Below are 55852 nucleotides of genomic sequence, written 5' to 3' on the forward strand. Positions count from 1 at the left end.
GCGCGGCGACAGCATGAAAGTCGCGGGGCCGGGGGCTCGGCGAGCGGGTTGGTCGGGCCGGCGGTCGCGACGGTGGCGACCGCCGTGCTCGAGCTGCGCAATGCGAGCATTGCGCTCTGGCTAGGTGGTCCGCGCGGGGCGGTGGCCGCGGAATGGCGCGGGTGACGCCCCGCGCGGCGACAGCAGGAAAAATGCGGGGGCGCCGGATCAGCGCTCGGAGCGGTTGCGTCGGCGGCCGCGACGGTGCCGGCCGCTGCGCGCGAGTTGCGCAGCGGGCAATTGCGCCGCGACGGATGACGCGCGGGGCAGCGGTGCGACAGCGGGGTATCAGGCCTCAGTGCTTTACGTTGCGCGGCCGAATTCCGTTACACTTCGCGGCAAGGGGGAGGGACAAGATGGAGTGATAGAGGCCATGACAGCAGATGCAGGGAAGACAGCGCGCAAGCCGCGATCGATCGAAGACGAGATCGCGAGGGCGGCGGCGAAGCTGAAAAAGCTGCAGGACCAACAGCGCGAGATGATCCGCAGGGATCGCGAGCGGAATCATAAGGCGGTGCTCGAGCTGCTGCGCGCGGAAGGGCTGGACGAGATCCCGGCGGAACAGTGGAAAGAGCGGCTTGATGCGGTAAAAGTCGCACTCGCGAAACCGTGCGAGACCCCGGTGCCGGCGAAACCCGCCCAGGGCGTGCCGGCCGCCGCTGTCGCCGACGGCGCGTCGGTGTGATCGTTGGGGCAATCCGGCGACGCACGAAGTGTGCGCGGAGCGGGATTGCCCCGATTCGTTTGCGCAGCGCGCAAACTGGCTAACGCATTGGTCGCGGGCTGGCGGGTGGTCGCGGCGTAGCGGCGAGCGCCCGCCAGCCCGCGACGCCGCGAAAATCCCGGCTCAGGCGTGCTCGTGTACGGGCGTCGTCACGGTCAACGTGAGGCCGAGCGCGCGCACAACACGCAGGATCGTCGCGAATTCCGGGTTGCCGTGCTCGTCCAGCGCTTTGTAGAGGCTTTCGCGGCCGACGCCCGCGTCGCGCGCAATCTGCGTCATGCCACGCGCACGCGCCACGGTGCCGATGGCTTCCTGAATGTCGGCGGAATCGCCGGTCTCGAACGAAATCCGCAGATATTCGGCCTGCGCCTCGGGCGTGTCGAGGTATTCGGCCGCATCGAACGGCGTTGTCTTGATACCCATGTCAATCTCCCAATTGCGCCGAAAGCGCGATAGCACGCTCAATGTCGCGCTGCTGCGTTGACTTGTCGCCACCGCATAGCAGGACGACGAGCGTTGAGCCTCGTTGGACAAAGTAGACGCGATAGCCGGGGCCGACGTGCACGCGCATTTCGCTCACTCCGGCACCCACCGGCTTCATGTCCCCATATTGGCCGCGCGCGAGCCGTTGAATCCGCTTGGCGATCTGCGCGCGCGCGATGTGATCGCGTAGGCCGCGCAACCATTTCGCGAAGTCGTCTGTCTGCTCGATTCTCATATCCTATATAGTATCCCATAGGATACACGATTTCAAGATGCATTCTGGGTGCCGGCTGAACGCCCCGGCGACGCGAAATGCGCCCGTCGAAGGGGGTACGGTTTTCACGCGACGCGCTCGACTTCTACAAGCTGCGACCCAAAAGGCGCTTCCGCACGGCTCCAAGCCTCTTCGAAGCTGCTTGCGTCGATGATCTCGACGTCGAATCCAGTCTCTGTCTTGTAGGTGATCGCCCACTGTGCCTGCATGTCATTCTCCTTCGCGAACTCCGGCTAAATCGAATGCGGGTCGCGTCGATGACGCGTTATTTCGAAAACGCGCCGTCGAACGCGGCGCGTTGCGTGTCCGACAAGTGCGCCGCGTCGATCTGCGTCGCGCGGTTCACGATCATCAGCGCGTAGGGTTCGGCAAGAATCCGCGCTTCGCGGCACAGGATTGGATCACCGTCTACGCTCGGTTGGCGTGCGCGCCAAATGTTGATCGCGCGCTCGATCTGCTCGATATGCAAAACTGTTGTGCTGTTCATCGTTTTCGCTCCGTGGAGTGCGCCGTGTACACGGCGCACGCAGGTTAGTCGATACATTCGTCGAAGTGCCAGCGCGACTCCATTTCCTTGGCGGCACCGATCGCCTCCTGAAGCGTCTCGCGTGGATGGCCGGTGTTCGGCTCGCAATCGCCGCCACGATGAGACACTTCGAGGGCGGGGACATAGCCGTGCCGGGTCAGGCTCACGCTCGGGCGCGTTTCGTTCAATCCGTCCATGTCGCTGAACCATTCTCCAAACCAGACGACCCGACCGCATTCCTCGGCTTCGAAGCCGTCATCCCAATACGGAAGAAGAGTGGGCTCGTCCGCCAGCATCAGCGACATGTCGGACCCTTCGCGGCACGCGCGCACACCGCTCTCTCGGGCGCAGATAACGGCGTCAATCAAGTGCTGCTCCGCGTTCCACTGGTTTCCGGCAATCGCGGCGATGCCGTGCAGCGCAAGCTGTATGCGCGCTTCGAGGGCAAAATCGAAACTGTCGATGGGAGGGCGATCATTTTTCACAGCTCGCTCCGATCGGCGCGCCAGCTTCTGCGCGCCGGCAAGTGGGTCAATGGAAGATGCCGAGCGCTTCACGAACGACGCGTTGAGCGCTCGCGGCGCCGTAGCGCTCGCCGCGCGCGTACGCCTTTTCGTAGATCATGATCGCGACATTGATTTGCCACGCAGTCCAGTCGATCGTGGGCAGCGTAAATGCCAGTTCGCCATCGTCGCCATGATGTACCCCGATGGAGGACGCAGCACGTTCGGAACACGCAATTGCGAAAAATCCTTCGGTGATACCTTCGATCATCAGTTCGTCAGTCTCGTAGCTCATCGTGAGTCTCCGGGTTATTGCCAAACCGGCGACCACGCGCCGGACGAAAGGCGAAACAGGGTGATGCGCTGAGCGCAACCGTCGGTCCTCGTTTCGAGCCGCACAGCGCGCGCGTCGTCATCAGGGCGGGTCCAGCGGTACAAAACGCGAATGGGGGCATCGACCGGGCAGCCGAGCCAGTGCGCGGCGGTCGCGCGCAGGCGATTTTTCGTGTGTCGAATGCCTGCCTGGCGGTGAGCCTCGGGGGGTGCGGGGGGAACGCCCGCGCGTGTGTGCGTGATTCGGTCGGGGGTGGTTGTGCTCACGATTTCGTCCTTTTGTGTCGGGTTGTGGATCTGCCATTGGGAGCCGCCTCGACGCGGGTTTAGCGCGGGCGGGCACGGGTGCAAGGGCGCGCCCGGAGGCCGCATGCGGAGCGCAGGCGTAGCCGAGCACCGAACGGGTGAGGACGTGGGCGGAGCGAAGCGCAGGCTTTACCCTTGCGCCCGTGCCCGCCCGCGCTATGCGTCGAAAAGGGGCGGCTCCCAATGGCAGATCCACGCGCTTAACCCGGCGCAAAAGGATGGAGCGCAACCACGCGGTTTCCCCGACCGGATCGCGCACACGGCGCGGGGCAGCCGGCCCCGCGCCCCCTCGGCCGGCGTAGCCGGCCGCTAGACCTGCTGTCCGCCCGCGCGTAGCGGGCGCGTACTCCACGAGCAAGCGAAGCGCGCAGCGCCGGCACGGCGCGCAGACGTCAGGGATTGAAGCCCGTCAGGGGCGAGACACGCGCAGCGGGGCTCGACGCGCAGCGCGAAAGCCCGGCCCGGAGCGAAGCGGAGGGAGACGCCCCAGCAGCGAGTCAGGAAAGTGCCGCCAGCGCATGCGCCACAGCGACGGGCGCGCATGCGCAGCATCGGAAAGGTGATCCTTTACGGGAGCGGCAGAGAATCGAAAAGTGAGAACTTTCGGGAGTAGATCATCATGCTGCGGACGGCCCGCCGAAGGACACTGACCGGCACACTGCGCCAGCGGGCGTAACGCACCCGCTGGCGTCGATCCGGTCAATCTCGCGGCGGCATGCCTTTGCCTTCCGCTACAGCGGCATCGTCGCGCACGTCGTCGGCCGACACGGCCAGAGCACGGGCGTCGGGCTCCGCTTCCTCAGCGCTCGCCTCGGCATCCGACGCCTTCGCCGGAACGTCCCACAGCTTCACCCGCACGACTTCGGCCTTCGCGAAATGCTCAGGCAACCAGCCGCGCCCCCCGATCAGCCGTTCGGCCTCTGTCGCCGCGTCCCCCTTCTTGAGCTTCGCCACGCGCATCGCATCGGAAGGCGACACGGCCGCGCTCACGACGTCCACGATCCGATCCTTCGAAACATGGTCGAAATATCCCGCCTTCGTCGGTTGCCACGCATCCGCGAGATTCAGCCCGAGCGCCGGGATCAGCGCGTTGATCGCGTGCGGCCGCTCGTCCGGGCGCACGCTGTCCACGCTCGCCGCGACGTACTGCGCGAGGATCAGCTGCAGGCGCTCGTCGGTCTGCTCGATCAGCCAGCGCAGCAGCGCGTCGCTGTCGTGGGGGATTACGCCTCCCCAAACCCGGCGTTGCTCTCGGCGCATGGTGAACGCAAGGTCGTCGTCCAGTTCCGGCGCATGCTTCGTCAGGGTGTGGGAGTGGTCGCGGAACGTCACGTCCAGCGCGCTGCCTTCGGTACTGTGGCCGTACTCGCCCGCCAGCAGCCGGTGCACGAGCGCGGCGAGCGCGACGTGCGGCTGCTGCGCGAGGGCGGCGGCAACGGCCGCCGTGCGATGCGCGTTCAGACGCAGCGCCAGCCGTTCGGAGTGCGGCCCCTTCACGGGCTTCACAGCCGACACGGCGACGCGCGCGGGCTGACCATCTGACGAGTCGTCGTCATCGTCGTCACCATTCTCGCCACTTTCGGTCGTCGCGGCTGCAACCGGCTCACGCGTAACGAGTCCGCGCTCGATCACGGGCTCGCCGTCAGCATCGAGCGAGAGAAGCGCCCCAGCCTGCGCCATGTCGTCGGGATGGTAGACGAGCAGGGACTCTTCGATTTCGTCACGACGCACGGTCAACGCTTCTTCTTCCGCCTCGACGCGCTCGGCGACTTCGTCGTCTCTCTCGTCGGCATCCCAAAATTGGGCGAGTTCGGCCAGCCGCTGATCGATCGCTGTCAGTTCTTTCTCCACCTCATCGGTGGGTTCCGTTCGACGCGGCAGCACCGGGCGGAACTGCGACCGGGTGGCATGGTCGCGTTCCGGCATGGCTTTCACCCACGCCCAGCCTTCGGCCAGCACCGACGCGCCGAGCGCTTCCAGTTGCTCGGTCGCGAGGCGCAGCATCAGCGCATGATCGCGATACCACGCATCCTCGGCTGCGGAGAACAGGTCGCGTCGCACGGCACCGCCAGCCGCTTCGAACGCCTCGACGCCTACGAATTTCGCGACGCGGTTGCTCACGAACGACTGTTCGTCGCGCACGAAGCGGCGGCGGATCGCGTGCGCGTCGCGGTTGTACGGCTCGGCGTCGAACCACGCGGCCTCTTGCTCGTCGTGACTGTCCGACAGCGCGAGCGCCTGCATTTGATCGAGCTTGATTTCACCGGTGCGGAACAGGTCGACCAGCTTCGGAGAGACGCGTGCGAGCTTGAGGCGGCGCTGCACAGTTTTCGGATGCACGCCGTACAGGTCCGCGATTTCCTCGATCGATCGACCGGATTCGACCAGAATCCGGTAAGCGTCGCATGCGTCGGCCGGGTGCATCGGCTCGCGCATTTCGTTCTCGGTTGCCGACAGCAGCACTGCGTCCTCGACCGGCACGACCCGGCAGCGCACCGGGTGGTCGGCGGGGATGTAGTCGTGTTCGAACAGGTAGATGAGCGCGAGGCGGCGGCGTTCGCCAGCGGCCGCGCCGAACGTCTGCGCCCTCCGCGCGCCGACCTTCATTGGATGGACGATCAGGTTCTGGAGCAGACCGACTTTCCAGATATTGAGGGCGAGTTCCTTGATGCCGGTGGGCGGCACGCGCCGCACGTTGTAGGGGGACGCGACGAGCCGTTTAAGCGGAATGTCGCGCAGCTCGTCTGCCGTTCGGTGAGCCTCGGGGGGTGCGGGGGGAACGCCCGCATCGTGGGCGAGGGCCGGGATCTCGGTGGTCACTGCGTTCATAAAAGCCTCCTTTACGTCGGGGTGGAAAAAGCTGCCATTCGGAGCCGCCTCGACGCATGGGGAGTGCGGACGCGCAGGCACTGCAAGGGCGCGAGCAAGGCCGCAGCGCCGCGGCCGCCAGGCCCGGCGACCGGGCGCCGCGCGCGGCAACGCGAACCCTTGCGGTGACGGCGGGCCGCACTATGCGTCGGGATGAGGCGGCCCGATGGCAGCTGATGCGCCGACGGGAGAGGCTGGAACGCGGGGACGGCTGCCGAGACCCGGACATCGCCGGCGCGGGGCCGCACGCGCGGCCCGAGCGCGAACTCCGCGCGGCTCGCCGCGTGGCTGACGGGGCGGCCAGCGCCGGGGCCGGACGCCGGTGGCGGCCGAGCCCCAGGAGCGGACAGCCCGTTTCTCTGGCGCGCGGGTGCCTGCGGCTTGCGTGCCTGGCGCAGCCGGGCGCGCAAGGTGCCGCGCGCCGGCTGGATATTGGGAACGGTGAAGATCCACCGCGGCCAGCTGGGGCGAGCAGTCCCCGCCCGCGCCGGCCGCTCGATGCGGGCGGGGTGGGCCGCCCCGGATCAGTGGAACATCTCGCGGTACGGAATCGGCTTTCCGCGTTCCAGGCGCCGGCCGGGCCCGCGGGCCCACGCCGGCGGTGGAACATGGTCGAGCGGCGAACACCGCCGGCGCCAGGCGCGCGCCGGCCGCCGCGAGTCACTTCGAAGCGTTTCGGCGCCCGTCAATAACGCCAGCGTCGTACGCCGCGGTCAATGCGGCACGGATACACCAGACGGCACAATCGTGGAAATCCAGCCGGTCGCTGTAACGCGTTTCAAGCGTGTCGATGTTCAGATGGATACGCGCGATCGCAAACAGCAACATTTCGAATTCGCCTTTGTTCATGGGTTTCTCTGGAAAGGCCGGCCCCGGGCAAAGCCGGGGCCGGCGAGTGGATTTATCGCCGCGCGCACTGGCCGGCCTGGAACGCTTCCAGCATCGCGTAACGCAACGACGTCGGCAGGACTTCGATTTCCGTATCGGAATCCCATACGTCCGAGATCTCGGGACCGAAGGCGTTTGCAGCGATCGCGGCCAAAATTGCATCAATCAAATATCGGGGCATGCTGTTCTCCAGTTGCGCCGGCCGCAGCGCGCGGCCGGCGCTCGTGTGGTCAAGAAAGCTGCACAGCGCCGCAGTTCTCGGCCAGGCAGAAGGCGAAATACCAATTTCGGTACAGTTCGGCGAACAGGTGATCGCAATCGGCGTCGATTGCCCCAAGGAACTGACTGAAATCGTCGGCCAGCTTTGCGGAAGTCCGAGTGCCGATCGTTCCCGACGTGATCGAGAAATCGATCAGTTCCTTGAACGGGCCGTCCTTTGCCGCGATGGCGCCGTTCGTATGGCAGATCCGCGCGGCGCCGATCGAGATCGCCGGGTAATCGGCGAGCTCGGCCAGGCGCTCGCGGAAGATGTCGTGCATGACGTAGGTGCCGGCGCTGAACTCGAACGAATTCCGGTAGCGGTAGATACGCGCCATGTCCAGGTCGCTGGCGCGGTGCGGGAACCGCGCCGCGGCGTCGAGGCGGACGCAAAACACGTCGACAGGGTCGCCGTTTTCGTTCGTGCGGGGATGGTCGAGCTGCTCGAGACCGGAATAGGCTGAAACGATCAGTTGCATGATGAATGTCCTCTGTTCGGGTCTTAGGCGGCGGCCAACGCGGCGCCGGCGACGGGCGCCGTCAGGCGCGCCTTGGCGGCCGCAAAGTAGGTCGCGTCCAGTTCGATGCCGATATACCGGCGCCCGAGCTCGCGGGCGGCAACGCACGTCGAGCCGGAGCCGGCGAACGGATCCAGTACGACGTCGCCGGGCTGCGTAAAAGCGGAAATGAGTGTGCGCAGCGCGGCGACCGGCTTTTCGGTCGGATGGTGGCGATTGCCGCTGTACGGAAACGGCATGACGTCGGCGATCGGCGCCGCCGGCGCCACGGGCCGCCCCTTGGCGAGCAGGTAGGCGGATTCGTGTTGGTACTTCACCAGGCCGGCCTTGGACGCGTAGGATTTCGTGAAGACGAAGTGGCCGGCCACGCGAAAGCCGGCGGCCTTCCAGGCGTCGAAAAACAGGTCGACCTTGTTCCAGCCGTAGAACGAAATGCACACGGCATCGCGTTTCAGGACGCGGAACATTTCGGCGAACGCCGGCGCCAGCCAGTCGCCGTTCACGTCGTTCGCGATCGAGCGACCGCTCCGATCGCGGAAATTCACGAGGTAAGGCGGGTCCGTCACGATACAGTCGACGGATTCGGGGGCGAGTTTGGGCATGGCGACCAGGCAGTCGCCGTTGTACAAATAGCTCACGGTCAGCTCCATAGAGTTGAGATAGGGGCAGCCGGAGCACAGCCAGAACGATCTGGCTCGCAAACCGTGCTACCCGGAGCTGGCGAGCGCCCGCAGGGGAATGGCGGGCAAGGGGACCGTGGAATACCGGAGTGCGCGAAGCGCGCGAGGATATGCCGCGAAAGCCCCTTGCAGGAGCGGGGCGCCGTGCGACATTCGTCGCGCACGGCGCAGCGGTCCGTCCGCCAGGACACGGCGGGCGAACGTGGGCTCCGGGTTGAAAGGTCGACGGCTGTGGAATGCCGACGGAAGGGGATGGACCTGCAGGACGTAGCGGACCGACGGTGCTGCGTCCCGGTCATGAGCGCCGCGGCGATCTCCGATCGCGCGGCGCGATCGCGATTCCGTCAGCGCGGCCGCGAGAGCGGCCGCCGCGCAAACTTGCCCGTACGACGGCCGAGCAGGTTAAGGTACGGCAGCGTCAGAACAGCGCCAGTTGCTGCGCCTCGAGGCGCACATCTCGACGCTGCACGTCGACGTCGCTCGCGAGCAGCTCGATCGATGCACCATCCGGGTCTTCAACGCTCGCGTCGAGCCGAATGTCCGCACGTCGCGTGGCGTCGGCCGCACAGATGCGCTCGAATTCTGCACGCGTAGCGGCCAAAAGGGCACGCGTGGCATGCTCGGGCAGCACGCAGTCGGCCGACGCGTACTGGCCGTCAAAGAATCGTGTCACGCCATACCGTTCTCCGCCGCCGTGCCTCGGCTGGTATACGACCAGAGCGATACGATCGGCGTCGCGCAGGCCGTTGGACCAGCCCGCTGGCCCGCAAGGCGCTAGACCACATTCAGCGGCGATCGCCGCGCCGCGCGCAATCAGATCGGCGTGCGCACGGTCGATGACGCGATGCAGATTGGGCATCTTCAGGAAAAGTTGATTCATTGGGTCGTCCTGGTCGTGCTCGAGGCAGCCGAACCACGGCGGCTGGCTGCCCGCAAAATGTGAGATCGCGCACCATCCATCATCACCATGTGCGCGACGATCGGCGTCAGCTCATCGGGAACTGTCGGGACGCTCCCGCCACGCCTGCACCTCGTAAACTTTCATGAGCTCGAACGGGGTCTCGCCGTCTGGCTCGATGCCAGGGTTCTCCAGAATGACGTGCAATGCATCTGCGTCGCTCAGGGCGGCCAAGGCCGTCAGGAGCTGCTCGCGGCCAGCCTTGCGCGCACGAGCCCACTCGCTCCCGTCCTCGTCGTTCCAATCCGGTACGGTGCGCAGCTGAAGGCCATACGCGCGGGCCGCTTCAATTGCTGCAGTTTCGATCGCTGTCATGTTTCGCTCCTTGGTCACTCCGGTCAGTGGACATCGCGGCGCACGAATAGACGCGCGGCCGTGGCCGAACGGGGAAAGCCATGCACGTCGGACGTCTCGGCAAGCATTGCGGCGACGTCCATCTGCACGTTAGATCCCGAGCGAACGCTGCCCGCCCGATGCACGCCGATCACCTCGAGCAGCTGCAGGTCGCCCGCGCGATATCCGTCGACCGTCATCGAGGCGCGCACGTCCGGCGCCAGCCGATCGCCGTAGCGCGACGCGAGCCGCGTGAGCACACGCTCAACCGCGCGATCGCTGAATTGTCGCGACAGCGCGATCCGATCTGCGGCGAGGCGGACCGTCCGCCGGCCGCTGGACGTCAACATGAAGTGTTCGACCCGCTCGAGCCTGCCGCCGTCGGCCAGACGGGTGGCCTGCAGCGGCATCACAAGGCGCGCGACCTGGACGTCTCGCGGGCCATCGGTCCAGTCGATGGTCAGCTGCGTGCCGCGTTCGTTCTTTGCGACGCGCACTGCGAACGACGTCGCGGGGAAACCTTCACGCAACACGGTCTGCACCAACTGCGCGGTCTCGACAAGCGTCAGCACGTCGGCCAGCACCGCGGGCGCGGTTGCGGAATCCCGGCTGCCCCGCGCGCGGACGGACTCGGAGATTTGGGTACGGCGATCTGCAATGTGATGGAACATGTTGAACCTCGAATGATGGTGTACGGGACAACGTGAGGCGAGGGCGCCGGCGGCGGCCGCCGGCGCGTTCGGGTTAGCCCTTCAACTTGCGCATCTCTTCGGCGAGCACCCACATGGCGCGATTCAGGCGGAGATCCTGATCGATACCGGTCACACCGCGTGTCGACATCCGACGGCCGGTGGCCGAGCGACCACGCACCCCGCCCTTGATCACGTTCTCCTGCACGCGCTGGAACGTGGTCCAGAGGTCGGGGCGGTTGTCTTCGGTACGACGCGCGCGAAGCAGCTGATCCTCGGTGATCGGCGCGGGCGCTTCGGTCACGTCGTACCGGAGAGCCAGCACCGACCGCGCGAACGCCTGTTGCTCGCCTTCATCAAGCTGCGCGGCTTCCATCTCGCTCTTGCATTCGCGGATCAGGTCGAACCCGTCGAGCACCTCGTGCGCGCCGTCGACGACGTGGTCGACGACGTCGCCTTTGTGCGGCACCCGGATGTCGTGCGTCGTGTCGCCGAATACGAGACCGTTCTGGCAGACGAACCGGAAGTAACCGGCCAGCATCTGGTAGCTGCTCGACCCATCGTGGCTGTTGAGGAGGATGATTTCCGGGGTTTCCGGCGACGCGACCTGCGACGCGTGCCGCAGTCGGAGCATGTGCTTCGTATGCTCGCGCTTCGCGGCGACGCGCACGCGGGTCTGACAAACCATGAAGGGCTGGAACCCTTCTGCGCGAAGCTTCGTGAGGATCTCGATGGTCGGAATGTACGTGTATCGGTCCGACCGTGAGTCGTGCTTGTCCCCGGCGAAAATCGACGGCGCGACCTCACGAATCTGGTCATCGGAGAGCGGCGTGTTCGAGCGAAGGATCGGGGCGTTACTGCCAAACTTGGTTGCGAGTTGCATGGTTTTCTCCAGTGAAGATTCAGGTTCGATGCGAGTCGTTCAGGAATTCGCTGGCGTCCGTCAACACCAGACGACGTGGTCGTAAGCGACGGTGCGCCGGTAGTAGTTCCGTCCATCCCAGGGCGTGTACGTGTATTCCATGTACGCACAGTGCAGGACTCCTATCCAATGGTGCAATCGGTTCGTTTCCATCGTGACCTCCATCTGCGGTTGGTTTGCTCTTCAGGCCGACCGGGACCCAAGATTCCGAGTCCCCACGTAGGGGTTGTGCCGGTGCTGCCTGGACTTCGGCAGAACTGCTGCCGCCAGTCCCCTGAGTTCGTCGTCCCGCGACTGAAGGAGCCTGCCGGCGGGCGTGTTCAAGGGCGGTCGCAAAGCCGCACGCGGAGCGCAGCCCGAAGGGCGAGCACCGAACGGGTGCTGCGGCCGGCGGAGCGGACCCTTGAATGCGAACGACGGTGGGCTACGGTCGCGTTTGGGACGGCGAGCTCAGGGGACTGGCGGAATGCGGATAGTTGAGACGGCACCGGCTCGCCGCGCGGCGAGCGCCCCGTCTTGCGGCCGCGGCCGCAAGACTGGTGAGGTGTGTGCCGCGTGTCGCGGTCGTTCGCGACACGCGGTTGCGCTATCCTTCGGCGTGATCGTGTGAAATCTAAGACGAGTCGATGCTCATTCGAGAACAGGGAAACCTCATCAAGGTGCTGCGCGTCGAGCCTCCCAAGCAACCGCGTGCAAGGGGACGTCGGCGCGAACATGTGCTCGGCACGTTTCGCGCCGACGAGCCGATACCGCCCGAGCTGCTCGCGGCACTAACTCCCGACGAACGCGAAGGGCTCGCACGCTGGCTCTCGGTCTACCGGGAAGGCCAGGCGCGCACGGAGGCGCGTGCGATGCTGGCCTCGGCGCCTGCGCAACTGGAATCGCTCGTCGGTGCACTCGAAGTCGCGGCCGACACCATGTCGGCCGCCGAGGCAGACCGTGTCTGGGCGCAGCTGCAGGCGATCGCGCGTACACTGAAGCGTTCCGGCCATCCGCGGCCGCGCGCTGTGCGCCGGCCGCCGGCGCCGCTTCCCGGACAGCAAGATTTCTTCGGCGAATGCGACGAGCTCGAGCAGCTGGCCGAACAATGAACACGTTCCACGCGAGAATTCGACCCATGCGTCCACACCGTATCGTCAAAGACAGCGGGCGCACGCGAATCCCGACACGCCGGGCAGAAGCTCAGATCGCGCATTTGCCGGGATGGCGACGCTGGATCGCGCGGCTTGCCCGCGCCTTCAGTAAGACGACCAAGGTCCATTGAGGATCGAGCAGACGAGGTCGTCGCCGCGCTGATCACGTGGCACGGGGACCAGTTGGGCGCGAGCCGCTGGCGGTGTTCGTCGAGGCGCTCGAGCGACTTGAGCGGATGCGGGAGGGTCGATCGTACGGCCGGCCGCCCGCGCGGCACCTTGCCACCGGATCCAGGCTCGGCTGACACCGCTGCAATTTCGACCGGATGTTGCGCTCGCCCCAGCCCCCTGATGTATATACAGTGTTTCGGCGGCACCGGCCGCCGCGCGCGAGAAGGTGGGACGGACAATCTGATTCGAGTGATCGACGTTCGAGAGATCGCAGTGCGCTCCCTGGACGGTCTGGCTGCATCGGCGACTACAAGCTGGCCACCGCGCGCGGGAACCTAGTCCGCGTCCCTCGGAGTCAAGCATGATCGCCCCGCTAGGGCACCTGCTTGTAGGCGTCGAGGGTGCGCCCCGTCATCCGCACGAAACCCAGATGCAAGGCAACTGCCAGCCGGTAGAGATGCGAGCGGCGCCCATCGATCAGCGCTCGCTCGCGAGCGGAGAACGTGAAGAATATGTTGAGCTCGAACTCAGAGAGCTCTTGCGGGAAATGCCGCATGCCGAGATACGCCAACTGTCCGTGGTCCATCGCCCGCACTCCCGCGCGAAAAACGGACTGTGCAGCGTAGCGAGAAATTATTCGGCGGGCAATCGCAAACCGAAATATGACAATCGTGCAAGATGTTCAGAGAAGCGAACCTGAGCGAAGCGCAGCTCCATCGCTTCTTGTGATGGAGGTTCCCACGATCGGAAGGTCAAGAGTATTTATTGGGGGTTAGAGCACTTTCAACATGACCGTAGCAGATCCCGGACACACGCCCTGGAACTGGCTGGATGCCAGCAAGAGATGAGGCACGTCGTTGCGCGCGACGCGCATGAAACCTTCCTTTGCGAAGTAGTCCTCGGCCGTCGTCGTGAGCAAGGCAACCGCTTCGACTGCACGGCTGCGGCATTGCGCGAGCAATCGCGAAACAATCGCCTTTCCCACACCGGCTCCTCGCGCCTGTTCCGCGACCGCGATTGAACGGATCAGCGCGAAGTTGCCGTGGAATTCGATGCCGCCGCATGCGACAAGGCCCTGGGAATTCACCACCACAACGAAGTTCGTTAGGTGTTCCGCCGCGCCGGCGGTCGGCAAGTTGGACACGCGCAGGAGTGTCTCGATTGAGACCAGATCGGATACGGCGGCTGCACGAAGTTGCATGGTGTCGGTCCTCAGGTGGTGACGGCATCGGGTGTTCGGATGCGATTGACAATGCTTCGGGCTCTAACGACGTTCATGCGGCCGGCAAGCCGCGGCGAATTCCCGCGGTCACGGCATTTTGGCATGTCAGATACTGCGTTGATTCACGCGCTTAGACAGTTCCTCGGCGCTTTCCTTGCGTTCGCTGTACCGATCGACCAGGTAGGGACCGACGTCGCGCGTGAGCAAGGTTAATTTGACCAGTTCCTCCATCACGTCGACAACCCGATCGTAATACGCCGAAGGCTTCATCCGCCCAGCCTCGTCGAATTCAGCAAACGCCTTCGCGACCGACGACTGGTTCGGGATGGTCAGCATGCGCATCCAGCGGCCCAGCACGCGCATCTGATTCACCGCGTTGAACGACTGCGAGCCGCCGCTGACCTGCATCACCGCGAGCGTTTTGCCCTGCGTCGGCCGCACGGCGCCGACCGACAGCGGAATCCAGTCGATCTGCGACTTCATGATCCCGGTCATCGCGCCGTGCCGTTCCGGCGAGCACCAGACCATCCCTTCCGCCCACATCACCAGCTCGCGCAGCTCGACCACCTTCGGGTGGCTCTCGGGCGCATCATCGGGCAGCGGCAGGCCGCTCGGATTGAACACGTGGACCTCGGCACCCATCGCGGTGAGCAAGCGCTCGGCTTCCTCGACCAGCAGGCGGCTGAACGAACGCTCGCGAAACGAGCCGTATAAAAGCAAGAGCCGGGGCGGATGAGTCGACGGCGTCGCCGGCCGAAGTTGAGCGGCGTCCGGCACGCGAAACAGTGTAGCGTCGAGCTGCGGCAGGTCATTCAGATGCTCAGACACGCTTGCCCTCCGCATCGATCACGACCTCTCCGTCTTCCTTGGTGAACGGTCCCTTCTGCGGGTTCGGCAGAATGTCTAGGACGGCTTCCGACGGCCGGCAAAGCTTCGTGCCAATCGGCGTGACCACGATGGCCCGGTTCATCAAAATCGGATTCTGCCCGATGAAATCGAGCAACTCCTCATCGGTCCACTTCGGATCGCCAAGGCCGAGTTCCGCATAAGGCGTGCCCTTCTCGCGCAGCACCTCGCGCACGGTCAGGCCCGCGTCGGCCAGCAGCTTGATCAACGTTTCCCGCGACGGCGGCGTCTTGAGGTACTCGATCACGACGGGCTCCTCGCCGCTGTTGCGGATCAGGGCCAGCGTGTTACGCGACGTGCCGCAGTCGGGGTTGTGGTAAATCGTGATGTCGCTCATGTAGAGGTTCCTTTGTTTGATAGGTCGATGGCTTGCTGCCGGATTTGCGCGATCGCGAAGCGGAACAGAATCGCGCCCGCCGAGCCAATACCGGCCAAGGCCAATAGCGTGCCGGGATAGCCGTTCCCGGCGGCATACAGAAGTGACGCGACGAACGGGCCTGCTGCGATAGCGATCTGTACCGGGGTCGCCATTGCCCCGCTGATCGCCCCGTACGCAGCTCGCCCGTACAGTTCCGCCGGCAGCGCTCCGCGGACGATGGTCATGATGCCGTTGCTGATGCCATACAGTGCGGCGAATACGACGTACAACGGTAGCCAGTCACCCGATGCAAAGAGCAGGATCAACGACAACGGCAACAGGGAGATCGCTGCCATGCCGACGTGGCGCGTGCTGGCGCGTTTGCCGATCGTCGTCTCGAGCACGCGACCAAGAACCTGCATCGGCCCAACCAACGCACCCACCCATGCCGCGTTCGCGGCGGAAATGCCGTGTGCCTGCAAGACCGGGATCATGTGCAGCGACATCGCGGCGAACACCAGCGCATTGAGCGTGACCGCTGCCGTCACCAGATAGAAAGCCGGCTCGCGCAGGACAGCGATGAGGTTGGTAGCCGGATCTTCCGTGCGCGCCGCTGCAACCCCGTGCGTTGCCTTGCCGCGCTTCGGTAAGGTGGCGTGAATGGGTAGGCAGACCAGCAGGTTCGCCACGGCATAGAGAAGCCATGTCTCTCGCCACCCGGCATGCTGCAACAGGGTTTGCGTCAGCGGCCAGAAAACCGCGCTGGCGAAGCCGCCGAACAAGGTCAGATGCGTGATGGCCCGGCGATAGTTGGTGCCGAACGCCTGCGTAATGACCGCGAACGCGGGCTGATACAGCGTCGCGCTCATTGCGACGCCAATGCCGGCCCATGCGAGATACAGCCCTACAACGCCATGCACGCGTGACAGGCAAGCAAGCATGAGCGCCGCAAGTAGCGATCCGGTTGCCATCAGCAAGCGCCCACCCATGCGATCGATGATGGCGCCAGCCGACGTGGAGCACAGCCCGGAGATCAGTAGCGCCACCGAGTAAGCACCAACGACAATCGGTTTCGACAGCCCCAGCTCGTCCTGCATAGGCTGCATCAGGACGCCGTACGCGTAGAACATCGAACCCCACCCGATGATCTGCGTCAGCCCGAGCGAGGGCGTCAGCCAAGCGCGCGGACGGGGCGTCCTGTTGGACATGTCAGGTCCGGCACTCGTACCAGCCCTTCGACTGGTTCACGATGCGCACCACCAGAAGCATGACCGGTACTTCGATCAGCACACCGACGACGGTGGCCAGCGCCGCACCGGAATGGAAACCGAACAGGCTGATCGCGGCCGCGACCGCCAGCTCGAAGAAGTTCGACGCGCCGATCAGCGCCGACGGGCATGCAATGTTGTGCTTTTCGCCGATCGCACGATTGAGCCAGTACGCGAGCGCCGAATTGAAGAACACCTGAATCAGGATCGGCACAGCGAGCAGCGCGATCACCAGCGGTTGCTTCAGGATCGCTTCGCCCTGGAACGCGAACAGCAGCACCAGCGTGGCCAGCAGTGCGGAGATCGACCACGGGCCGATCTTCGCCATCGCGGCATCGAACGCCGCCTGTCCTTTCGCGAGCAACACCTTGCGCCAGACCTGCGCGAGGATCACCGGAATGACGATGTAGAGCACGACCGACGTAAGCAGCGTCGCCCACGGCACCGTGATCGCGGACATGCCGAGCAGCAGCCCTACCAGCGGCGCGAACGCGATCACCATGATGCTGTCGTTCAAAGCAACTTGGGACAGCGTGAACAGCGGATCACCGCCGGTCAGCCGGCTCCATACGAACACCATCGCCGTGCACGGCGCCGCAGCGAGCAGGATCAGGCCGGCGATGTAGCTGTCGAGCTGATCCGCCGGCAGCATCGGCGCGAACAGGTGGCGGATGAACAGCCAGCCGAGGAATGCCATCGAGAACGGCTTGACCAGCCAGTTTACGATGAGCGTGACGCCGATGCCTTTGACGTGCTGACGCACTTCGTGCAATGCGCCGAAGTCGACCTTGACCAGCATCGGGATGATCATCACCCAGATCAGCAGTCCGACCGGGAGGTTCACCTGCGCGTACTCCATCCGGCCGATCTGCTGGAACAGGCCGGGAAGCACCTGGCCGAGCGCGATGCCGGCGACGATACACAGCGCGACCCAGACGGTCAGGTACCGTTCGAAGAAGTTGATGGAGGGCTTTGCGACGGCCTTGCCGGGCGGGGCGATGTTGGACGTGTTCATTGGACAGGGTTCAGTCTCGAAGTCGTTGGCGGCCGCTAGTTTCGGCAGACCGCCGCGCGAATGATCAGGTTTGCGAGATCTCAGTCAACGCCGTCTGGAGTTCGGCATTGCTCATGCGGTCAAGCGGTAGCGCCAGCAACTGCAGCATGCGGTAGCCGATCGCCTGACGTGTGAGTTCGAACGCGAGGCGCTTGCCTTCGTCACCGCCCGTCGCATTCGACGGATCGGCGTAGCCCCAATGGACTTTGACCGGGCTGCCGGGCCAGTATGGGCAGGTTTCCGCCGCCGCGCTGTCGCACACGGTGATGACGACGCGCATTTCCGGTACGCCGTCGCCGACGAATTCGTCCCAGCTTTTGCTGCGATAGCCGTCGACGTCGACGCCGGCGTTCGTCAGCGCTTCCAGCGCGAACGGATTGAGGCGACCGCTCGGCGCGCTACCTGCGCTGTACGCGCGTACATCCTTGCCGAGCTTCGCGGCCCAATGATTGAGCATCCCTTCCGACAGCACGCTGCGCGCCGAGTTGTGGGTGCAGAGGATCAGTACGTTCGTAGTCATGTCAAAACATCCGGATTTACTGTTGGCCGATATCGCGCACCGATTTCTCCAGTGCGACGTTATCGAGTTTGGTGAGCGGCAATGACAGCAGCAGGTCGATCCGACGCTTCAGCGTCAGCGCGGCGTCGTGCATGGCCTGCTGCTTCTGTTCATCGGAGCCCTCGACATCGGCCGGGTCGGGCACGCCCCAATGTGCGGTAACCGGTTGACCGGGCCAGATCGGGCAGACTTCGCCGGCGGCCTTGTCGCACACAGTGAAAACGAAGTCGAGCGCGGGCGCGTCTGGCGCGGCGAATTCGTCCCAGCTCTTGCTTCGATACCCTTCGGTCGACAAGTGCCACCGTGCCAGCTCGCGCAGTGCGAACGGGTTCACCTCGCCTTTCGGATGACTGCCGGCGGAGTAGGCAACGAAACGCCCGTCGCCGAGCTGGTTCAGTAGCCCCTCCGACAGGATCGATCGTGCGGAATTGCCGGTGCAGATGAACAGCACGTTGTAGCGCTTGTCGCTCATGGTTGGACCTCAGCAGCAGGCAGATTTCACGGCCGCGCCGGTCGGATTGCCGCGCGCAGGAGTACAGCAAGCGGCAGTGTCGGCATTCGATTCGGCCGGCTGCGCATTACGGGATTCGCCATAGGTCGGGACGTTCCCGAGCGTCTGGTACGTCTCCCATGCAATGCCTTGCGGGTCCACCGTCCAGTACTTGTCGGAGCGCGCGTAGCAACACGTCGTACCCGTTTGTTCGTCGAGGGGCAGTGCGGCGTCGCTGAGACGCTCGTGCATTTCGGCCAGCTCGGCATCGTTTTCGACCTGTACGCCGAGGTGATCGAGGCCGGCCGCAGCGCCGCGCTGCGAGATCGCAAAGTTGACACGGGGATCGTCGAGCATCCACTTCGCATAGTCGGTCTTGACGACGGTCGGTTCGGCGGCGAACAGCGCCGAATAGAAATGGATGCTGTCAGCGAGATTCGGCACGCTGAGGTGCACGTGAAAGCGCTTCATGATTGTTGCTCCTTGGATGGAGAACATGCACCAACTGGCGAGCAGGGATTGCCGCCGCAACAGTTCTCCGTGAGATAGGCCAGCAGGCTGTTCATCGTGGCGAAGTTCGCGCAATAGAAAACGAAGCGACCTTCCTGCCGGCTGGTGACAAGCTGTGCATGCGCCAGCTCCTTCAGATGAAAGGAGAGCGACGACGGCGGCACGTCCAGCAGTGTTGCAATCTGCCCGGCCGGCATGCCTTCCGGCCCGGCCTGTACGAGGGCGCGGAAGACGGCGAGCCGGGACTCGTGGGCAAGCGCCGCAAGGGCGGCAATAGTTTGGTTCGTTTCCATGATTCCATATTAGTCGAAATATCGAATTAGAGGCAAGAATTTCGTCCGCTTGCTGATCTCCAGAGCCAGCGGCGCACCCAGAGTCGTGGACGGAGCCCTCTGGAGAATAGATGAAGCGACGATCAGGAAGCCCTTGAATTCGCTGAACATTATTTAAGGGCCTGGCCGCAGACCCTTACCAGGCCTACCGCGCGCAACACCGGTAAAGCGCACGAAAATCAAGGGGAGGCCTTCATCGGGAGCTCGTGGTCGAAGCCGACTCTAACGTAGCCGGCGTGGACATCGATAGGGCGGATTAGGGGGCGCTGGTGAGCGTCCGTCAGTAGTTGTGCGACGAACGGTACTGCAACTCTAGAGGCCAAGTCGCCTGCGTCTTAAGTCGGGGTAGCACGGTACGAATCGCCGTCACGGCGGATCTCGTACCACCTCGTTCCTCCGAATTCGGCCGCCGCGCTGTCCGGGCGTGCATAGAGGAGGCCCAGCATGCGGACGGACTCCCCCTGCCCGGGGAGACGATCGAGGTCACCTCGGAGGATCATGTTCCGACCATTGACAGCAACTGCGAGCGTGCGCCTCCTTGTCATTTGGAGCCCGTCTGGTTGCTCGCGCGTTGCCGGCGATTTCGAACTTCCCCCGGACGCGATTTCCCAAACAGCAAGGTCCGTGAGCGACGGCGTGTGGCGCAGCATCGCTCCCTCGAAAAACCATCCGGCTAGTAACGACATCGTCAGTGCTCCCTATTCAACGGCCGTCGGAAGCAAAAAGCGGTTGCTTGCTGCGTCCGGCGGGTAATACAGCATATTGGACGTTGCGCGATTCTCAACGTATCACTGTATGAAGTGCAGGATCAGTATCGCGCAGCCGCCGACCATACCGACAATCCCCGCAGTTACCCCCGCAGTCTTATTCAACCTTCCGAAAAGATAGATAAGTGCTGCGACAACGGCGATCCAAGCAATCCCGCATCCCAAGATCTCTAGCAGACCTGTTCCGGGCGCGAGAATGCTCCGAGGTTCCAATTCCATTGGCGCTCACCTTATTTGATAGCAATCCGAATGATTTTACATAACAGATACTAACGTCGACATTTTGCACATTTTAAGGTAACGCTCAAGCGCGTCGAGAACTTCGGCTTCAGTCCCGGAAACGTCCCATACTGTCGGCCACCCGCCATACTTATTCACCAGATCGCGCGCCAGATACCAACGACCGCCTGAAGGCGGCCGTTGCCTGGTGCGGGCTTTCGGCATGAAGTCGACGCTCCTGTACCTCGACGTCGGAATGCGTTCCGGCCACCTGCTCGATCATCTGCAGCGACATCAGCGTCAGGCGCGCCTCACCGCATTTCTCTATCGTCGCCTGCAGCTGCGACTTCAGCACCGGCGAACCGTCGCGCAGCGCAGCCGCGACCAAGTCGTCGCGCATCGTACGCAGCGCTGCGCGACGTCGGCCCGCTCATCCGCATCGCGATCGAAGGACAGCCGCTCGATCATCTCGATCGCCAGGCCTTGAACGCGCGCGCGCAAAGCTGTGAATTCGGTACGGCTGTAGCTGCGCAACGGCATCTGTGCCAGCTGCTGCAGGGAACGGTCGGCCATCGTTCAGGCAGTCGCCGGCTGCGTTGCCGCGCCAAAGGCCTCGGCTCGGGATTCGTCCGTGACGGCATCGCGCGTCACGATCGCCGTTGCGCACCGCTTCGAGAGTGGGCGCTTCGCTATTCTCTGAGCGCGCGATCGACGGCTCGTACTAATCTATCCGATGGTTTTCTACGTGCTCGCCCCAAAACTTAATCGGATCGCGACGAACGATTAGTTGCGATCACACTAATCACCAAGCCGCATCGCTACACCTTGGGGCCGCCCGAAAAGCGCGGATTTTACCGCCATCGACTATCAATCAGGCGAATCGATTCCACCAGTGATAGCATCCGCGGCCGCAGAGGCACGGCATCTCATCTGTACGATTGGAATATGCTGGTTTGTCCATCGCGACTCACCAACATGACGTTGTACGGCAAGTGGCGTCCGTTATATGCCGGCCCGTCCATACCAGGAGCCCCAATCGGCATGGAAGGTACAGCCAATCCGATTGCTTTCGGTCGCTCGCGCAGAAGGCGCTTGATTTCACGAGCCGGAACATGTCCTTCGATAGCATATCCCTGCACGATACCCGTATGGCACGAAGCGTAGCGATCAGGCATGCCTGCTTTACGTCTTGCCTCGACTGTATCGTCGACATTTTGCACGGCCACCTTGAAGCCGTTGTTCTTGAGATGTGATACCCAGTCTTCGCAGCAACCGCAGGTTGGTGTCTTCCATACTTGCACGACAGGCTTGCCAGCAGTCTCCTGCGAAAACGCTATGACGGGCAAAAGTGCCAACCCGGCCACGACTGATCGCCTTGCGTGTGAAATCGATCCGACCTTCAAAGGCTTTTTCATACAAACTCCTCCTTAATTGAATGGGTATATCGGCGGAAACTATCCAGTACCGGACATGATCAACTTGCCAAGTATTGAGCGTACTGTACTGTTGCATGGCATTAGCGGATATTACCAGTGTCCCCAAGGGAGTAGCGCCCAGGTTGGGTGTTGATCGCCTTGACGGTGTGGGCGACAATTGCTTCAACGCCGAGCTGCCCGAACTCCGAGCTTGCGTGACGCGGGTCGCCGCCATAGACTCCATCCGCAACCCCGGGTTTAGCCGCGTTGCGCAGTTCTTCGACACGCACCATTTGCGGAACAACCGCCAGTTGCAATGATGTGTCCGCGAGTCCGGCGTGCGTACCGATCTCGTCGCTTCGCACGCGACGCTCGCGCAAAATCTGCGCGTAGCCGTCAAAACTCGACGCATAATATTCTGATGGGACGAACGCACGCGCGCGTGACCCCGTCCAGGGCATGTCGTTATACACAACGTCCTCGTTGTTCGGCGACGGCGACGAAGCCCGTTTACTTTCAATGACATAGAGCGGCGCTTGTAAACTGTCGGCGGATCGCGTCTACTCTCCGCTTTTGAGCGGATGCCTTGGTCACCGAATCGACGCCCTGGACACAAACGGAATTCGAGCAACTGGACCTTGGCGACGCGCGCCTGAACAAGCGAGCGAGGCTTTTGATGGAAAGGATGGCGGCGGACCCGACGGCCAGCGTGCCGCAGGCATGTCACGGTTGGGGCGAAACGATAGCGGCGTACCGCTTCTTCGATAACGAGAAGGTCCAGTGGCATGCGATTCTGGAGCCGCATTGGCAGCAGACGCAAAAGCGGATGCAAACGCATCAGGTTGTGCTCTGTCTTCAAGACACCACCGAGCTTGATTTCAATGGTCAGGATGCGCTCGGATTGGGGCCGCTGACGTATGAGGCGCAGCGCGGGATGTTTGTTCATCCGACCTATGCGGTGACGCCGCAGCGCGAGCCGTTGGGCATCCTTGACGTATGGATGTGGGCCCGCGAGAAGAAGGACGACTCGGGCCGACGTGGTGGCCCGAAGGAAAGTTTGCGTTGGATCGAAGGCTACGAGCGCATCGCCGAGATGGCGCCGGATATGTCCTCGACCCGTCTGCTGTATGTGGCCGACCGCGAAGCGGATTTGATGGCGTTGATGGAGCGCGCCGACGCGTTGGGCAACCCGGCCGACTGGCTGGTACGTGCCGCGCATAACCGCAGCCTGCCCGAAGGCGATAAGTTGTGGGAGTACGCCACGCACGACGAAGCGGTGGGCGAAATCGCCTTCCCGATGGCCGCGCGCCAAGGTGTGAAAGCGCGCACGGTGCGCCAGCGCCTGTGGCTGCGGCGCGTGCAGTTGCCTGCGAGCAAGGGCAAAAGCGTCGCTGCAACGTGCCTGGTCGCGCGCGAGTTTGACGCACCAGCCGGTGTGAAGCCGATCGAATGGCGCTTGCTGACTAACCGTACGGCGACCACGCTGGATGAAGCGACGGAATTGATCGAGTGGTATCGGGCCAGATGGGAAATCGAAATCCTGTTCAACGTTCTGAAGAACGGCTGTCAGGTCGAAGAACTGCAGTTGGGCACGATTGAGCGACTTGAGCGTAAGCGCTCTTTGATTGACGCCATTGCACGGCGAGGCTGATTCACCGAGGCTACGTGTCCATGTTCAATGAGCGTGGACAGGTGTGCATGAACGAGCAACGCGGAGGTTTGCAGAGCCGATTGGTGGTCGATCGCAAGCGAGACGGACGGCGTAAGTACGACGAGGATGCAAAGCGCGAATTGATACAGGCGTGTCTGAAGCCCGGGGTGTCGATCGCGCGGACGGCCATGGAGCACGACGTCAATCCAAACCTCGTTCGGACGTGGATTTCCAAGTATCAGCGCGAACAAGCCGCGGGCGAGATAGTCAGCTCCGTGACGGAGCCGTCACGAGAGGCTCGCGTCGAGCTGCCGGCGGCTTCCGTGCATGAGGAATCAGCCTTTATGCAGGTCGTCACCTCCGCGGTTGCTCCCACTCCGACTAAATTGGCTGCGGCATTCTCACTGAATGTGCACCTGCCAAACGGCGTTTCCTTAGAATTGGGCCCGGCGAACTTCGATGAACTGACGGCCGTTGTGCAAATGCTCGGGAGGCTGCCATGTTCCGGTTCGACGAAGGGCTGAAGGTTTATCTGCATCGCGATCCAGTCGACTTCCGCATGGGCATCAACGGACTGTCGATCCTGGTCGAACAGGCGATGCGCCTGAACCCGATGACCTCGGCGCTGTTCGTCTTCGGCAACCGCCGGCGCGATCGAATCAAGATTCTCGGCTGGGGCGGCAACGGCTTCTGGTTGCTGCTCAAGCGACTCGAAGCCGATCGCTTCATCTGGCCGAACGGAGGCGACACAATCACGCTCAGCGCCGAGCAATTGCACTGGCTGCTCGACGGCATCGACCTGGCCGTGATCCAGAAGCATCCCCAGCGATATTACGCGCGGATGAGCTGAACACCGCGCGGGTGACATGGTCTAATCGGCCATGCCGAACAGCCCCGTCATGCCGAGTGTTGAGGAATACCAGGCACTGCTCGCCGAACGCGATGTGCGTATTCCGGCGAACGTGATCACGCATTTCGGCGGATCGTGATCATGGATTCCGAATGATCGTGATCACCCGTTTCGGTTGATCGTGATCGCTGATCACAGGTTTCCGAAACGCGTGATCACGATGCCGGAATGAGCGATCACGGGACCGAAACGGGTGATCACGTAACCGGAACGTAATCCGGGTTTGAGTCTGGCGGTGGCGTTGCGCATGTATTCACCGACGGCGTTAGCCTGCTCCCTTTTTTGCGGGAGAAGTGCCGATGCCGACACCTCGGATGAGCATGCGCAAATTGAAGGAAGTCCTGCGACTAAAGTGGGCGTGTGGCCTGACGCATCGGCAGATCAGCCGGGCTATCGGCATCAGCGTCGGTGCCGTCTCGAAGTTCGCGGCCCAAGCCAGCCAGGCGGGACTCGATTGGGCGGCAGCCGAAGCAATGTCCGACGACGAACTGGACGCGCGCCTGAGGCCTGCGGCAACCAATGCCGCGGCGACGACGACGCGACGCATCGAGCCCGACTACACGGCATTGCATCGCGAGCTGCGCCGCAAGGGCGTGACGCTGCAACTGCTGTGGGAAGAATACGCTGAAGCGAACCCCGGCCAGCGGACGTACCGCTACACGCAGTTCTGCCAGAAGTACAAGGACTGGGCGAAGTCGATCAAGCGCTCGATGCGTCAGCAGCACCGCGCCGGCGAGAAGCTGTTCGCGGACTTCGCGGGTCCCACCGTGCCGGTCCTGGCGAGCGATGGCGGCGTCGAGTTCGAGGCGCACGTGTTCGTTGCCGTGCTCGGCGCATCCAACTACACGTTCGCGTGCGCGACGCGCACCGAGACGATGGCGGACTGGATCGGCAGCCTGTGCGATGCGCTAGAGTTCATTGGCGGCGTGCCCGAGCTGCTCGTGCCCGACAACCCGAAGGCGCTGATCGCGCGACCCGACCGTTACGAACCCGGACTCGGCACGACCACGCAGGACTTCGTGAACCACTACGGCACCGCGATGCTGCCGGCGCGTCCGCGCAAACCGCAGGACAAGGCCAAGGTCGAAGTCGGCGTGCAGATCGTCGAGCGCTGGGTGCTGGCCCGACTGCGCCACTATCGCTTCTACAGTCTGGCTGAACTCAACAAGGCGATTGCAGAACTGATCGCCGACCTAAACCAGCGCCCGTTCAAGCGGCTCGAAGGCAACCGGCGTGAATGGTTCGAACGGCTGGACCAACCCGTCCTGCGCCCGTTGCCCGTGCGTCGCTACGAGATCGCCACCTTCCAGAAGTGCCGTGTGAACATCGATTACCACGTCGATGTCGGCGGCCACTATTACAGCGTCCCGCATAGCCTCGCACGGCAGGAGGTCTGGGCGCGTATCACACGCCACGGCGTAGAGATCCTGCATGGCGGCAAGCGTGTCGCTGCGCACGCTCGCTCGCGCCTCAAAGGCAAACACACGACCATCGCCGAACACATGCCGGCTGCGCATCGCGCGCACATGGAATGGACGCCTGGGCGCCTGCTCAACTGGGGCGCATCCGTCGGCCCCGGCGCCGAGGCTGTCGTGCGGCATCTGCTGACCAACAAACCTCACCCCGAGATGGGCTATCGCGCCTGTCTCGGTCTTCTCTCGCTCGCGCGCAAGTACGGCAAACACCGCCTCGAGGCCGCATGCCAGCGTGCATTGAAGATCGGCTCGCCCACGCGTCGCTCCGTGCTGTCAATCCTGGAAGCGGGACTTGACCTGCAGCCCTCGCTCCCGACCACGCCCGCCGAATGGCGCTCGCCCGAGCACGAGAACGTGCGCGGCCCCGACTACTACCACTGACCCGAAGGAGGTCACGATGTTGATGCAGCACACCCTTACCCAGCTAAAGGCGCTCAAACTGGACGGCATGGCTCGCGCGTTCGAGGAGCAGTCAACGCTCACGGCAAGCACCAGCCTGTCATTCGAGGAACGCGTGGGCATGCTCGTAGATCGCGAGCTGGCCTGGCGTGATACGCGACGACTCGAACGTTTGCTGCGCGCCGCGAAGCTCAAGAACCCACAGGCCTGCGTCGAAGACATTGAATACCGGCAAACCCGTGGGCTGGACCAGCGCATCGTCGCCACGCTCGCCGGCTGCGACTGGGTGCGCAATGCTCAGAACCTGATCCTGACCGGCCCCACCGGCGCGGGCAAGACGTGGCTCGCTTGCGCGTTCGGCCAGCAGGCGTGCCGGCAGGGCTTCTCCGTGTTCTATGTGCGCGTCGCGCGGCTGTTCGAAGAGCTGAAAATCGCGCACGGCGACGGCAGCTTCACACGTCGGCTTGCGCAACTCGCGAAGATTGATGTGCTGATCCTCGACGATTGGGGCTTGCAGGATCTCGACCAGGCGGCGCGCAATGATCTGCTTGAGGTACTTGATGATCGTGTCGGTACGCGCTCGACTGTGATCACCAGCCAGTTGCCGCTCGAACACTGGCACGCGTGGCTGCAGGACCCCACGCTCGCCGATGCGATTCTCGATCGGCTCGTGCATCAGGCCCACAAGCTTCCGGTCAAGGGCGATTCGATGAGAAAGAAAACGAAATCCGAGTCCGCTGACGCCTGATCGTGATCACCGTCGCTATAATCCATTGACCGCGCAACACCACCTTCCAGACTGATCACGTTCGCCGAAACGATTGATCACCATCGCCGAAATCCGCACGCGATGCGCTGCGCGGTGAGCTTCGACTCGTGACGGCCCAGCGCGATCTGGCCGAAGAGAAGCTGCGGGCCTACAAGCACGAACTGTTCGGTGCATCGAGCGAGGCGCGCCATGCCGACCAGCTCGGCCTGTTCAACGAAGCAGAGGCATTGGCGGCGACTGCCGACGCGCCCGCGCGTGAAGACGTGCCCGGCACCTCGGTCGCCGCCCACACGCGCGGCAAGCGCGGGCGCAAACCACTCAATCCGAGCCTGCCGCGCGAGGTCGTGCGGCACGAGTTGCCAGAAGCTGAACGATTCTGCGCGCACGACGGCCACGCCCTCGTCGAGATTGGCGTAGAAACGAGCGAACAGCTCGACGTGATTCCCGAGCAAGTGCGCGTCGTTCAGCACCAGCGGGTCAAGTACGCCTGCCCTTGCTGTGATCTCGGCATTAAGGTCACGCCAGCGCCGACGCGCATCATCCCTCGCGGGCTGCTCACGGAATCCGCGCTGGCGTGGATCATCACTGGCAAGTACCAATACGGCATGCCACTGTATCGCCAGGCCACGCTGCTGCGTCGCTTCGGCGGCGACATCTTGTCGAACACGCTGGCCGCTAGCGTGGTGCGAGTGGGGCTTGCTACGCAGCCGGTGATCAACCTGATGCGTGACGCGCTGCTCGAATCCGACCTGATCTACGGCGACGAGACAACGTTCCAGGTGCTGAAGGAACCGGGACGAAGGCCGCTGTCACGGGGCGGCGCTATGGAGCCAATGCGGGGTCGGCATAAGGGCGCCACTTGAGGGGCGGCACATAGGCGCCAGTCCAAGGGCGGCGTAATGGCGCCACGTTAGGGGCGGCGCATAGGCGCCAGCAGCATCAGGGCGAGAACGCGGTTCGAACTTTCCGAGTCGGTACGCTCCGTTCTTTTTGAACGGAGCGTCCATGGCCAACAGGAGGTTCGAATTGTTTGAATACCGCCAAGTCCTTGTCCGCATGCGGCAAGGCGATTCTGACCGCGACATCGCGCGCGGCGGTTTGATGGGGCGCAAGAAGCTGACGACCGTGCGCCGCGAGGCTGAAGCGCGTAGTTGGCTGGATCCGGTGCAGCCGCTGCCGGACGACGCTACGATCGCGGGTGTCTTCGGGCGCACGCCGCACCTGCCGCACACCTGTGTGTCGACGGTTGAGCCATATCGCGAACAGGTCCGCGAATGGCTTGCCGCCGGCGTTCAGGGCACCACGATCCATGCCGCCCTTCAACGCAATCATGGCTACGCCGGCAGCTATTGTGCCGTGAAGCGCATGCTGCGCCATCTGGCTGCCGAGCGCAGCGTGGCCACCACAACGATCCTCGACTTCGCACCGGCCGACGCCGCGCAGGTCGACTTCGGCGCGGGACCCGTGCTGACGGTCGAGGGCATTGCGGTCCGGACGTGGATCTTCGTGATGACGTTGTGCTGGTCGCGCCACCAGTATGCCGAGATCGTGCTGGACCAGACCGTCGAGACGTGGCTCGCCAGCCACCGGCGCGCCTTCGAATGGTTCGGCGGCTGTCCCGACCGGGTCATCATCGATAACGCGAAGTGCGCGATCATCCGGGCGTGTCGATACGAGCCGGCGGTGCAACGCTCGTACGCCGCGCTTGCCGAGGGATATGGATTCCGGATCGACGCCTGTCCGCCGCACGATCCCCAGAAGAAGGGCGTCGTCGAATCGGGCGTCAAATACGTCAAGAAGTCCTTCGTGCCGCTGCGCGAGTTCCGGGATCTGGCCGACGCCAACCGGCAACTGCGCGAATGGGTGATGCAGCAGGCCGGCACTCGTATCCACGGCACCGTCCACGAACGGCCGCTGACGCGCTTCGGCGTCGAGCGCCCGTTGCTCGCTGCATTGCCGGACGTGCCGCCGGTACTGTCGGTCTGGAAGGAGGTGGCGGTCCATCGCGACGGCCACGTCGTCTACAAGCACGCGCTGTACTCTGCACCGTTCACGCTCGTCGGCAAGTCGCTCTGGCTGAAGGCGACCGATACGGTCATCCAGCTGTTCCATCGGCATGAACTCGTCGCAACCCATCCGCGGCAGCGGGCCGGCGGTCGCCACACGGTGCGAGATCACCAGCCGCCCGAAGCGCAGGCCTGGCTCGAGCACGATCCGCAGTGGTGTCTGGCGCGCGCGAAGGAGATCGGGCCGTCGTGCCACGGCGTGATCCTCGCGCTGTTCAACGACAAGGTGCTCGTCAACCTGCGCGGCGCGCAGGGGATCATCCGGCTGCGACAGAAAGTCGGCGATCAGAGGCTGGAAGCAGCCTGCGAGCGTGCGCTCGCGTTCAGCAGCGCGAAGTACAGCACCATCAAGGGCATCCTCGACAAAGGCCTGGACAGCGAACCGGTGCCGCGTCCCGCGTCGGCCCCGACTGGCGCTTACCAGAACGGCGGCCGCTTCGGCCGTGATCTCCAATCCCTGCTGATCCACTGACACCATGAACCCGAGTCCCGAATTGAATTCCATCCTCAAACAGCTGCGCCTGTCCGGCATCCTCGACTCGCTTGAGCAGCGCAACCGTCAGGCGATCGACGGGCAGCTCGCCTATACCGAGTTCCTTGCCATGCTGCTGCACGACGAGGTTGCCCGTCGCGAACACAAGAAGCTCGGCACCCGTCTGCTGCGCGCCGGCTTCGCGATGGGCAAGACGCTCGAGACGTTCGACTTCGACCGGCTGCCTACGTTGAACCGCTCACACGTTCATGATCTCGCGACAGGCCGGTATCTCGACGAGAAGGTCGCGATCCTGATCGCCGGTCCAACCGGCACCGGCAAAAGCCACTTGGCCCAGGCGCTGGGCCACTGCGCCGCCCGCCAAGGCCGCGATGTGCTGTTCATCTCGCAGACCGAGCTGCTCAAGCGATTGAACGCCGCGCGCGCCACCGGCGCCTATGACCGCAAGTTCCAGCAGTACGCCCGGGTGCCGCTGCTGATCGTCGATGACTTCGCGCTCAAACCGCTACGTACCCCGCAGGACGAGGACTTCCACGATCTCGTCGCGGCCCGCTACGAGCACGCGGCGACCATCCTGACGTCGAATCTCGACTTCGGTGAATGGGGCGCCGCGTTCCCCGACAACCGCATCCTCGGCACCGCCACACTCGACCGACTACGCCACGGCGCCTACCGGCTCGTCCTCGAGGGCGACAGTTACCGCACCCCGAAACCGATGCCAGATCCCCCTCAAAATGCAGTTGCCAAAAACGGCAAAAAACCGCAACCTTGAAACCGTTCGAATCCGCGTTTTACCCCCGGTTCTGCTGGCGCCATTACGCCGCCCATCCCCGGCTCCTTTACGCCGCCCCGCGACAGCCGCAGGCAAAGAGCTACCTGTGGGCGCAGGTCAACGGCTCAGGGCCGCCCGTGCGGATGTTCTCGTACTCGCCGGGACGTGGTGCCCAACATGCGCAGAAGCTCTATGCCGGCGTGCAGCCCGACACTGTGCTGATGACGGACGGGTACGAACTCTATAACGGCATCGCCCACGATCACCAGCTCGTGCATCTCGGATGCTGGGCGCATGTACGCCGCGGCTTCATCAAGGCCGAGGAGTCGGTGCCGAAAGCGGCACGCTCATCGGATCTGCTGGCCACGCGCTTCGTTAAGCTGATCGGCAAGCTGTTCACGGCCGAGGCGCGAAGCGCGAAGTGGACGCCTGAACGCCGGCAGCGATTGCGTACCCGATACAGCGCCCGAGTGCTCTCCCTCGTCGAACGCATGATGGTCGAGCATCTGCCCGCCGTCGTGCCGTCGAGTCTGCTCGGCAAGGCGCTGCAATACATGAGCGGGCAATGGCCCAAGCTGGTCCGCTACATCGAGAACGGCAACTGGCCACTCTCGAACAACCTGTGTGAAAACGCGATCAGACCGTTCGTCGTCGGCCGCAAAGGCTGGCTGTTCTCCGACACTGTCGCCGGCGCGCAGGCCAGCGCCAATCTGTACTCCCTCGTCGAGACGTACAAGGCGAACGGCATCGAACCGTATCGCTACCTCGTCTGGCTGTTCACGAAGCTGCCTCTCGCTGCAACCGCCGACGACTACGCGGCCCTCATGCCATGGAGCATGCCTGCCACTCCCAACCTCTGATGGGTGTCGTTAAAAGACCGCATACACTTGAGCGCGCGTTGGCGCTGTTCCTTGTGGTGGCTTGGCGCGTGACCTATCTGATGCGGCTGGGGCGCACCTGCCCTGATTTGGACGCGCGTCTGTTCTTCGATCCCGATGAAATTCGGGCTGCGTACCTGCTTACGAAAACGCCTCGATCTGCGCAACCCAAGCTCAACGAAGTGCTGCGCTTGGTCGCGCGTCTCGGTGGATTCCTCGCTCGCAAGAGCGACGGCGAACCCGGCGCTGAGACGATCTGGAAGGGACTCACGAAAGTTCATATCGCCGCGGAAACCATGCGCTTATTACGCGATGACGGTGACGCCGGCACTTCTGTATAACGACATGCGTCCAGGGCCTATTAAGTCGCGCTACCACGCATTTGATGTCGTCCTGATAGCCGCCATGGTCCCCGAGAAAAACGATATTCACGAAGCCGTGAATTTTGAAACTGTGAGCGGCGGACTCTAGGGTCCTTTCAAATACGTCGTCAGGCACCGTAATCGTACCGGGAAAGCGCATGTGGGACGTGGGTGGCGCATAGCCGCCCTCTGGAACGTAGGCAATCACGGGGGCGACGAGCGCGTTGCCGAGACCCTCCGCGATGCGCCGAGATAGCACCCCGACGCGCGCGTTGTGCTTGCCAAGCGCGACTACGGCCCGCTTTGCTCAGTTCCGCCGATGGGAACGACGATAGTGGTCTTGCCGGCGTGGATCTGATCACGCAGTTCGGTCCAGGTCAAGTCCTCTAGTTGAATCGTCTGAGACGTCTGCGCCAAGACAGAATGTGTCGCTGCCAAAGCGACAGTGGCGGCACAAGCGACTTGAAGGATGAATTGCATACCGGACTCACCAGGCAAATTGGAGAACTCGGCTCACGAGTCTACTCGCACTTTCTACCAAACGAACAGGCTTCGGCACGTCGCGAAGTACAAGTTGGCGTCCGCTCCACTAGCCCGCAATGATTCGCAAAAAAAAGTGCCCCGGACAATACTGCCCGGGGCATAAAAGGTGAGCCACACGGTTAGCGCCTTTCTCGCTTAGACGCTAGGGTGAGGACGACGTGGGATGGCTCACCTGCGTGGACGGTGAAGATCACGGATTGCGGTATAGCGAGCGGTCGTTGATCATGAACGATTCGGAAGCCGAGCGCACACCGCTTTGCGCGGCGCTCGTGGCGTCGTTGCCATAGCCGTCCTGCCCATATTCCTTCCGCACCGTGGCACCAGCTGCTTGTGCGTTGGCGCTCGCGGCTACGCTCGGCAATTGCGGATACTTGTGGTCCGCATCGGCGAATGCCGGTGCAGCGATCAAACTCGAAACGAGCGCGATGGTCAGGGCTACAAAAGCTGCTATCTCTTTCATTTCAATCTCCCAGGCAATTAACTTGAACGATCCGAGGGCCTTCCGTTCTGCATCAAAACCCGCGTGATCGCAATGGTCACAAGCATGCAGGAATTCACCCAATTGCAGCGTGGCAGCAGCATTACATCTTTGTCACATACAGCGCAACGCAAACACGATGGAACGCAGATGAGGCCGCAAAAAAGACCGCATAGAATCCAACCTCGCAAATTTACCACATTCCTTGATATGTTTGGAGTAGACGAGCACACCCGATTCAAGACTGGAAAGGTTGGAGGGGCACGGAGAGAAGCAAGATCACGGCGCGGGATGGTCGGTCATATTATTTTTTCCTATAAACACCGACAGCATGTTTTGAAAATGTCGATTGAGTCCTATCCTGATGTGACCGCAGATAAGGATCTCGCGTCGATTCGGTCCTTACATGCTTTTGAAGTTCATTGTACTTGCTTTCCGGCATGCCATTCGCAAATGCGGCAGCCGAGATAGAAAGCACACCAAGCATAACTAGCAATCTTGAAGTCTTCATTTCTTCCACCATACCGATTCAAAAAATCTGTTCAGCGGCATCCCGGGACGTCACGTATCTGCCGAACATCATCAGCCCTATCCGGAGTTACCGAGGCGGGCAATTTCCGGTCTTGACGTGAAGATTTTGACAAGGGTACGATTTCGGCACCTGAATTTTCGAGCTCTCCTCGGCTTGGCTGACCTTTCCAGATTCGGCGGTCACACTCCTTGCTGCACAAGCGGAAAGCAGCAACGTGATGCAGCTCGCCAACAGCATGTACTTGTGGCGAAAAGTCTTCATATCTCCTCCAGGCCTTCAATTGCATCGCAAATCTCGTTTTGGGAGCCACCTGAGCGGAATAAAAGCAAATTCACTTCGATCGGCGTACTTGCAAGAGATGCCTTTTCGTATCACCACAATTCCCAAATAGCCATATGCAAGTACCACCGATCCACGGATTTACAGCATCATTTAGTTTGACGAAAAACGTCCCAACCGATAAAGCTCGCGATTTCTCTGGATAGTTGCTTCGCTCGGCGGATAATCCGATTTGCTACTCGGGATTAGACCGTCCTTTTGGGCCTGAATCAGCTCCGCGTATACTTCCGCCCTCGTTTTTCCGCGCACCGGGTTTCCCGATTGGCTATTCGCGGCACTCGAGTATCCGACACCGCTGTCTTGTGACATACCGGAATCAGCGAACGCAGGGTAAATCGTCGCAAAGCTGGCGACTGCGATCAAGATAGTTGCGATTTTCATACAATCCTCCATGTCAGGGAACTACAAATGAATACTACGCAACGCACCCGACGAATGCATGGCTGATAGATTAAGATTCTGAAATCTGAGCGCCATTGAGGATTGTTTCCATGGCCCCAATTCTTGAATGCGATTAACGGCGCTCATATATATGGACGCCGTTGTGTTTTAATTCGATTAAGGGGGCAAAATTTGAGCGAGCTCGCGAGCCTTCGCCCAATAGGAGGAAAACCTTATTGCGGACTTTGGAGGCCGAGTACAGAGACTAACAGGAGGATCGCCGTCGCCGCACCCGACTCGATCAACAAGCTCTTGCGCAAAGCAGCTATTGCACCAACATGATCTCCGATTCGCATTTTCTCTTCGAGACGTGGCGTCAAGTGAAAGCGATTCGCCCCAGCAAGCGCGAGCATCAAAGCGAAAAACCCCAGCTTAGTCAACAAGAGCTGGCCGTACAACGTCGATGTCAAACCACTAAGTGTGAGTCCGGAGATCATGCCGTAGTTGATCAGCCCGGTTGCGGTGAGCGTCAGAACGATCATTGTCCCAATCGCGGCAAAGCCGGCCAATGTCCTTTGCAAAAGCTCGAATTGTTGATTCGGTGATGCATGGTTTACGCGAAGCAGCAATACAAAGGCCGTCAAGGCGCCCACCCATCCGCCCGCGGCAGCAAGATGAAGAATGTCGGCCGACAGATGAAGCACACCTTTGCCACCGCTGTCCATTGCCCCATGACCACCCCAAGCCAAGGTGGCCAACGCGATCAATCCGGCACTGGCGGTGATCGCGAATCCGTACGTCGGGCGACGCACCAAAAGCGGCGTGACTACGAGGGCGACACTGAGTGCGACGAGTCGAAGGACCCATGCTGCGCCCAACGCCGTGCCAGACACAATCATCTCAAAAGCGTGCCGACTCACGCTGAAATAATCTTCCGCGCCCGTCATCATCTTTGCCAGTACGAGCATGCTGAGTAAGGACATCACAATCCCGACTACGGCCGCTCCGCCGAGGATGGCGGAAAATTGTCTCGTGATGTGCAGGGATCGACGCTCGTGATGCTGCAAGGCATACAGACCAAAAAGCGGGAGGCCAAAGAGCAGCATCAGGTCCATGTAAAGAATGAACCGAATTGCGATGTTTACCCAGCTGTCCATAATATTCACTTCACAATAAACGTGATCTTCCCGGTGATCGGGTGCGTGTCGGACGACACGGCGCGCCAGTCGACTCGATACGTACCGGCCGTGAGCGGTTGAGCAGGAGTAATCACCATCGTCTTGGGATCATCGCTTCCGGAAACCTTGGCTGCGATCTTCATGGCGGAATGGTCCGTCATCCCCGGCATGCTCGTCATCACAAGGCCCGCACCGGAGAACTGAGTCATCAGATTCTCCGAAAAGTGAAGTTCGATCTTCTGAGGTGCGGAGCCTTCAGTGTTGTCCTGCGGCGTCGACGAGAGCAGTTTCGGGTGAGCAAATGCAGCCGTTGCGACTACGAGGCCAGCAGCAGCGACGAAAGTTCTCGAAACAAAACGTTGGAGCGACATAGTAAATCTCCCTTTCAAGTAAATAGTGATAGTTATCTTGTTGCCCTACTTTCAATCACCGTACGGCAAGCAAGCTTCTGCGTTTCAGAACCACACACGTACGCCGGCCACGAACGACACCTCGTTCCGGCGCCCGCCCTCGTGCTCAACAAAGCGCGCGGTGTTGCCGTATGAACGATCCCAGGTAATGCCAATGTATGGCGCAAACTGACGATCGACCTCATATCGCAAACGCAAACCCAAGGAACTGTTCGCCAAACCAGCCCCCTGCTCTCTTGCTGCATCGCTTTTTCCATATATGTTGAGTTCCAGCGACGGCTGAAGAATCAGGCGATTTGTGATCAGGAAATCGTAGGTCCCTTCGAGGCGCATCGACGTTTGTCCACTCTGTCCGACGAACGCAGTGGCTTGCGTTTCGAAGTTGTAGAGCGCGAGTCCCTGAATACCAACAGCCGCCCACGTTTGCGACCTTCCCGGCTTGAAGTTATGGCGAACTCCTCCAACCACATCCCACCAAGGGCCGATCGAGTGCCCCCAAAGCGCTTGAACTTCGGCGTCTTCAAGTCCCTTCGTTGTCCGTTTCCCTTCCGACCGCAACCAGAGACGATCGACGTCACCTCCGACCCACCCGGTTCCATTCCAGTTCAGAACACCGCCATCGCTGCCGTTCTGCCACTCGAGGTTATCGAGCAGGAACAGATAGTTGATCTCCTTATCGCCCATATCATGCAAGTGGCCGCCGGTGAAGACCGCTTTACGGTCTTCATCCGTCAATGGCGGTACCGGCGATGGCACGCTTTTCGGCGAGGACTCCATCGGTTGCATGGTCGGCTCCCCCACTCCTGCCGATTGATTCGATCCTGAGGACTCGGCCATTGCCGATACGGGCGCCATGGTGACAAACATTACGGTCGCGGCCGTGGCGGCAAATTTCCCATATTGCTTTTTTTCGAACATGAGAGCCCTCACTCCTCTACAGCCACTTCGCGGAACATGCCAGTCTCCATGTGGAAAAGAAGGTGGCAATGGTAGGCCCAACGACCAAGCGCGTCGGCTGTGACGCGATAGCTACGCTTGGAGCCAGGCGCGATATCGATGGTGTGCTTGCGGACCATGAAACGACCTTGGTCGTCTTCGAGATCGCTCCACATACCGTGCAGATGTATCGGATGAGTCATCATCGTGTCGTTAACCAACACCAACCGGACCCGCTCACCATACTTGAGACGAATGGGCTGAGAATCTCCGAACTTGACGCCATTGAACGACCAGACAAATTTCTCCATATGGCCGGTCAAATGCAATTCGATCGTTCGAGCAGGTTCGCGGCCGTCTGGATCCGCAAACGTACTTCGCAGATCGGAGTATGTCAGCACCCGCCGACCATTGTTTCGCAAACCGATGCCAGGATCGTCAAGCCGCGGGGTTGGGCTCATTGCTTGCGCATCGACGAGCGGATTACCATTTTCCGTCGCAGGATGGGACTGCATTGCGCCCATGCCCTGCATTGAACCGTGATTCATGCCGGACATGGATGCGTGGCTCATTCCCTGCATATCGTCCATGCCCTTCGTTGCACCGCCATCCATTCCGGACATGCCGCTCATGCCTTGCATGGAGCCGTGGTCCATCCCGGACATGCTTTGCATCGAACCATGATCCATGCCGGACATATCACCCATGCCCTTCATTGCACCGCCATCCATTCCGGACATGCCGCTCATGCCTTGCATAGAACCGTGGTCCATCCCCGACATGCTACTCATACCCTGCATCGAGTCATCACTCATGCCTGACATTCCGGACATACCTTGCATCGACCCATGGTCCATTCCAGTCATGCCCCCCATGGAGCCATGGTCCATTCCTGCCATACCCCCCATCCCCATATCGTCCATCGTAACCAACGGACGAGGATCAAGCATCGGAACCGGCGCCGAGAGGCCCTGGCGCACAGCCAACGTCGCTCTCGCGTAGCCCGTCCGGTCCATCGATTGCGCGAAGATGGTGTACGCCGGTTCGGAGGTCGGCTCCACAATGACGTCATAGGTCTCGGCCACTGCGATACGAAACTCGTCGACGCTGACGGGTTTGACCGGTTGGCCGTCAGCGGCAACCACTGTCATTCGCAGCCCGGGGATACGGACATCGAAATAGGTCATCGCGGAAGCATTGATGAAACGAAGGCGCACTCGCTCGCCAGGACGGAAGATTCCCGTCCAGTTTCCATTCGGCGCAAGCCCATTGGCGAGATAGGTGTAGGTGTACGCGCTGACGTCGCCGAGGTCGGTAGGACTCATGCGCATTTCAGCCCACATCTTCCGGTCAGCGATGGTCGCGCTCAGACCGTCCTTCTTGACGTCTCGGATGAAATCCCCGAACGTTCGTTGATGGAAGTTGTAGTAATTCGATTGCTTCTTGAGCTTGGCTTTTACGCGCTTAGGGTTCTCGTCGGTCCAATCCGAGAGCATGACCACGTAGTCGCGATCGTACTTAAATGGCTCAGGATCCTTCGGATCGATCACGAGCGGACCATACACACCGGTTTGCTCTTGCAACGACGAGTGGCTGTGATACCAGTAAGTTCCGTGCTGCTTTACTTTGAAGCGATAGGTATAGGTCTCGCCGGGGTCGATTCCGTTGAAACTCAGTCCTGGCACGCCGTCCATGTTGGCAGGCACGATAATCCCGTGCCAGTGAATCGAAGTTTGATCGGACATACGATTCGCAACGCGTAAGGTAACGACGTCACCTTCCTTCCACCGCAGAACAGGACCGGGCAACGTCCCATTGATCATCGTGGCAGTTCGCGCCCGGCCGGTAATATTGATCGGCGCTTCGGAGATGGACAGATCGAAGTCGTTACCCGCCTGCACGCGAGGCTGGTCCGGGCTTGTCATCGCCCAGACCTGCGGGCGCCAGATCCCCAAACCGCCGACCAAGCCGGCTGCGCCTAGGCCTTTCACGAAGGTTCGTCTGCTGATATTCGATCGCATCTATCAGTATCCAGTTGATATTGGTTTGAGTTTCACCACTTGGCAGCCACGGATTCTAAATCAACAAGCGGCGAGCCCCACGTTCAGCGCTAGAGTCATAGCTGGCGTTTCGACCTGCGACCTCGCTCAACCATCTCAACGACGCCCATCGGATTGTGGCCCCTCGTCGGCACGCGCAGGACGGGCCTTGGGTTACGACGACACGCGACCTCGCGCACCGACCTTGAGAGTAGACAATTGCGCCGCCACTGCGCTCTGACGCTACCAAACCGTTGATGAGGAGACTACCCCCCTCATGTAGTCACACACATTGCCACCAGATGACCATTTTGTCATGAACGTAAGGTCTGGAAATTCCGCACGTTTGGCGATATCTTCTTTCGTCAAAGCGCGCCGGCCGACAGACATTTTTTCGACCGCCGCATTACGAGACGAGACAGCTCACCATCATGCGTATCCTTATTGTCGAAGACGAAGAGAAGATGCTTTCCTACCTCCGCAAAGGTCTCACGGAGGCAAGCTATGGCGTCTCGACCGCAACAAACGGGGAGGACGGCCTCTTCCTAGCATTGAATGAGCATTTTGACCTGCTCATCCTTGACGTCATGCTGCCATGTATGGGTGGCTTCGAAGTGTTACGCCGGCTCCGGGAGACAAAGAAGACCCCTGTTCTGCTCCTGACCGCACGCGATAGTGTCGAGGACAAGGTTGCGGGCCTCGAACTTGGCGCCGACGATCACTTAGCGAAGCCGTTCGCTTACGCGGAATTGCTTGCGCGGATACGATCGTTGCTTCGTCGGACGCAGCAAGACGGGCGGGAGGTTTTGCAAATCGCCGACCTAGAGATTGATCTCATCAAACGGCGCGTCCGCAGAACTGGCACACGCATCGATCTCACGGCTCAGGAATTCGCTCTCCTCCAGCTGCTCGCTGAGCGCGAAGGCGAAATTCTGACCCGTGCGTTTATTACCTCTCAAGTGTGGGATATGAATTTTGATAGCGACACGAACGTCGTTGACGTGGCCATGCGGCGTCTAAGAGCAAAAGTTGACTGCTTCGAACCGAAGTTGCTCCACACCGTCCGGGGAATGGGCTACGTTCTGGAAAATAGATCGGAATGAGCCGCACCGCGCAATATTCTTTACTCAAGCGCCTGACTGCGGCGTTCGCAATCGTCGCAGCACTAATATTCTCAATGCTGGGCGCATATCTTTATCAGGCACTATCTTCCAAACTCAACCAACGTGACGATATTGAAATCGCTGGAAAACTAGATCAATTTACAAAATTTGCACGAGAATCCGGCTCACTGGACGGTGTACGGGAAAATTCACTCTTTTTTCACGAGACCCTTTTATCTCACCCCGGCTTGTTTGTCGGCGTATTCGGTCCCGATGGTGCCCCACTGATCCAACATTCCGACATCAAATCGGTGAGTCTGAGTTCGAAGCTGATCAACGGCCAGCAACCGAATAGGCCATTCGAATGCTTCCCACCTGGAATTGGCTTTTCGGAATGCATTTACGGAACCGCATCACTCAGCGACATCAAGGTGATTATTATCATCGCAAGGAGCGCAGATGATCGGCATTCCTTATTGCAAGACTACCGAATGGATGCGTTCATTGCATCAACAATTGGCGCCTTGGCTGTCGCCGTTTTGGGATATATCGTCACGAGGCGCGGACTTCGCCCGATCAAGAATATTGGACATCAAGCATCGAATATCGAAGCCCACCGATTGAGTGATCGATTAAACATCGATCGAGGTCCGATCGAGCTTGTTGAGATTTCATCGTCTATTAATAAAATGCTCGACCGACTGGAGCGAGCATTCACGCGCCTCTCGCAATTTTCGTCAGACTTATCGCACGATATGCGTACTCCGCTGGCCAATATCATCAGCTCCTCTCAAATCACGCTTTCACGCCCCCGCCGAAGCGAAGAATACGAGACACTGATTGAGTCGAATATTGAAGAATGCGAGCGACTACAGCGCATGATTGAAAATATGCTCTTTCTCGCCCGGACAGACAACGCTACTCAACACATCAATCTCGTTAAAATTAAAACAAACGAGGAACTCCCGAAAATCATATCTTACTTTCAGAACACGGCAGATGAGAAAGATGTGACACTGCAGAACAATGGGGCCGCGACGATTTCAGCCGATGCCATTCTCTTTCGTCGGGCAGTTGGGAATCTTCTGTCGAATGCGGTCGAACACGCATCGCCGAATTCCGTTATTTCAATTCGATCATACGAAACTTCGTCAACAGCTTCGATTTGCGTTGAAAACGTCGGGAAAGCGATCCCCCCAGAGCATATCGATTTCGTGTTTGAACGATTCTATCGTGCCGACCATGCAAGGCATGGCTCGGCAAAAAATGCTGGCCTCGGCCTTGCAATCGTAAAATCTATAATGAACCTCCACGACGGCGATGTTACTGTGGTCAGCAAAAATGGGAAAACGTCATTCACGCTAACCTTTAAGGCGCGGGGTACGAACGAATACTCCCCAACCTCTCGAACGTAACCAGAGTTTTGTACTCTGATTCAATAACGCACGACGATGGTGTCAGCGTCGGATAGATACTCCCCCCCTCCAAAGCACAGCCGTGCATTGCGCGGTTAAATCTTGGAATGACGCAGACGCAGCGCATTCATGATGACTGAAGCTGAACTCAAACTCATGGCAAGCGCGGCGATCATCGGTGATAGTAGCAACCCCGTAAAAGGATAAAGCACGCCGGCCGCCAAAGGCACGCCCAACGCGTTATATACGAACGCGAACGCCAGGTTTTGCTTCATGTTCGCGATGGCTGCATCGGACAATTCTCTGGCTCGCGCGATGCCACGCAGGTCCCCCTTTACTAGCGTGACCTGTGCGCTATTCATTGCCACATCCGTCCCCGTCCCCATGGCCACCCCAACATCCGCTTTTGCCAATGCTGGGGCGTCATTGATCCCATCCCCGGCCATCCCCACTACGTGCCCGTCTCGCTGAAGACGCGCCACCAGCGCGAGCTTATCGGCTGGCTTTACCTCGCCATGGAACTCCTCAATTCCAAGCTTTTCAGCGACGGTCTGGGCTGTTCTCAAGCCGTCCCCCGTCGCCATGACAACTCGGATACCGTCGGCCCTGAGGGTTGCAAGCGCTTCACGCGTCGTACTCTTAATCGGGTCTACCACCGACAAGAGCCCCGCCAAGCGACCGTCGATTGCCAGATACATGACGCTCGCACCCTGCGTGCGCAGTCGCTCTGCCTCAGCGGCAATAGGTAGAACAGAAATCGATTCGCTCTGCATTAACACGGTATTGCCCAGTGCAAGTCGATGCGCTCCAATCCTCCCTCTGACTCCCATACCCGTCGACGATTCGAAGTCTGCGGCGCGATCCAGGGCTAGACCTCTCGCACGAGCGGCGGCGACGATCGCGGACGCGAGTGGATGTTCGCTTCCCTGATCGATACTCGCAGCGAATCTCAAGACGTTTTCGTCTGTATACCCGTTCACGCCCAATGCGCACTCGAATGCAGGCCGCCCTTCGGTCAAGGTGCCAGTCTTGTCGACAATCAGCACGTCAACTTTACGCATGTTTTCGATCGCCGCGGCATCACGAAAGAGCACGCCATTCGAGGCGCCCTTGCCACTAGCCACCATGATTGACATCGGCGTCGCAAGACCCAAAGCGCATGGGCATGCGATGATGAGTACTGCGACCGCGTTGATCAGACCGAATACCCAGCTTGGCGCAGGACCGAACATGCCCCATGCGAGGAAGGTCAGCAGGGCGATACCGACGACCGCGACGACAAATGCGCCCGCGACTTTGTCCGCCATGCGCTGCATGGGGGCTCGAGACCGCTGCGCTTCTGCCACCATCTGGACAATTTGCGAAAGGACGGTTTGCGAGCCAACCCTCTCGGATCGGATGACAAGGCTGCCGGAAGTGTTCATGGTCGCGCCAATGACATGGTCACCCACGTGCTTCGTGACTGGAATGGGTTCCCCTGTAATCATCGACTCGTCAAGCGAGCTGGACCCATCGGTCACGACACCGTCTACCGGAACTTTTTCGCCAGGGCGAACCCGGAGTAGGTCTCCCACGTGCACATCAGACAGTGGCACGTCGTCTTCCATGCCGTCGGCACGAAGACGCCGCGCGGTCTTCGGGGCCAGTCCCAATATCGCCTTGATCGCAGCGGACGTTTGCGCACGCGCGCTAAGTTCGAGTATTTGGCCGAACAGAGTCAGCGAAATAATGACAGCTGCAGCCTCGAAATAGACGCCGATCCTGCCGTGGGCAGTGAACGTTGCTGGAAAGGCGCTCGGAAGAGCGGTTGCGATCACGCTGTAGATAAAGGCTGCGCCCGTCCCCAGGCCGATCAGCGTCCACATGTTCGGACTACGGTGGACAAGGGACTGGATACACCTCTCGAAAAACGGAAATCCCGCCCACAGCACGACGGGTGCCGACAGTGCAAGTTCGATCCACGATTGGATGGTCGCTGGCATCCAATCCAGACGATGGCCAAACATCGCCAACACGAACACAATGAGCGTCAGCGGAAGCGTCCACCAAAATCGGCGCCGGAAATCGCTCCTCTCAGGGTTTTCGCCTTCCTCAAGATTCGGGAGAACCGGTTCAAGCGTCATGCCGCATTTCGGGCATTGGCCTGGATGATCCTGCCGTATTTCCGGATGCATTGGGCAAGTGTAAAGTGTTCCACTTGGTGCCGCCGCCGTCGTGGGAGCAGACGGGACAACATATTTGGCCGGTGCCGCTTGAAATTTCGCCAGACAGAGCTCGCCACAAAAGCGGTAGAGGTGCCCCTTATAGCTGTCGCGAAACTGAGCGTCTTCAGTGACCGTCATCCCGCACACTGGGTCTCGAGACTCCACATGCTCATCCGCGCGAGCAGCATGTTCGTGCCCGTGGTGGTGCGTACGGGGATCATGTGTTTGGTCTGCGGCCTCGTGACTCGGAACGCTATTGATATCAGTCTGATGCGAATCCGATGTCGGTTTGTGAGGCGACCCAATTCCGCTGTGTTGATCTGTCACCGTGCGCTCCTCATTCCACTTGTATCGTTCCTTAGACGACCGACCGAATTGCCACCGGTTTCGCGTGGCGAAGCCAGACGAACATTAGTTCCGTCATGTGGTCGACGATTCTGGCCCGGCTCGCACAAAATGACAATCTTGTAATTTGCACGCCATCCAGCTGTCGCCACTAGGTCATCATGCTTACGTATTCATGTCTCGCTGGTGATTATGAATCAGATAGCCGCAATGCGAATGTTCACTCGAGTTGCCGAGACGCTCAACTTTGGCGTCGCGGCGCGGCAATTGGGTGTTTCAAGTGCGATGGTCACAAGAGGGGTCGCTGCCCTGGAGGCGCACTTAGAGGTGCGCCTATTGAACCGAACCACGCGACATGTTTCGCTGACTGATGCGGGACATGCATATTGGCAGGGCTGCAAGGACCTACTATATAGGTTAGATTGCCTCGAATCGACTGTCACGTCCGACGCCCGGGAAACAACCGGGACATTGAAAATCCTAGCGCCGGAAGCATTTGCCGCGAGCGCTCTTGCCGACCTCATTGCTGCCTTCAATCTCATAGAGCCTCGCATAAGCTTTGATGTCGAACTGGTCGAGCGCATTCCGGAGCTGATTACGAACGACTTTGACATCTGGTTCACATTCGATACTCAACTTAAAGATTCTTCTCTCATCTACCGCGCCCTCTCACCAGTTTATGACGTGGTTGTCGCATCCCCAATCTACCTGGCACAACACGGCACGCCGCGACATCCGAGCGATCTCGAGTCCCACCGAACACTCCTTGCAGCAGACAGCACCGAGCGCGTTTGGGAGTTTCAATTTGATGGTATCCCATATCGCTCGTCGCTCCGTCCTGCGTTGAGCGCGCCGAGCACTGTAATGGTTCGCCACGCGGCGATCGCAGGACTCGGCATCGCTTGCCTTCCACATGCGCTTGTCCACCGCGACCTTGAATCAGAGACCCTAAAGGCTGTCCTACCCCAATTCCGAGTCGTCACCGGTCAACGGAAACTGCAAATGCTGTACGCAAGCAACAAATACATGACCCGCAGCGTCCGCCGGTTCATCGACTTCGTGACGGACTTCATTCGCGATGGCACCAGCAAAGCGCAACATCGCCCCGACGACAACGGTAATGTAGGATAGCTACAACACGAATCTGTCACTACAGTATTTCAAAAACCGTAAATTTTTGCACTCTTATCCTTCGGATCTGGACGAAGGCGAAGCGTGCCTCATCCGCGGCTATCCGCCATACACATCCATTTGAAACACTTCAAGAAAAAGGGGGATGCATGAATAAAGTAATCCAGTCGAGCCTTGCCATTGGCATACTGGCTATTCCGTACATTTCGCACGCGCAGTCCAGCGTCACGCTGTACGGTTTGATCGACGAGGGGATCAACTACACGAACAATGTAGGCGGTCACAGCAACTTCGAGATGCAGAGCGGGTTCGCTCAAGGCAGCCGTTGGGGCCTCAAAGGAGTCGAAGATCTCGGCGGCGGCACAAAAGCGGTCTTCCAACTGGAAAATGGTTTCGACGTCAACTCTGGCGCTGCAGGCCAAGGGAAACGGATGTTCGGCAGACAGGCGTACGTCGGCTTGCAGAGTGATCGCTTGGGGACATTGACGTTTGGCCGTCAATACGATTCGGTAGTGGACTACTTGGCGCCGCTGACGGCAAACGGGAACTGGGGTGGCTATCTCCTTTCCCATCCATTCGATAACGACAACACCGACAATTCATTCCGGCTGAACAATTCGGTAAAATTTGCAAGCAACACGTATGGCGGCTTCTCGTTTGGGGGGCTGTACGGGTTCAGTAACCAAGCCTCTGGTTTTGCCAACAATCGCGCATACAGCGTCGGTGCCCAGTATGTAGGCGGCCCGCTTTCAATCGCCGCAGCATACATGCAGATCAACAACCCCGGCGGCACGTCGATTGGATCACTCGCAACGGACGACACCTCGTTCGTCGCCGGTCGCCAACGTGTCTGGGGTGCCGGCATCAATTATCAAATTACGAACGACGCGATGATCGGCTTCGTCTATTCACATACGGACCTCAAAAACACGTCGAGTTCGGTTTATGTCGGAAACTTCGATAACTTGGCAAATTCGCTGAAATTTGATAATTTTGAGATCAATGCGAAATATCAATTCACGAAAAATGCATATATCGGAGGAATGTACAACTATACTCGCGGACGTTTTAACAGCACCGCTGGAAATGTATCCCCGAAATGGCAGCAGGTCGGCCTGATGGTGGACTACCAGCTTTCCAAGCGAACTGACTTGTATGTCCAGGGCATGTATCAACATCTGTCCGGTGGCACCGATAGCATCGCTCCGCTGAATACTGCCTATATCACGGGGGCAGCGTCTTCTTCCTCGACGGCAAATCAAGTCCTTACTCGCGTTGCGATGCGGCACGTGTTTTGATTGGTCTGGGCCGGACATTTCAATATTGAGTCGAGCACAGCCCGCCTAAAAGCGCGACCGGATTCCCAGTGCATGATGCATCTGAGAATCCGCCGCGCACTGTCGACTAAGTGGTCGGCCCTGAACAAATCGTATTGTCGCGCAGATAGGCTCACGCCGGCGACAGCGTAGCAGTGTTGAAATTGAGCAAAGCGGGGAGAATCGGGGCGTAAAATAGCCGCAGCTTGCGCAGTATCATCCGCAGATTGTGGCAGACACGGCACAGCACTGCGTGAATCGCGTCGCCAAGCGCGCCTTTGAGCTAGTTTCGATCGAGCTTGCCGTCGGCCTTCATGGGCCCGATGGCTGGCTCAATCGCGCTTCGGCGCCGGATCATCGCCCGCAGGCCGCGCGTGATGCCTCGTCGCAAACCCGGGTGATAGATCTTCACGCCGTCAATGGCGACTCCCTTGTAGCCTCGGACGGCGACGGCGATCTCCGGTTGGACGTCGCTCAGGATTGCCGCCTGTTCCAGTGCTTCGGCCAGCGTATGTCCGTCGCACGGGTTACCTGGCATCGAGCGCGCCCACCACCAAACCTTCCTTGTGCGTGGTCGTGATCGACACCTTCACGCCGAACTCATACGGTTTGCGTGCCTTGCCCTTCGCCAAGCACTCAACTTCCGGGGGTATGCGCGATCGCCTTCTCCATCACTGTCGTGTCGACGATCACGCACTTCGGACTCGAGCTCTTGACGACTTGGGCCCGTTTGGCTACTCCGATCGTCTCGGCCAGCAGTTCTTCGACGCCGGCTTCGCCCAGCCGCTTGCGCCAGCGCTTCAAGCCCGACGGATCGATCGGCGGCTTCGTCTGCAAGTACATTGCGGATTTCGGTGACGATGATCAGCCGTTTCGGCGAACGTGATCAGTTTGGAAGGTGGTGTTTCGCGGTCAATGGATGGCGGATACCTACGGTGCCCGGCGCCGATATCACGCCGATGTTCGATCGGTCCTGATTACCTGTTCTTAGGGCTTCCGTGCGATGCCTTCGTAAAGGTAAGTAAAGCATCGAGGTCCTGGCGCATATCCGGTACCGATCCGCTCGATACCGAAACCTGCACGCTCGATTAGGGGCAATCGTCCTTTTCGTGCAAAATCTGGCGGTTTATCTAAAAATTCACCTAAAAATCATAAGCTTATGAAACCATCGATTTCGCGGAATTGCGCCCTTCAGGTGCAAAATCTGGCGCTTTAACGCGGCTCTCTGTGGCTCGCCGCTCATTTCCGCGGAGCAAAAGCCTGATCGAACTGCCGAGCCCGCTGCACTTCATCGCTGTGCAGATAGGTCGACGTTGTCGAGATCGACGCGTGGCGTAGATTGTCGCGCACCATGATCAGCTCGGCGCCCCGCGCCAGCGCGTGTGACGCGTGCGTGTGGCGCATCCAATGCGGGCTCGCGCGGCGCAACTTCTCCGCGGTCGCGGGCCGCTCGTCCTGGATCGCATCGGCGACCAGCACGAAGAACCGTCTCAACACCCGCCAAAGCCGCGTGCTTTCGATGCGTGCGCCGTCCTCGTCGAGACTCGCGACGAGCGGCGTCGCCGGGCTCCAGCGCGCGGGCGTGACCGGCAGGCTCCGCTGCACGAGATACTGGTCGAGCGCCGTCCGGGCCAGCGCCGGCAACGTCACCTTCCCACGTCTTCCGCCCTTACCGAGCACGTGCAGCCAGTGATCGCCGTGTTCGTCCCGGCGAATGTCGGCGAGCGTCGCGCCGACCAGTTCGCTCGCGCGCAAGCCGGTTGCGTAGCCGAAGTCCAGCAGGAACCGCAAGCGCTGAGCGGCCGGCACACTCCAGCCATACGACCATTCCAGGCCGTCGGCCAGCGTGCGGATCAGCAACCACTCGCCCTCGGAGAAGCCGCGCGACACGTCCAATCCGGCGCGCGGCGCATGGTTCTTGACCTTCACTCCCGCAAACGGATTCGCGAGCACGTAGCGCTGCTCGATCAGCCATCGAAACAGCGCCGACAGCACGTTCAGGGCGTATGCCGCTGATCGGGGCGCGAGCGCGCCGGTGAACGGTCGCCATTCGACACTGTGCCGCGGCCGCGACGGCCCGACCCACCGTTCGCGCGGTGTCGGGCGGCGCAGGAATGCCCGGTACGCAATCGCGTCGTCGGTGGTGAGCGACGACAGCGCGCGGCCGCGCTCGACAATCGCCCACAAGATCAGCCGCTCCGCTTCCTTGCGGTAAGCGCGCTGGGTGGCGGCCGATTCGTGTAGCGACAGCCAGGACTGGACTGCCTCGTAGTCGTTGGATGCATTGAGCAGGCAGGCGGCCCGCGGTGCGCGGAACTGTCCGTGCGAGCCGTCGACTTCGTGCGGCACACGCAACTGCTCCCACGGCACGATGTCCCCGGCCGGTGCCGCGACGATCAGCGCCCGCGCCCGTTCGGTCAGCGCCGGATGGGCAGCAAAGAACGCCTCCACTCGGCGCGCACTGGCGACGCCGAGACCTGCAATCGCGATCCACCAGCGGCGCCGGCGCGGAATCCGCACGGTCAGCTCGGCCAGCGTCCGGATGCCATGCGCCCGCAGCGCGGCCACCGCGCGCGGCGGCAACCATTGGTCAATCTCGTCGGCGATGTGCGGCACGGGTGCTGGCAGGCTGCGCAACGTCTCGATCGCGCGCGCAACGGTGTCGGCCGACGCGGCGGACCGCTCGCCGAAGGCTTCCGCCAGATCGACCCGGTGACGGCTCGTCGCGAACGCGACCAGCGCGCGCCGGATGCGGCCGAGTACGCCTCGCGCGGAGGCCCCTGGCGCCTTGCGGTCGCCCAGATAGCGGGCGACTGCCGCTCGAGCGCCGAGCCCGGCGTACCAGGCACGCAGCGCGGCCAGTTCGGCATCGTCAGGAAAGGCGATGGGTTCGGTCTCACGCGTTTTCATGCACGCCAGTTTAAGTCAAAAATGTCGCTGGACAGATAATGTTAATTATCGGCCCAAATCTGATATTGGATAGTTCATCAATTGAAATTCATCTACCTGCTGTGCCGCGCGCCGGGGCAGTCTGACACTCGGCATGAAAGGCGGCCGCGACGGCAGTGCGAAGTTCCACGACGTGCTGAATCCGTTCACGCAGCTCATCAACATCGACGATAGAAGTCGCTCGCGATGCTTCCAACCTCGATCGCGCACCGCGGGCTGTCGCCGGCCGAACTCGCGGACGCCGGCGTGAAAGAAGAAGCTGTGCGGCTATCGAACGGCATCGAGCATATCGACGACCTGCTCGGATCTCGACCAATTCCTCGCGCGGGTTTGACCAGAGCGGTCGCGCCGGCTTGCCGGTGCGACCGCATCAAACCGCTTGACCCTGAAGCGGCTTCAAGCTATTCAATCCCCGGTTCGTGCCGAGGCGACACCCGGCGCGTACGATTGTGCAACGCAGCTCCCGCTGCGGCACACCAACCGCTGAGAGGCCTCATGACATCGACCGCGAAGCTTGCGTTGCTCACGTTACCGCCCATCCTGGCGGCCTTTTTCGGCGCCCTCGCGGCCGCGTGGCGCGCGCCTGGGCCAAAAACGTCAAGCGTGATTCAGCATTTCACCGGCGGCATCGTGTTCGCGGCCGCAGCGCTCGAACTGCTGCCACAGGACCGCGAGCATGCGCTGTTTCCGGTCGTCGTCGGCTTCGTGCTCGGCCTTGCGCTGATGCTGGCGATCCACGCGCTGTCGGGCGCGATCGAGACGCGCTTCGAGGCAGCGCGGTTGCCGGTCAGCCTGATCATCGTCACCGCGATCGACCTCGTCGTCGACGGCCTGGTGCTCGGCATCGCTTTTTCCGCAAGCGACGAAAGCGGCATCATCCTGACCGTCGCGCTGACGCTCGAGGTGCTGTTCCTCGCGCTGTCGGTCAGCGCGGCGCTGGCCGCGGCCGACATCGGGCGCTTGCTGTCGATCGTCGTGCCGGTCGCGCTCGCGGCGCTGTTGAGCGTCGCGGCCGTTGCCGGCAATGTGGCGTTCGCCGGGCTGCCGGCGAATATCTATGCGGCGCTGCTGGGACTGGGCACGGTCGCGCTGTTGTACCTCGTCACCGAGGAACTGCTGGTCGAAGCCCACGAAGTGCCCGAAACACCGTTCGCGACGGCTTCGTTCTTCATCGGCTTCATCGTGTTCCTCCTGATCGAAGGATCGGTGAAAGCCGGATGAGCCGCACGCGACGGCGCGACGGCTACCAGGTCGTCGCGCCGGTCGGATAGGTATCGACGATCCGCGTGCCGTTGACCGGCGTGACACCCTCGTTGCGCAGCGCAGTCCACAGATCGATCGCATGCTCGCGCGACTTGCGACTGCCGTCGTCGGTCAGCACGTTCAGCGCGATCACTTCGTCGCGCGTGGTCAGCTGCAGCTGTTCCTTCAGCTTGCGTGACTGATGCGACGCGGTGCGAACGTCGCCGAGCACGATCCATTTCGCCGCGGCGGTCGACTCGTCGCCGACATCGGCAGGAACGAACGTCAGCCGACCGTTGTCGACTTCGCATTGCCCGCGCATGAACGTCGCGGTCCACGCACCGACCGGCACGGCCGCGAATTCGCAACGCATCCGCTCGTTAGCTCGCTGGTCGACGTCGTGTGCCGACGCATGCGACAGCGCACGCTCCGGCCAGCCGGCCGCCATCGCGGCCGTCGACATCAGACATGCCACAAGCACGATTCCTTTCGCGATATTGCGCATGACGCGCTCCTCTTCTTATGGGGTGCGGTGGCCGGCACCGCGGCGGTCGGCCGCGAACGAACGATCAGCGAACCGGAAAGCGGTTGTCGTGCGCATCGACCATCGGCGCCGCCTCGCCGCGATGCAGCGTTGCACGATGGATTTCCTGGTTGCGCGCGACGGTGGCCGGGCTCGCCGGGTAATCTTGTTTCGGGCTTGGGATCACGCCATCGTGGCGCGCGCGCACCGGTTCCTGGCGGACTTCTTGCCGGGTCTTCTGCTGCTCGGCCGCTGCTCGCGAAAAGGCCGCAATCGATAACGCGGCAGCGGCGATGACTATCATCGGTCGCGGCATGTTCAAGGCGTTCGCTCCTTGCTGGAAATCCGTGACTCGAGCCTTCACTTTGATCCGGTGGCGGTGCGGAAACGTGATCGCCGCATGACGGTTTCGTCACCGTTCCGGCATCTCCTGCATTGCACTGCGAATGAAATTCGTCGCATGTTTCGACGCTCATGAGGCGGCGATGACATTTTTCTCATTTGTCCCTCACCTCCACGATTCGAACGCTTTCCAGAATCGCCAGCGCGATCGCGATATTCCGGCCCGCCGCCGCAAAGCTCGGCACCGGGGTCGAACGATGCACGGAACGACCATCTTGAACTTCAGGGACACACCATGAAAACACCAGTTCGGCTTGTGACGATGTCGGCGGCGCTGCTGACGACAGCCCAAGTGGCCCATGCGACGGAAGTCACGCTCTACGGCCTGTTCGATACGTCGCTCACCTATGTATGGAACGCCAGTGCGGACGGCAAGAATCTCGTCGGTCTCGGCAACGGCAATCTGCTCGGCAACCGCTTCGGCGTGAAAGGCGCGGAGGATCTCGGCGGCGGGCTGAAGGCGATCTTCACGCTGGAAAACGGCTTCAACCCGAACACCGGCGCGCTCGGGCAAGGCAGCCGGATGTTCGGCCGGCAGGCGTTCGTCGGACTGGAAAGCTCGCGCTGGGGCACCCTGACGCTCGGCCGCCAGTACGACGCGCTTGCCGATGTCGCGTGGCCCGTGACCGGCGACTTCTATTTCGGCAGCGTGTATGCAACACCCGGCGACGTCGATAACTACGACACGTCGTCGCGAACCGACAACGCGGTGAAGTACACGTCGCCGACGATCGGCGGATTCCAATTCGTCGGCATGTATGCGCTCGGCGGCGTGGCTGGCAAGAGCGGTGCCGGGCAAACTTGGTCGGCCGGCCTTTCATACAGCAACGGCCCGGTCGATGTCGCGGGCGGCTACTACTACGCGGCCAACCGTTCGTCGCTCGCCAACGGCATCCGCACCGGCTGGAACGGCACTTCCGACGGCACGTTCGATGGGTCGCTGGTCAACGGCGGCTACATCTCGGCGAAATCGATCGGCATCGCGCGCGGCGCGCTGCGCTACAACTTCGCGCCCTTCGCGGTCGGTGTCGACTACAGCAATGCGCTGTACAAGGCTGATGCGATGTCGGTATTCCGAAGCACGCAGAAATACGACACCGCACGCGGGTTCTTCAACTACCAGGCAACGGCCAACCTGCTCGTCGGCGTCGGCTACAGCTACACGAAGGCCCGTGGAGATACGAGCGCGACCTACCATCAGGTATCGGCCGGCGCCGACTACGTGCTATCGAAGCGCACCGATCTCTACGCGGTCGGTGCCTGGCAACGTGCGAACGGGGAACAGCGCACGGTCGACGGCGGCACCCAAACGGCGCAGGCGTCGATCGGCTCGTACGGCTATGGCGGCACGCGCACGCAGGGCATCGTCAATCTCGGGTTGCGTCACCGGTTCTGAATCGCGGCGGCCAACCATGCGCGCCTCGTAACGGAAATTTCATGTTCGGATCAGGTCCACGATGCGTCGCGCCGCTACGATCGGAACGGTGACGGGCCACGCTCGTTCACACCCACGCAGCGGGTCGATGTCGTATGGCACGATCCCGCGTTAGGCCCGGACTCGTCGAGTGCCGGGCCATTTTCTCTTTACGCGTGTCCGACGATCACCGCACGGAATTGCGCTGCGGGAATAGGCATGGATGCGTTTTCACATACAGGTTCGGATTGCCGCAGCGATGCCCGGCATAGTCGACCTGCTCGCCAGCCGTCAGGTCGACCGGCGCGGGCTTGCGCGCGGCGGCAGGGGCGGTGGCCGTGGTGCCGGAACGTGTCGACGCGCAGCCCGCGAACAGCGAGACGATCAGGACTGCGATCAAGGCGAGGCGAATGGCGGGACGATGCAATTTTCGACCTGTAATGAAATCGAGGCAGGACCGCCCGCTTTCGATCCTGCTGCTTGCGAACGGCGCGAATGCCGTCCACGCCATCGGCAGGCGGCTGACTCGATGTTCCGCCTTCCGCGCATCGCATTCATGATGCGAACATGACAATTTCGTCATGCCGCACGCATATGCCGCAATTGCCGTGACGCCCCCGAATCTGACGCATTTTTCATCTTTCGATCACGGTAGCGCACGGCCGTCTTTGCATACTGGGCTCATGGTTCGCCACCCGGCGGCCTCGTTCAAATCAAGGAGTATTCACAATGAAGACCGCAAAATTGGCTACTCTGTTCCTCACCGCCACGATGTCGCTCGGCATGGCCGTGCAAGCTGCTCACGCACAGACGCAGGCGCAAGGCAAGACCCGCGCACAGGTCATAGAGGAGCTGAAGCAGGCGCAACATGAAGGCGTCGTACCGGTGGGCAAGACGCAATACCCGCCGACAAAGGACATGGTCTCGCGCAACAAGGAACTGCACGGAATCTCAGTGCATGCGGGTGAGAAAGCCCCGCAGGCCGACCAGCACGATAATCTGGCCCAGCGGTAATATCTCGCTAAGGACTGATCGAGGGTAACGTGGCAGGCGCTAGCGCTCTGGGACCCACGCGCGGCCCCACGTACTGGCGCCGCTATGCGCTAGCGGCCGGCGTCCGCTTCGACTTGGCCGGCCGTCGCGGAAAGCGCAGCCAGAAGGTCGTGCGGCGGCCCGGCTCGCTGTCGACGCCACATTCGCCGCCGTGGTTGTCCATGATCGACCGGACGATCGCGAGGCCGAGCCCCGTGCCCGATGCCGAATTGTGCCGCGACGGATCGACGCGATAGAAGCGCTCGAAAATCCGCCCGACATGCTCGGCGGCAATGCCGGGCCCCGTATCGGACACGGCGATCGTCGTCGCACCACCCTGCTCGACGCAATCGATCGTCACGACGCTGCCGCGCGGCGCATAGGTCAGCGCATTCGACAGCAGATTGCTCAACGCGCGCTGGTACAGCGTCAGATCCGCGTCGACCCACGCGTGGCCGTCGACCTTCACGGTCACGCCTTCATCTTCCGCCAGCGGCTCGTAGTATCCGGCCACCCGCTCCGCTTCCTCGGCCGCATTCAGCCGCCGCACGCTGATCGACGTGCCGGCCTGTTCCGAACGCGCGAGAAACAGCATGTCCTCGATCATCCGCGACAACCGCTGGTATTCGTCGATGCTCGACTCGATCACGCTCCGGTATTCGTCCGCGCTGCGCGGTTGCGACAGCACGACCTGCGCGGCCGCCTGCAGGTTCGTGAGCGGCGTGCGCATGTCGTGCGCGAGATTCGACGAGAACTGGCTCAGCCGCGTGAACGATTCGTTCAGCCGTTCGAGCATCCCGTTGAACGCATGCTCGAGCTCCTTCAGCTCGCCCGACGTATCGAGTTCCGGCAGCGGATGCGCGAGCTGGCTCGTCGACATCTGCTCGGCACGCGCGGCGAACCGCCGCAGCGGGCTCAGCCCGAGCGCGGCGATGCCGTACGCGATCGCGGCCGCGAGCACCACGCCGAACACCTCGATCACGACGATCGTATAAGCATGCGTGCGCAACAGCAGCACGTCGGCGCTGCGATCGTACTGCACGGCGACGCGCATCACGGGCGCACCCGCGCCGGCGAGCGGCACGGCCGTCAGCAGGTACTGGTGCCGTGCGCCCGGCGGCGCGACGCCGACGGGGACGCGCCCTGTGTTCATCGACAGCAGCGGCGCATACGGACGGAAGCCGGGTGTGCCGACGATGCGCGTCCCGGCGGCATCGAAGATCGCGAGGTCCATGTTCGGGTGACCGTGCAACTGGTCGATCCAGATATCGCTGTTGCGCGCGACGTCGGCCGTCGTGCGCGCTTCGGCCAGATGCGTGCCCAATGCGGCGGAAATGCCGGCCATCTGCTCGGCCGACGTCGTTTCGACGCGGTTGCTCAGCGCTTCGTAAAGCGCGACGCCGCTCGACGCGAGGATCACCGACGTCGACAGGACGATCAGCGCGGTCAGGCGTCCGCGCAGCGTGCGCGGCAGCAGGCGCGCGATCATGCGGCCGCGCCGCCGCGCGCTTCGAGCACGTAGCCCATCCCGCGCACGGTGTGGATCAGCTTCGGTTCGTATGCGTCGTCGATCTTCGAGCGCAGCCGCCGGATCGCCGAATCGACGACGTTCGTGTCGCTGTTGAAGTTCATGTCCCACACCTGCGATGCGATCGTCGCGCGCGGCAGGATCTCGCCCTCGCGGCGCATCAGCAGCCACAGCAGCGCGAATTCCTTCGCGGTCAGCAGGATCGTGTCGCCCTGCCGCGTGGCCTTGCGGCGCGTCAGGTCGAGTTCGAGATCGGCCACGCGCAGCGTGTTCGAATCGCGCGGCTGGCCGCGCCGCAGGATCGACTTGATGCGCGCGGTGAGTTCGACGAAGTCGAACGGCTTCGCGAGATAGTCGTCGGCGCCGAGTTCGAGGCCCTTCACGCGATCGCCGACGTCGTCGCGCGCAGTCAGGAATAGCACGGGCGTCGACTTGCTGCGCCGCAGGTTCTGCAGCAGCGTCCAGCCGTCCTGCCCCGGCAGCATCACGTCGAGTACGAGCAGGTCGTACTCCTCCGTTTCGGCCTGATGCTGGCCCGTGATGCCGTCCTCGACCCAGTCGACGACGTAGCCGGCCTCGGTCAACCCCTTGCGCAGATACGCGCCCGTCTTCGGTTCATCCTCGACAATCAGAATTCGCATCACGCATTACCCTTGAAGAAACGCAGCCGGCGCATCATGCCCGCGCCGAACCCGCCGCGCAACGCCGCGCGCCACGACACCGCGTGGCTGACACGGTACAGCACCGGCAGCACCAGCAGCGTCAGCGCGGTGGACGACAGGATACCGCCGATCACGACCGTCGCGAGCGGGCGCTGCACCTCGGCGCCGGTGCCGGTCGCGAACGCCATCGGCAGGAAGCCGAGCGACGCGACCAGCGCGGTCATCAGCACGGGCCGCAGCCGCGTGAGCGCGCCGTCGCGCACCGCGGC

56 protein-coding genes and 9 pseudogenes (2 of these 65 cut by a window edge) are annotated in these 55852 nt (G+C 61.6%); 21 read left to right on the top strand and 44 right to left on the bottom strand.

Annotation, left to right across the window (positions count from 1 at the left end):
• Nucleotides 1–165, top strand: partial view of a hypothetical protein gene (locus CFB47_RS40955; protein ID WP_143277545.1) — the end only. The gene continues 339 nt to the left of window position 1, outside the view; 165 of the gene's 504 nt are visible here — the last part of the coding sequence; the start codon falls outside the window, past its left edge; it ends in the stop codon at nt 163–165.
• Between the two features lie 247 nt (nt 166–412).
• Nucleotides 413–724, top strand: a complete 312-nt coding sequence (locus CFB47_RS37765; protein WP_027811057.1) for a hypothetical protein — start codon at nt 413–415, stop codon at nt 722–724.
• Between the two features lie 162 nt (nt 725–886).
• Here the strand turns inward: CFB47_RS37765 and CFB47_RS37770 are convergent, their stop codons facing one another.
• From CFB47_RS37770 to CFB47_RS37835, 15 genes are all read right to left on the bottom strand, one after another.
• Nucleotides 887–1186 carry an addiction module antidote protein gene (locus tag CFB47_RS37770; protein WP_027811056.1) on the bottom strand — a complete coding sequence of 100 codons (300 nt, stop codon included), beginning with the start codon at nt 1184–1186 and terminating at the stop codon, nt 887–889.
• Between the two features lies 1 nt (nt 1187).
• The gene (locus tag CFB47_RS37775) at nt 1188–1481 is read right to left on the bottom strand and encodes a type II toxin-antitoxin system RelE/ParE family toxin (RefSeq protein WP_027811055.1); all 294 of its coding nucleotides are present in this window, start codon (nt 1479–1481) and stop codon (nt 1188–1190) included.
• 104 nt (nt 1482–1585) lie between these two features.
• A complete protein-coding gene (locus CFB47_RS41425) occupies nt 1586–1729 on the bottom strand; it encodes a hypothetical protein (protein WP_154233621.1) in 144 nt (47 codons plus the stop codon).
• Nucleotides 1730–1785: 56 nt separating this feature from the next.
• Nucleotides 1786–2064 carry a DUF3717 domain-containing protein gene (locus tag CFB47_RS37780; RefSeq protein WP_370540367.1) on the bottom strand — a complete coding sequence of 93 codons (279 nt, stop codon included), beginning with the start codon at nt 2062–2064 and terminating at the stop codon, nt 1786–1788.
• Entirely contained in the window at nt 2052–2603 is a 552-nt protein-coding gene (locus tag CFB47_RS37785; protein ID WP_077186813.1) for a hypothetical protein, read from the bottom strand. The genes CFB47_RS37780 and CFB47_RS37785 overlap by 13 nt, the downstream gene beginning before the upstream one ends.
• Entirely contained in the window at nt 2578–2844 is a 267-nt protein-coding gene (locus CFB47_RS37790) for a hypothetical protein (RefSeq protein WP_027811052.1), read from the bottom strand. Before CFB47_RS37790 ends, CFB47_RS37785 begins: the two co-directional genes overlap by 26 nt.
• 1043 nt (nt 2845–3887) lie before the next feature.
• Complete coding sequence (locus tag CFB47_RS37800) at nt 3888–6017, bottom strand: ParB/RepB/Spo0J family partition protein (RefSeq protein WP_039350079.1); 2130 nt, start codon at nt 6015–6017, stop codon at nt 3888–3890.
• 699 nt (nt 6018–6716) lie between these two features.
• Entirely contained in the window at nt 6717–6905 is a 189-nt protein-coding gene (locus tag CFB47_RS37805) for a hypothetical protein (protein WP_027810081.1), read from the bottom strand.
• Nucleotides 6906–6957: 52 nt separating this feature from the next.
• Nucleotides 6958–7125, bottom strand: a complete 168-nt coding sequence (locus CFB47_RS41430; protein ID WP_165581456.1) for a hypothetical protein — start codon at nt 7123–7125, stop codon at nt 6958–6960.
• A 49-nt stretch (nt 7126–7174) separates the two neighbouring features.
• Nucleotides 7175–7681, bottom strand: coding sequence for a hypothetical protein (locus CFB47_RS37810; protein ID WP_027810082.1), 507 nt, complete (start codon nt 7679–7681; stop codon nt 7175–7177).
• 23 nt (nt 7682–7704) lie between these two features.
• The gene (locus CFB47_RS37815) at nt 7705–8358 is read right to left on the bottom strand and encodes a DNA methyltransferase (RefSeq protein WP_027810083.1); all 654 of its coding nucleotides are present in this window, start codon (nt 8356–8358) and stop codon (nt 7705–7707) included.
• A gap of 460 nt (nt 8359–8818) precedes the next feature.
• Nucleotides 8819–9280 carry a hypothetical protein gene (locus tag CFB47_RS37820; RefSeq protein ID WP_027810084.1) on the bottom strand — a complete coding sequence of 154 codons (462 nt, stop codon included), beginning with the start codon at nt 9278–9280 and terminating at the stop codon, nt 8819–8821.
• A gap of 111 nt (nt 9281–9391) precedes the next feature.
• On the bottom strand, nt 9392–9673 hold the full coding sequence (locus CFB47_RS37825; protein WP_034175683.1) for a hypothetical protein: 282 nt from the start codon (nt 9671–9673) through the stop codon (nt 9392–9394).
• 23 nt (nt 9674–9696) lie between these two features.
• On the bottom strand, nt 9697–10362 hold the full coding sequence (locus CFB47_RS37830) for an LPD29 domain-containing protein (protein ID WP_027810086.1): 666 nt from the start codon (nt 10360–10362) through the stop codon (nt 9697–9699).
• A gap of 73 nt (nt 10363–10435) precedes the next feature.
• Complete coding sequence (locus CFB47_RS37835) at nt 10436–11263, bottom strand: DUF932 domain-containing protein (protein WP_027810087.1); 828 nt, start codon at nt 11261–11263, stop codon at nt 10436–10438.
• 665 nt (nt 11264–11928) lie between these two features.
• Here CFB47_RS37835 and CFB47_RS37840 point away from each other — a divergent pair.
• A complete protein-coding gene (locus CFB47_RS37840; protein WP_027810088.1) occupies nt 11929–12393 on the top strand; it encodes a hypothetical protein in 465 nt (154 codons plus the stop codon).
• Between the two features lie 589 nt (nt 12394–12982).
• Here CFB47_RS37840 and CFB47_RS37845 read toward each other — a convergent pair.
• The 13 genes and pseudogenes from CFB47_RS37845 to CFB47_RS37915 form a co-directional block, all read right to left on the bottom strand.
• A pseudogene (locus CFB47_RS37845) lies at nt 12983–13192 on the bottom strand (DUF4158 domain-containing protein); the annotation flags it as partial.
• A gap of 186 nt (nt 13193–13378) precedes the next feature.
• Nucleotides 13379–13807, bottom strand: coding sequence for an arsenic resistance N-acetyltransferase ArsN2 (gene arsN2 / locus CFB47_RS37850; protein ID WP_027810089.1), 429 nt, complete (start codon nt 13805–13807; stop codon nt 13379–13381).
• A gap of 126 nt (nt 13808–13933) precedes the next feature.
• On the bottom strand, nt 13934–14671 hold the full coding sequence (arsH, locus tag CFB47_RS37855; RefSeq protein WP_077186795.1) for an arsenical resistance protein ArsH: 738 nt from the start codon (nt 14669–14671) through the stop codon (nt 13934–13936).
• Nucleotides 14649–15071, bottom strand: coding sequence for an arsenate reductase (glutaredoxin) (gene arsC, locus CFB47_RS37860; protein WP_027810091.1), 423 nt, complete (start codon nt 15069–15071; stop codon nt 14649–14651). The genes arsH and arsC overlap by 23 nt, the downstream gene beginning before the upstream one ends.
• On the bottom strand, nt 15068–16300 hold the full coding sequence (locus CFB47_RS37865; protein WP_027810092.1) for an MFS transporter: 1233 nt from the start codon (nt 16298–16300) through the stop codon (nt 15068–15070). Before CFB47_RS37865 ends, arsC begins: the two co-directional genes overlap by 4 nt.
• 1 nt (nt 16301) lies before the next feature.
• Nucleotides 16302–17375, bottom strand: coding sequence for an ACR3 family arsenite efflux transporter (gene arsB / locus CFB47_RS37870; protein WP_027810093.1), 1074 nt, complete (start codon nt 17373–17375; stop codon nt 16302–16304).
• 64 nt (nt 17376–17439) lie between these two features.
• A complete protein-coding gene (locus CFB47_RS37875; protein WP_027810094.1) occupies nt 17440–17934 on the bottom strand; it encodes an arsenate reductase ArsC in 495 nt (164 codons plus the stop codon).
• A 16-nt stretch (nt 17935–17950) separates the two neighbouring features.
• Entirely contained in the window at nt 17951–18445 is a 495-nt protein-coding gene (locus CFB47_RS37880; RefSeq protein WP_027810095.1) for an arsenate reductase ArsC, read from the bottom strand.
• 9 nt (nt 18446–18454) lie between these two features.
• On the bottom strand, nt 18455–18934 hold the full coding sequence (locus CFB47_RS37885) for an ArsI/CadI family heavy metal resistance metalloenzyme (RefSeq protein WP_027810096.1): 480 nt from the start codon (nt 18932–18934) through the stop codon (nt 18455–18457).
• A complete protein-coding gene (locus CFB47_RS37890) occupies nt 18931–19266 on the bottom strand; it encodes a helix-turn-helix transcriptional regulator (protein WP_027810097.1) in 336 nt (111 codons plus the stop codon). The genes CFB47_RS37885 and CFB47_RS37890 overlap by 4 nt, the downstream gene beginning before the upstream one ends.
• Before the next feature lie 1287 nt (nt 19267–20553).
• A pseudogene (locus tag CFB47_RS37905) lies at nt 20554–20864 on the bottom strand (integrase); the annotation flags it as partial.
• Between the two features lie 353 nt (nt 20865–21217).
• A complete protein-coding gene (locus CFB47_RS37910) occupies nt 21218–21706 on the bottom strand; it encodes a DUF411 domain-containing protein (RefSeq protein WP_077186796.1) in 489 nt (162 codons plus the stop codon).
• 101 nt (nt 21707–21807) lie between these two features.
• Complete coding sequence (locus CFB47_RS37915; RefSeq protein WP_306172480.1) at nt 21808–22179, bottom strand: creatininase family protein; 372 nt, start codon at nt 22177–22179, stop codon at nt 21808–21810.
• Between the two features lie 113 nt (nt 22180–22292).
• On the opposite strand from CFB47_RS37915, the pseudogene CFB47_RS37920 reads away from it, so the two are divergent.
• From CFB47_RS37920 to CFB47_RS37965, 10 genes and pseudogenes are all read left to right on the top strand, one after another.
• Nucleotides 22293–23351: pseudogene (locus CFB47_RS37920) on the top strand (IS4 family transposase); the annotation flags it as partial.
• 53 nt (nt 23352–23404) lie between these two features.
• Complete coding sequence (locus tag CFB47_RS37925) at nt 23405–23881, top strand: transposase (protein ID WP_027810101.1); 477 nt, start codon at nt 23405–23407, stop codon at nt 23879–23881.
• A complete protein-coding gene (tnpB, locus tag CFB47_RS37930) occupies nt 23857–24207 on the top strand; it encodes an IS66 family insertion sequence element accessory protein TnpB (RefSeq protein WP_027810102.1) in 351 nt (116 codons plus the stop codon). The genes CFB47_RS37925 and tnpB overlap by 25 nt, the downstream gene beginning before the upstream one ends.
• A gap of 359 nt (nt 24208–24566) precedes the next feature.
• A complete protein-coding gene (istA, locus tag CFB47_RS37935) occupies nt 24567–26123 on the top strand; it encodes an IS21-like element IS408 family transposase (RefSeq protein WP_011875599.1) in 1557 nt (518 codons plus the stop codon).
• A gap of 16 nt (nt 26124–26139) precedes the next feature.
• Nucleotides 26140–26889 carry an IS21-like element IS408 family helper ATPase IstB gene (gene istB / locus CFB47_RS37940; RefSeq protein WP_006397350.1) on the top strand — a complete coding sequence of 250 codons (750 nt, stop codon included), beginning with the start codon at nt 26140–26142 and terminating at the stop codon, nt 26887–26889.
• A 107-nt stretch (nt 26890–26996) separates the two neighbouring features.
• A pseudogene (locus tag CFB47_RS37945) lies at nt 26997–27725 on the top strand (transposase); the annotation flags it as partial.
• Nucleotides 27726–27936: 211 nt separating this feature from the next.
• Nucleotides 27937–29448, top strand: a complete 1512-nt coding sequence (gene istA, locus CFB47_RS37950) for an IS21 family transposase (protein ID WP_027809980.1) — start codon at nt 27937–27939, stop codon at nt 29446–29448.
• 4 nt (nt 29449–29452) lie between these two features.
• Complete coding sequence (gene istB / locus CFB47_RS37955) at nt 29453–30241, top strand: IS21-like element ISBmu1 family helper ATPase IstB (RefSeq protein WP_012213993.1); 789 nt, start codon at nt 29453–29455, stop codon at nt 30239–30241.
• 80 nt (nt 30242–30321) lie between these two features.
• Nucleotides 30322–31101: pseudogene (locus CFB47_RS37960) on the top strand (IS66 family transposase); the annotation flags it as partial.
• A 26-nt stretch (nt 31102–31127) separates the two neighbouring features.
• Nucleotides 31128–31460: pseudogene (locus CFB47_RS37965) on the top strand (IS4 family transposase); the annotation flags it as partial.
• A 10-nt stretch (nt 31461–31470) separates the two neighbouring features.
• Here CFB47_RS37965 and CFB47_RS37970 read toward each other — a convergent pair.
• From CFB47_RS37970 to CFB47_RS38000, 7 genes and pseudogenes are all read right to left on the bottom strand, one after another.
• Nucleotides 31471–31961: pseudogene (locus tag CFB47_RS37970) on the bottom strand (creatininase family protein); the annotation flags it as partial.
• Between the two features lie 253 nt (nt 31962–32214).
• Complete coding sequence (locus CFB47_RS40960; RefSeq protein WP_143282329.1) at nt 32215–32586, bottom strand: hypothetical protein; 372 nt, start codon at nt 32584–32586, stop codon at nt 32215–32217.
• Nucleotides 32587–33466: 880 nt separating this feature from the next.
• Nucleotides 33467–33754: a DUF4148 domain-containing protein gene (locus CFB47_RS37980; protein ID WP_075687087.1), complete on the bottom strand. Its 288-nt coding sequence runs from the start codon at nt 33752–33754 to the stop codon at nt 33467–33469.
• 233 nt (nt 33755–33987) lie between these two features.
• Nucleotides 33988–34911 carry a copper homeostasis membrane protein CopD gene (gene copD / locus CFB47_RS37985; RefSeq protein WP_034175672.1) on the bottom strand — a complete coding sequence of 308 codons (924 nt, stop codon included), beginning with the start codon at nt 34909–34911 and terminating at the stop codon, nt 33988–33990.
• Nucleotides 34912–34916: 5 nt separating this feature from the next.
• Entirely contained in the window at nt 34917–35303 is a 387-nt protein-coding gene (gene copC, locus CFB47_RS37990) for a copper homeostasis periplasmic binding protein CopC (RefSeq protein WP_027810007.1), read from the bottom strand.
• A gap of 84 nt (nt 35304–35387) precedes the next feature.
• Complete coding sequence (locus tag CFB47_RS37995; RefSeq protein WP_089444650.1) at nt 35388–36260, bottom strand: copper resistance protein B; 873 nt, start codon at nt 36258–36260, stop codon at nt 35388–35390.
• Nucleotides 36261–36268: 8 nt separating this feature from the next.
• A complete protein-coding gene (locus CFB47_RS38000) occupies nt 36269–38299 on the bottom strand; it encodes a copper resistance system multicopper oxidase (protein ID WP_027810005.1) in 2031 nt (676 codons plus the stop codon).
• 449 nt (nt 38300–38748) lie between these two features.
• On the opposite strand from CFB47_RS38000, the gene CFB47_RS38005 reads away from it, so the two are divergent.
• Complete coding sequence (locus tag CFB47_RS38005; protein ID WP_027810004.1) at nt 38749–39420, top strand: heavy metal response regulator transcription factor; 672 nt, start codon at nt 38749–38751, stop codon at nt 39418–39420.
• On the top strand, nt 39417–40835 hold the full coding sequence (locus tag CFB47_RS38010; RefSeq protein WP_080289663.1) for a heavy metal sensor histidine kinase: 1419 nt from the start codon (nt 39417–39419) through the stop codon (nt 40833–40835). The genes CFB47_RS38005 and CFB47_RS38010 overlap by 4 nt, the downstream gene beginning before the upstream one ends.
• Before the next feature lie 95 nt (nt 40836–40930).
• On the opposite strand, the gene CFB47_RS38015 is transcribed toward CFB47_RS38010, so the two are convergent.
• Nucleotides 40931–43300, bottom strand: a complete 2370-nt coding sequence (locus CFB47_RS38015; protein WP_371295958.1) for a heavy metal translocating P-type ATPase — start codon at nt 43298–43300, stop codon at nt 40931–40933.
• Nucleotides 43301–43594: 294 nt separating this feature from the next.
• On the opposite strand from CFB47_RS38015, the gene CFB47_RS38020 reads away from it, so the two are divergent.
• Both CFB47_RS38020 and CFB47_RS38025 read left to right on the top strand, forming a co-directional pair.
• Complete coding sequence (locus tag CFB47_RS38020) at nt 43595–44515, top strand: LysR family transcriptional regulator (RefSeq protein WP_159068963.1); 921 nt, start codon at nt 43595–43597, stop codon at nt 44513–44515.
• Nucleotides 44516–44664: 149 nt separating this feature from the next.
• The gene (locus CFB47_RS38025; RefSeq protein ID WP_027810002.1) at nt 44665–45813 is read left to right on the top strand and encodes a porin; all 1149 of its coding nucleotides are present in this window, start codon (nt 44665–44667) and stop codon (nt 45811–45813) included.
• Nucleotides 45814–45964: 151 nt separating this feature from the next.
• On the opposite strand, the pseudogene CFB47_RS38030 reads toward CFB47_RS38025, so the two are convergent.
• Both CFB47_RS38030 and CFB47_RS38035 read right to left on the bottom strand, forming a co-directional pair.
• Nucleotides 45965–46671, bottom strand: a pseudogene (locus CFB47_RS38030) (IS5/IS1182 family transposase); the annotation flags it as partial.
• 399 nt (nt 46672–47070) lie between these two features.
• The gene (locus tag CFB47_RS38035) at nt 47071–48741 is read right to left on the bottom strand and encodes a phage integrase family protein (protein WP_027810000.1); all 1671 of its coding nucleotides are present in this window, start codon (nt 48739–48741) and stop codon (nt 47071–47073) included.
• Between the two features lie 75 nt (nt 48742–48816).
• Here CFB47_RS38035 and CFB47_RS38040 point away from each other — a divergent pair.
• Both CFB47_RS38040 and CFB47_RS38045 read left to right on the top strand, forming a co-directional pair.
• Nucleotides 48817–49114, top strand: a pseudogene (locus CFB47_RS38040) (PLP-dependent transferase); the annotation flags it as partial.
• Nucleotides 49115–49275: 161 nt separating this feature from the next.
• Nucleotides 49276–50001: a ZIP family metal transporter gene (locus CFB47_RS38045; RefSeq protein WP_027809999.1), complete on the top strand. Its 726-nt coding sequence runs from the start codon at nt 49276–49278 to the stop codon at nt 49999–50001.
• Nucleotides 50002–50023: 22 nt separating this feature from the next.
• Here the strand turns inward: CFB47_RS38045 and CFB47_RS38050 are convergent, their stop codons facing one another.
• Entirely contained in the window at nt 50024–50527 is a 504-nt protein-coding gene (locus tag CFB47_RS38050; protein WP_027809998.1) for a hypothetical protein, read from the bottom strand.
• Nucleotides 50528–50591: 64 nt separating this feature from the next.
• Nucleotides 50592–50867: a DUF4148 domain-containing protein gene (locus CFB47_RS38055; protein ID WP_027809997.1), complete on the bottom strand. Its 276-nt coding sequence runs from the start codon at nt 50865–50867 to the stop codon at nt 50592–50594.
• Between the two features lie 315 nt (nt 50868–51182).
• Here CFB47_RS38055 and CFB47_RS38060 point away from each other — a divergent pair, with 315 nt between their 5' ends.
• Entirely contained in the window at nt 51183–52343 is a 1161-nt protein-coding gene (locus tag CFB47_RS38060) for a porin (protein ID WP_027809996.1), read from the top strand.
• 205 nt (nt 52344–52548) lie between these two features.
• Here the strand turns inward: CFB47_RS38060 and CFB47_RS41960 are convergent, their stop codons facing one another.
• Nucleotides 52549–52944, bottom strand: a complete 396-nt coding sequence (locus CFB47_RS41960) for a hypothetical protein (protein WP_223274451.1) — start codon at nt 52942–52944, stop codon at nt 52549–52551.
• A gap of 146 nt (nt 52945–53090) precedes the next feature.
• Here CFB47_RS41960 and CFB47_RS38070 point away from each other — a divergent pair, with 146 nt between their 5' ends.
• Nucleotides 53091–53375, top strand: coding sequence for a DUF4148 domain-containing protein (locus CFB47_RS38070; RefSeq protein WP_027809994.1), 285 nt, complete (start codon nt 53091–53093; stop codon nt 53373–53375).
• 82 nt (nt 53376–53457) lie between these two features.
• Here CFB47_RS38070 and CFB47_RS38075 read toward each other — a convergent pair whose 3' ends face one another.
• The 3 genes in view from CFB47_RS38075 to CFB47_RS38085 are tightly spaced (each overlapping or abutting the next) and all read right to left on the bottom strand, a layout consistent with a single transcriptional unit that may run on beyond the window.
• Nucleotides 53458–54882: a heavy metal sensor histidine kinase gene (locus CFB47_RS38075; RefSeq protein ID WP_027809993.1), complete on the bottom strand. Its 1425-nt coding sequence runs from the start codon at nt 54880–54882 to the stop codon at nt 53458–53460.
• A complete protein-coding gene (gene irlR, locus CFB47_RS38080) occupies nt 54879–55562 on the bottom strand; it encodes a heavy metal response regulator transcription factor IrlR (protein WP_006490455.1) in 684 nt (227 codons plus the stop codon). The genes CFB47_RS38075 and irlR overlap by 4 nt, the downstream gene beginning before the upstream one ends.
• A protein-coding gene (locus CFB47_RS38085; protein WP_027809992.1) for an efflux RND transporter permease subunit crosses the window boundary here: on the bottom strand, nt 55562–55852 show its end. It continues 2922 nt past the right edge of the window; 291 of the gene's 3213 nt are visible here — the last part of the coding sequence; the start codon falls outside the window, past its right edge; the stop codon is at nt 55562–55564. Before CFB47_RS38085 ends, irlR begins: the two co-directional genes overlap by 1 nt.

Origin of the sequence: Burkholderia sp. AU27893 (assembly GCF_002223205.1) — a bacterium.
Lineage (GTDB): Bacteria > Pseudomonadota > Gammaproteobacteria > Burkholderiales > Burkholderiaceae > Burkholderia.

What these genes read in the sequence shown, in the direction of transcription:
- CFB47_RS37765 (WP_027811057.1), top strand. Translation starts at nt 413, where the DNA reads ATGACAGCAGATGCAGGGAAGACAGCGCGCAAGCCGCGATCGATCGAA.
- CFB47_RS37770 (WP_027811056.1), bottom strand. Translation starts at nt 1,186, where the DNA reads ATGGGTATCAAGACAACGCCGTTCGATGCGGCCGAATACCTCGACACG.
- CFB47_RS37775 (WP_027811055.1), bottom strand. Translation starts at nt 1,481, where the DNA reads ATGAGAATCGAGCAGACAGACGACTTCGCGAAATGGTTGCGCGGCCTA.
- CFB47_RS41425 (WP_154233621.1), bottom strand. Translation starts at nt 1,729, where the DNA reads ATGCAGGCACAGTGGGCGATCACCTACAAGACAGAGACTGGATTCGAC.
- CFB47_RS37780 (WP_370540367.1), bottom strand. Translation starts at nt 2,064, where the DNA reads ATGTATCGACTAACCTGCGTGCGCCGTGTACACGGCGCACTCCACGGA.
- CFB47_RS37790 (WP_027811052.1), bottom strand. Translation starts at nt 2,844, where the DNA reads ATGAGCTACGAGACTGACGAACTGATGATCGAAGGTATCACCGAAGGA.
- CFB47_RS37800 (WP_039350079.1), bottom strand. Translation starts at nt 6,017, where the DNA reads ATGAACGCAGTGACCACCGAGATCCCGGCCCTCGCCCACGATGCGGGC.
- CFB47_RS37805 (WP_027810081.1), bottom strand. Translation starts at nt 6,905, where the DNA reads ATGAACAAAGGCGAATTCGAAATGTTGCTGTTTGCGATCGCGCGTATC.
- CFB47_RS41430 (WP_165581456.1), bottom strand. Translation starts at nt 7,125, where the DNA reads ATGCCCCGATATTTGATTGATGCAATTTTGGCCGCGATCGCTGCAAAC.
- CFB47_RS37810 (WP_027810082.1), bottom strand. Translation starts at nt 7,681, where the DNA reads ATGCAACTGATCGTTTCAGCCTATTCCGGTCTCGAGCAGCTCGACCAT.
- CFB47_RS37820 (WP_027810084.1), bottom strand. Translation starts at nt 9,280, where the DNA reads ATGAATCAACTTTTCCTGAAGATGCCCAATCTGCATCGCGTCATCGAC.
- CFB47_RS37825 (WP_034175683.1), bottom strand. Translation starts at nt 9,673, where the DNA reads ATGACAGCGATCGAAACTGCAGCAATTGAAGCGGCCCGCGCGTATGGC.
- CFB47_RS37830 (WP_027810086.1), bottom strand. Translation starts at nt 10,362, where the DNA reads ATGTTCCATCACATTGCAGATCGCCGTACCCAAATCTCCGAGTCCGTC.
- CFB47_RS37835 (WP_027810087.1), bottom strand. Translation starts at nt 11,263, where the DNA reads ATGCAACTCGCAACCAAGTTTGGCAGTAACGCCCCGATCCTTCGCTCG.
- CFB47_RS37840 (WP_027810088.1), top strand. Translation starts at nt 11,929, where the DNA reads ATGCTCATTCGAGAACAGGGAAACCTCATCAAGGTGCTGCGCGTCGAG.
- arsN2 (WP_027810089.1), bottom strand. Translation starts at nt 13,807, where the DNA reads ATGCAACTTCGTGCAGCCGCCGTATCCGATCTGGTCTCAATCGAGACA.
- arsH (WP_077186795.1), bottom strand. Translation starts at nt 14,671, where the DNA reads ATGCGGAGGGCAAGCGTGTCTGAGCATCTGAATGACCTGCCGCAGCTC.
- arsC (WP_027810091.1), bottom strand. Translation starts at nt 15,071, where the DNA reads ATGAGCGACATCACGATTTACCACAACCCCGACTGCGGCACGTCGCGT.
- CFB47_RS37865 (WP_027810092.1), bottom strand. Translation starts at nt 16,300, where the DNA reads ATGTCCAACAGGACGCCCCGTCCGCGCGCTTGGCTGACGCCCTCGCTC.
- arsB (WP_027810093.1), bottom strand. Translation starts at nt 17,375, where the DNA reads ATGAACACGTCCAACATCGCCCCGCCCGGCAAGGCCGTCGCAAAGCCC.
- CFB47_RS37875 (WP_027810094.1), bottom strand. Translation starts at nt 17,934, where the DNA reads ATGACTACGAACGTACTGATCCTCTGCACCCACAACTCGGCGCGCAGC.
- CFB47_RS37880 (WP_027810095.1), bottom strand. Translation starts at nt 18,445, where the DNA reads ATGAGCGACAAGCGCTACAACGTGCTGTTCATCTGCACCGGCAATTCC.
- CFB47_RS37885 (WP_027810096.1), bottom strand. Translation starts at nt 18,934, where the DNA reads ATGAAGCGCTTTCACGTGCACCTCAGCGTGCCGAATCTCGCTGACAGC.
- CFB47_RS37890 (WP_027810097.1), bottom strand. Translation starts at nt 19,266, where the DNA reads ATGGAAACGAACCAAACTATTGCCGCCCTTGCGGCGCTTGCCCACGAG.
- CFB47_RS37910 (WP_077186796.1), bottom strand. Translation starts at nt 21,706, where the DNA reads ATGAAAAAGCCTTTGAAGGTCGGATCGATTTCACACGCAAGGCGATCA.
- CFB47_RS37925 (WP_027810101.1), top strand. Translation starts at nt 23,405, where the DNA reads ATGAACGAGCAACGCGGAGGTTTGCAGAGCCGATTGGTGGTCGATCGC.
- tnpB (WP_027810102.1), top strand. Translation starts at nt 23,857, where the DNA reads ATGTTCCGGTTCGACGAAGGGCTGAAGGTTTATCTGCATCGCGATCCA.
- istA (WP_011875599.1), top strand. Translation starts at nt 24,567, where the DNA reads ATGCCGACACCTCGGATGAGCATGCGCAAATTGAAGGAAGTCCTGCGA.
- istB (WP_006397350.1), top strand. Translation starts at nt 26,140, where the DNA reads ATGTTGATGCAGCACACCCTTACCCAGCTAAAGGCGCTCAAACTGGAC.
- istB (WP_012213993.1), top strand. Translation starts at nt 29,453, where the DNA reads ATGAACCCGAGTCCCGAATTGAATTCCATCCTCAAACAGCTGCGCCTG.
- CFB47_RS37980 (WP_075687087.1), bottom strand. Translation starts at nt 33,754, where the DNA reads ATGAAAATCGCAACTATCTTGATCGCAGTCGCCAGCTTTGCGACGATT.
- copD (WP_034175672.1), bottom strand. Translation starts at nt 34,911, where the DNA reads ATGGACAGCTGGGTAAACATCGCAATTCGGTTCATTCTTTACATGGAC.
- copC (WP_027810007.1), bottom strand. Translation starts at nt 35,303, where the DNA reads ATGTCGCTCCAACGTTTTGTTTCGAGAACTTTCGTCGCTGCTGCTGGC.
- CFB47_RS37995 (WP_089444650.1), bottom strand. Translation starts at nt 36,260, where the DNA reads ATGTTCGAAAAAAAGCAATATGGGAAATTTGCCGCCACGGCCGCGACC.
- CFB47_RS38000 (WP_027810005.1), bottom strand. Translation starts at nt 38,299, where the DNA reads ATGCGATCGAATATCAGCAGACGAACCTTCGTGAAAGGCCTAGGCGCA.
- CFB47_RS38005 (WP_027810004.1), top strand. Translation starts at nt 38,749, where the DNA reads ATGCGTATCCTTATTGTCGAAGACGAAGAGAAGATGCTTTCCTACCTC.
- CFB47_RS38010 (WP_080289663.1), top strand. Translation starts at nt 39,417, where the DNA reads ATGAGCCGCACCGCGCAATATTCTTTACTCAAGCGCCTGACTGCGGCG.
- CFB47_RS38020 (WP_159068963.1), top strand. Translation starts at nt 43,595, where the DNA reads ATGCGAATGTTCACTCGAGTTGCCGAGACGCTCAACTTTGGCGTCGCG.
- CFB47_RS38025 (WP_027810002.1), top strand. Translation starts at nt 44,665, where the DNA reads ATGAATAAAGTAATCCAGTCGAGCCTTGCCATTGGCATACTGGCTATT.
- CFB47_RS38035 (WP_027810000.1), bottom strand. Translation starts at nt 48,741, where the DNA reads ATGAAAACGCGTGAGACCGAACCCATCGCCTTTCCTGACGATGCCGAA.
- CFB47_RS38045 (WP_027809999.1), top strand. Translation starts at nt 49,276, where the DNA reads ATGACATCGACCGCGAAGCTTGCGTTGCTCACGTTACCGCCCATCCTG.
- CFB47_RS38050 (WP_027809998.1), bottom strand. Translation starts at nt 50,527, where the DNA reads ATGCGCAATATCGCGAAAGGAATCGTGCTTGTGGCATGTCTGATGTCG.
- CFB47_RS38060 (WP_027809996.1), top strand. Translation starts at nt 51,183, where the DNA reads ATGAAAACACCAGTTCGGCTTGTGACGATGTCGGCGGCGCTGCTGACG.
- CFB47_RS41960 (WP_223274451.1), bottom strand. Translation starts at nt 52,944, where the DNA reads ATGACGAAATTGTCATGTTCGCATCATGAATGCGATGCGCGGAAGGCG.
- CFB47_RS38070 (WP_027809994.1), top strand. Translation starts at nt 53,091, where the DNA reads ATGAAGACCGCAAAATTGGCTACTCTGTTCCTCACCGCCACGATGTCG.
- CFB47_RS38075 (WP_027809993.1), bottom strand. Translation starts at nt 54,882, where the DNA reads ATGATCGCGCGCCTGCTGCCGCGCACGCTGCGCGGACGCCTGACCGCG.
- irlR (WP_006490455.1), bottom strand. Translation starts at nt 55,562, where the DNA reads ATGCGAATTCTGATTGTCGAGGATGAACCGAAGACGGGCGCGTATCTG.